Raw genomic sequence first — 57,671 nt, forward strand, 5'->3', positions numbered from 1 at the left:
GAGGACACCACCAATGCACAACTTATTCCACGTACTTCAGAGACAGGACACTAGGAGACCGGGCTTTCCGTGCGGACCATGCACACTAACGTCGATTGGAAATCGGTCGAGGCGTTCGGTCGCCAGTGGAGCACGTACGATCAAACCGGGCTGACAGACCGGGAGCGCGATGAAATCTTTGCGCACTACTTCGAGCATTTTCCGTGGTCGGCGTTGCCGGCGAACGCCGTGGGCTTCGACTTCGGATGCGGCACGGGCCGGTGGGCGCACTGCGTCGCGTCGCGGGTGGGCAAGCTCTACTGTCTGGACGCAAGTCCCCGGGCCCTCGCGGTCGCGAAAGCGGCGCTACGCACGCACGCCAACTGCGACTGTCTCCTCGTCGATGAGGCGATACCGCTCGCCGATGGCACGATGGACTTCGGCTATGCGCTCGGCGTATTGCACCACCTCCCGGACCCTGAACACGGTCTCCGTGCCTGCGTGTCGAAGCTCAAGCCCGGGGCGCCGTTCCTGCTGTATGTCTATCACTCATTGGAGGACGGCCCCGCTTGGTTGTACACGGCGTGGAAGATGAGCGATCTCGCCCGCCGGGTGATCGCTCGCATGCCCTATCTCTTGAAGCTCTCGGTGACCGCGGTGCTTGCTTCAATCGTGTATTGGCCTGCGGCCCGCCTCTCACGGTTTGTGGAATGGATGGGAGCGCCGGTCCGATATCTGCCCTTATCTGAATATCGGCACCGAAGCTTCTATGTGATGCGAACGGATGCACTCGATCAGTTCGGAACGCCGCTGGAACACCGGTTCACCGAGCAGCAGGTGCGCGCGATGATGGAGCGGGCCGGGCTGGAACGAATCACGATCTCACGGAGCGTGCTATGGGCGGCGGTCGGCTATCGACGATCATGAGGCGCGAGAGCAGCGATCGGACAGGCCGGCGGGAGCCGGGCTGGGCCAAGCGCGGCCTGGACATCGTCGTGTCGGCGGTGGGCTTGGTGGTCTTCGCGCCTCTGCTCGGCCTGATTGCGCTCGCCGTTCGGCTGACGATGGGTACGCCGGTTTTGTTCCGGCAGCCGCGGCCCGGCCTCAACGAGCGGACCTTCATCATCTACAAGTTCCGGACGATGAACGACGCGCGCGATGCCCAGGGGCGTCTGCTGGACGATGCCGAGCGGCTCGGGCGGTTGGGGAGCTTCTTGCGCAAGAGCAGCCTCGATGAGCTGCCCGAGCTGTACAACGTGCTGAAAGGGGACATGAGCCTGGTGGGACCAAGGCCGCTGCGCGTCGAATATCTCGATCGCTACACGCCCGAGCAGCGCCGGCGGCACACCGTCATGCCCGGAATCACGGGCTGGGCGCAGATCAACGGCCGCAACGCACTGACGTGGGAGCAGAAGTTCGACCTGGACCTCTGGTACGTCGCGCATCGGAGCTTCTGGCTCGATTTCAAGATTCTCGTCTTGACGGTCCTCAAAGTCTTCAAACCGGAGGGCATTACGCTCGACCGCAGCATCCATGAGTTCAGGGGGACGCTGGATAGGCGTGAGGAGGACGCGAGCGACGCCGCTCGGCCGGTCCCCCTCGTTCAGCCTCCCACGCAGCTCGCCCCGAGTCGAGCCGATACCTCTGCATGCCTTCGGCAGCGATGAACGGCGGTCCGTTCCTCTTTCAGCCGAACGCCGACGGTACGTGAGGCACCATGGCGAAACGATTCACACACTACCAGTGGCAAATTGTCGTCAGCTTGCACCTCGTGGCGACGATGCTGTCGAACTACGCCGCCTTTTGGTTGCGGTTCGACGGACGAATTCCGGATTGGGCGCTGACTCTCTTCTTGACCATGCTGCCGATCCTGGTGCCGATCCGCATGCTCGCCTTGATGGCCTGCCGCGCCTATCACGGGCTGTGGCGGTATGCGAGCATTTCTGATCTGGCGCGTATCCTCGGCGGTGTGTTGACTGGCACAGTGGCCTTCTATGTCGTGTGCGCCGGCGTGTTCGGACTTCAGAACTATCCCCGCTCGATCTATGTCATCGACAGCATCCTGCTGATCTTGATCCTCGGCGGCGTCCGGTTGAGCCGCCGATTGTGCACGGAGTATCGGCCGTCGAGCCGCAAGAAACGCATTGTCGTCTACGGCGCCGGGGATGCCGGCGAGATGATCGTGCGGGATATGAAACACAGCCCTTCCTACGACTACGAGCCGTTGGGCTTCGTCGATGACGATATCAGGAAGGTGGGACGGAGGATTCACGGCCTTCCCGTCTTCGGGACCGGATCGGACTTGCCCGCCATCGTCGAGCGAGAGCGGCCGCACGAGGTCCTGATCGCCATGCCTCGCGCCCGGCCGGCGAAGATCCGCGAGTTGGTGACGATGTTGGAGCCCTACAGCGTTGCCCTGAAGACCCTGCCCAATCTTCGGGACTTCGTGAACGGCACCGTCAGCGTCAGCCAAATACGGAATCTCTCGGTCGAGGATCTCCTTGCTCGCGAGCCGGTGGTGACCGATACCGCCGGCGTGCGCCGGATGATGTCGGGGAAGCGCATCATGGTTACCGGCGCCGGCGGCTCCATTGGCTCCGAGCTGTGCCGCCAGGTGGCCGCGTTCGGACCGGCGGCGCTCATCCTCTACGAGCGCTATGAAAACACGCTCTACGCGATCAGCAACGAGTTACAGGACCGAGGCGAGGGAGGAGAGATCTATCCCCTGATCGGCGATGTCACCGATGAAACGCGTGTCCATGAAGTGCTGAGCGCCTACAAACCCGAGATCATCTTCCATGCGGCGGCACACAAGCACGTCCCGCTGATGGAACTGAGCCCCTGTGAAGCGATCAAGAACAACGTCAGCGGCACCCGGATTCTCGCCACGGCGGCCGATCGTCAGGGCGTCGAACGCTTCGTCATGATCTCCACCGACAAGGCCGTCAATCCATCCAGCATCATGGGCGCGGCCAAGCGAATCGCGGAACTCGTGGTGCAGGACATGGCCAGGAACAGCAGGACCAATTTCAAGACGGTCCGCTTCGGGAATGTGCTGGCGAGCAACGGAAGCGTCGTCCCGCGCTTCCTCGACCAAATCAAAGCCGGTGGCCCGGTTACCGTGACCCATCCCGAGGTGCGGCGGTACTTCATGTTGATTCCGGAAGCGGTGCAACTCGTCCTCCAGGCTGCCTCCCTGTCGGAGCCCGGCGCGGGGTACGTGTTGGAAATGGGGGATCAGATCAAGCTGGTCGATCTGGCCAGGAATTTGATCCGGCTGTCCGGCTTCGTGCCCGATGACGAGATTCCGATTCACTTTATCGGCCTCCGTCCCGGTGAAAAACTGAGTGAGGAGCTGGTCGGGCCGGACGAAGCCATCGAACCCTCTCCGGTCCCGAAGGTCTTGCGCGTGCGCTCCACGCATGTTCCCTCTTCCGAGGATCTCCGTGCCGCGATTACGGCGCTCGAAGACTCGGCCTATACGGTTGATGTGGCCGGCGTGTTGGATCGGATCCGCGACCTCGTCCCGACGTTTCGGACGGCGGAGTCGCCGGTCCTGTCGGCACCGTCATCCGCCCAGTAGCGGCAGCGTTTCCGACATCCCGCCGAGCGTCAGAGGCCGCCCGGCCCCATCGTGCTCTCATCATCGCGTCCCGAGTTCTGGATCTTTGTCAAGGGAGGCGAGCATGGCGACAACAGCGGAATTCATTACGACGCACGATCCCCGTTGGGATCGCGCGCTCGAGGACACCCGCTATGACTTTTATCATTTGCCCAGCTATACCAAACTGTGCGCCGCACACGAACACGTCGAAGGTGTTGCGTTCTACGCGCAGGACGACGCCGGACTCTTCCTCGCGCCGCTTCTGATTCGATCGATTCCGCCGCCGCCCGGGATGGACGTGCAGTGGAAAGACTGCGCATCGCCGTACGGCTATTCCACGCCGCTGGTGACACCGGCACTCCACTCGATGTCGCAGTATCTCGAAGCGTTTCGCGATGTCGCCCGTCAGCACAACGTCGTGAGCGCGTTCTTTCGGCTTCATCCGCTCATGCCGCTGGATACTCATTCCCTCAGCAAGTTCGGAGAAATCGTCACACACGGTGAAACGGTCTACATCGACCTCACGCATTCCTTGGACGCGATGTGGAGTGAGACGACGACAAATCACAAGCGGAACATCCGCCGGCTCGAGCGCCTCGGCTTTCGCGCCGTGCTCGACGACTGGAGCTTGTACGACCACTTTATCGAGATTTACTACGGCACGATGAAGCGAGTATCGGCGAGCAAACACTATCTGTTCTCGGTCGAGTATTTCGCCGAGCTGCGGACCAGCCTCGGCTCGCGGTTACACCTGTGCTCCGTGCTCGCTCCGACCGGGGACGTCGCCGCCGCGGGACTCTTCGTCGTGACCAACGGGCTGGTCGAGTACCACCTCGGCGGCAGCGCGGACGCCTACCTTTCCATGGCGCCCTCCAAGCTCATGTTCGATTCCATGCGGCGCTGGGCGCATGAGCAGTCCGCCAGCGTGCTCCACCTCGGTGGCGGGCTCAGCGGCCGGAACGACTCCTTGTTCGCCTTCAAGGCCGGCTTCTCCAGAGCCAGGGCCGTCTTCAGCACGTTCCGCATGATCGTCGATGAGGAGAAAAACGAAGCTTTGCTTCGGGGCTTCGGACTGCACGGCCGCAGTGCGAGAGCCGATCGGGCGCGGTACTTCCCGGCCTACCGGGAGGCGCTGTCCTAGCAGGGCCCCCACGTCGAGACTGTCCGTCCGTCGAGTTCAGCTGACACAAGGAGTCGTCACTATGAATCCCATGCCGATCATCCGTCCGACGTTGCCGCCGCGCGATCAGTTCATCGACGCCATTACCTCGTCGTGGGAGTCGGGGGTCGTCACCGTCGGCCCGACCGTCAAGGCGTTGGAAGAGGAAGCGTGCCGCCAAACCGGGGCTCGTCATGCGGTTGCCGTGTCGAGCTGCACGGCCGGCCTGATGCTCGTGCCGCAGGCGATGGAGTTGCCGCACGGCGCCGAGGTCATTGTGCCGTCATTTACCTTTGCCGCCACGGCGCAGGCGTTGCTTTGGAACGGCCTGGTGCCCGTATTTTGCGATTGTATCCCGGGAACATTGACACTCGATCCGGAAGACGTGGAGCGCAACCTTTCGAGCCGAACGGCAGCGATTTGCGCCGTGGCCGTGTACGGCCTGCCTCCCGACATCGATGCGATTCTGGAGGTCGGCCGGCGCAAGGGACTGCCGGTGTACTTTGACAGTGCCCAGGGCTTGGGAGCCACGTATCGAGGCCAGATGCTCGGCGGCTGGGGCTCCTGCGAGGTCTTCTCCCTGAGCCCGACCAAGGTCGTCACCGGCATCGAGGGTGGCTTGGTGACGACGAACGACAGCGCGCTGGCCGACCGCGTGCGGGCCATGCGCGACTATGGCAAGGACAGCACGGGCGAGGAGATGATCTATTTGGGCCTCTCGGCCCGCATGAGCGAGCTCCATGGCGCGGTCGGCCTGCTGTCCTTGCGGCGCATCCATGACTACGTAAAGGCTCGCTTGGACCGCATCACCACGTATCGAGAGCGTCTTGGGCGGCTTCCCGGCTGCTCGGTACAGGTCTTTCCTGACGATCGGACCAGCAGTGGGAACTATTTCGTCCTGTTCGTCGGCGCCGGTGCAGCGCGCAGCCGTGATGAGCTCTATGCGGCGTTGAAGGCAGTCGGCATTCAATGCAAGCGCTACTTTTACCCGCCGGTTCACGAACAGGCGCTCTTCCAGCGCTATCCCAAGCGCCTCAGCGCCAAGCTGACAACGACCATCCAGGCTAGCCGTGAAGGCCTCGCCCTGCCGCTCTACTCGCATATGGAGCGGCACGAGCTGGAGCGCGTCTGCGTCACCGTTGAACGGCTGCTCGCGCACTGACCTCGCCCCCCGGGTGTTTGGCGCGACAGAAACCGTCGTTGATCTTCCTGCCCTGGGTGACGCGCCAGGTACGGACCGGTCGTGGCGACTGATCGCTGGAAACGGTGTCGCTGCGCGATTATTGATTTCAGGTTTGGCGCGACAGAAACCGTCGTTGATCATCCTGCCTGGGGTGACGCGCCAGGTACCAACTGGCCGCGGCGACTGATCGCCGGAAATGGTGTCGCTGCGCGATTATTGATTTCAGATTTGGCGCCGCAGGCACGTTCGGTGATCATCCTGCCCTGAGTGACGCGCCAGGTACCAACCGGCCCCGGCGACTGATCGCTCGGAGCGGTGTCAGCACGCCCTATCCCACAGCGATCAACGCGGGGCGATAGTTTCCATTCTCGATCTCGCCGCTCACGCGTTGAGACGCGTGCACAGGCAGCAGGCTCAGGAGAGCCCGGAGGGGAGCGCACTATGAAAGCGACGGTCAGGACAGGGATCTCGAACTCGGGCGGCACGTGGCTCCAAAGGCGAGGAGCCTGGCGTGCGGTCCGTCTGGGACCTTTTGTCATGTCCACCGTGGCGTTTGCCTTGGTTTCCGCGTTCGGATGGGTTGGACTGACATTGCATTTCTTCGGCGCCGATCTTTCCCACGCACCGCGTGGCGAGCTGTGGAATCCTGACTTGATCGTCGTGCTGGCCGGTGATCCTGCCCGGGCGGCGTACGCGCAGACCTTGGTCACTCAAGGTGTCCGCGCCCCGATCATTGGGACCATTGCCGATCCCCTCTGTCTCAAGGCCGGCCGGGACCCCTCGAGCTGCCGGACCGGCGTCCGTAACACGGTCGATGAAGCCCTGCTCATGCGTCGGCTGTCGATGGCCGAGCATCTCAGCCATGTCGGCATCGTGACGTCACGGTACCATGCGGCGCGTGCGGCGAGCATTTTCGGGGTTATTTTCGCCGGCAGCGGCATCGATGTCAGCGTGGTGGCGCCCCCGAGATCAGAAGCGCTCGTCGATGACCTCGACAGCGTCGAACTGATGAAATGGATTCCCAGCATCGGCGCTGCCATGGTGGCACGCTTTAGTCCTCACTGGTACGAGCAACTGATGGAGTATCGGTACGACGCACGGCGATGACCACTGCGTGTCGCCTTGACCGCGGCAAGTTTAAAAAACGGCGGTCTTGTCGGGCAAAAGCTCGATTCGCGAATCGCGCAGCGACAGCGCATCCGGCGTCCGTCGTCATGAGAAGTCGGTAGCTGGCGCGCCACGGCCGGGGTGTTATTGATCCGACGGTTTTGTCGCGCCAAAACGTTGCTTCAAATGTCGCGCAGCGAGACTGCGTCCGGCGAGCGTCGCCAAGAGAGGTTGGTACCTGGCGCGCCAGGCCCGGGAGGTTGAAAAGCTGGCGGTTCCTGTCGCGCCAAGAACGAACGGAGGACACTATGGACAAACGAAGAAAAGTCATCATTGTAGGCGACGGATCCTTCGCCGAGGTCGCCTATGAATTCTTCACCCATGACTCCGAATACGAGGTGGCGGCATTCACATTGGAGAAGGAGTTCGTGACGAAAGATACGTTGTTCGGCGTACCGGTGGTGCCGTTTGAAACGCTCGAAGACGTTTACTCGCCGACGGAGTGCGACGTGTTCGTCGCGATCGGCTTCATCAAATTGAACCGTGTCCGCACACGTCTCTGCCGAATGGCGAAGGAGAAGGGCTTTGGCCTTGCCAGTTATATCAGCAGCCGGGCCTTCGTCTGGCCGAACGTCAAATTCGGCGAGCATTGCTTCATCTTCGAGGACAACACGGTCCAGCCCTTTGCGCAGATCGGCAACAACGTCACGGCGTGGAGCGGGAACCACATCGGGCATCACTGCGTGATCGACGATAACTGCTTTCTGTCATCGCACGTCGTGCTATCCGGGCAGGTCCATGTCGGTCAAAATTGCTTCTTTGGCGTGAACTCGACGGTCGCGCACAACGTCAAGATCGGCAAGGACTGTTGGGTGTCACCGGGCGTCGTCATCATGAGAGATGTCGAAGACGGGGCCTTCTTCCGCGCTCCAAAGATGAAGCCCGAATCGATTTCGGCTCCGGAATATTTCCAAGTCGATCCGGCCGACGACTCCATGCGGCTGACGACCGGCGAGTCGATCCGAAGCGTCAAGCTGTAAGGTGGAACCAACCCATGAACGGAGTGTGAGGCTATGGACGCGAAGCAGCGCGCGGTGATTGTCAGCGCCGTCCGCACGCCCATCGGCGGATTCGACGGCGGCTTACGCGAGGTCCCGGCAACGAGCCTGGGAAGTCTCGTGATCGAGGCCGCGCTGGACCGCGCGGACGTGTCGCGTGACCACGTCGACGAGGTCCTGATGGGCTGCGTCTTGACGGCCGGGTTGGGCCAGGCGCCCGCGCGGCAAGCGGCGATCGGGGCCGGCATCCCGAACTCGACGCCGGCGACGACCGTCAATAAGGTGTGCGGCTCCAGTCTCAAAGCCGTCATGCTCGCCGTCCAGTCGATCGCGCTCGGCGAGGCGCGGACGGTCGTGGCGGGCGGAATGGAGAGCATGAGCCGAGCGCCGTACGTCCTGCCGCGAGCCCCGGAGGCGAAGCGTCTCAAGCATCTCACGCTGGCCGATACGATTCTGAAGGACGGCTTGTGGGACGTCTACAACGACGTCTCGATGGGCGTCGCCGCCGAACAATGCGGGCGTCATTATCAGATCAGTCGGGCTGAAGCCGACGACTATGCGCTCGAAAGCTATGCGCGCGTGCGTGACGCCGCCGCACGGGGCGCATTCAATGCCGAGATAGAGCCGGTGTCGGTCGTTGCTGGACGGCAGGAGCGTCGGATCGACCGTGATGAGGAGCCGGACCGGCTCGATATCGCGAAGATGCGAAACCTGAAGCCGGCGTTTTGCGACGACGGCGTGTTGACCGCCGGGAATTCGACGTCCTGCAACGACGGCGCGGCCGCGCTGGTTGTCATGGCCGAGGAGGAAGCCAAACGCTTCGGGATCACGCCCCTGGTCCGCATTCGAGGCTATGCCGAAGCCGGCATCGCACCCGAGCTCTTTGCACTCGCGCCCGTCGAGGCGACCAAACGCGTACTGAAGACGACCGGACTCACGGTCGGCGACATCGATCTGTATGAAGTGAATGAGCCCTTCTCCGTCGCCGCGATCGGGGTGATCCGCGAACTGGGCCTCGATGCGGCGAAGGTCAATGTGAACGGCGGCGCGATTGCGCTGGGACATCCCATCGGCGCGACCGGCGCGCGAATTCTCACGACGCTCATTCATGCGATGGCCGTGCGCCGGTCGGAGCTGGGCCTCGCCACCCTGTGCATTGGCGGCGGCGAAGCGGCCGCGATCGTCGTGGAGCGCCTCGGCTAATCCCCCTGCTGCTTGAGTAACGACCTCGCATTCGTATTCTGAAGGTGTGTCATGACTCAACCGGCATCTCCCCGGGTTCCCCGTGTCTGTGATCCTCGTCGGCAGCATCATTCCTGCGCGTCGTCTGTAATCTGGCTCGTCCGTCTGCTGGTGCTGTTGGTAATGGCCGCTCCCATTGTGGCGCGGGGCGACGGGCCGCCAACCGTCTCGATTCCAAACCCCGGGTATCGACTCGGACCCAACGATGTGATTCGGGTGCAGGTCTTCGGGGAGGACGATCTGACCGTCGAAGGCAAGGTCGGAGGAGACGGCCGGATGAACTTCCCGTTGCTCGGGCCGCTGCAAGTGGGTGGTCGGTCCGTCCAAGATCTGCGAGACGAAGTTACGGCCCGGTTGGCCGACGGCTACCTCCGCGACCCGAAAGTCGCCGTCTACATCATTCGGTATCGCAATGTCTACATCTCAGGTGAGGTGAAGACGCCGGGCGCCTATCCCTATGAAGAGGGATTGACCGTACAGAAAATCATCTCGCTCGCCGGCGGGTTGACCGAAAAGGCGGAGAAGCACGGGATCAAGGTCAATAGGGTGACGGAGGGCCGGCTTTCGACGAACGAGGCGAGCCCCGGAGATTTCGTGCTGCCCGACGATACCGTCGTCGTCGCCCCGATGGAGAAATTTTACGTGGTGGGGGAGGTCATGCGGCCGGGGAGCTATTCGTATGAAGAAGGCATCCGGGTCAGCAAAGCGATCACCTTCGCCGGCGGCTTCACCGACAAGGCCAACAAAGGCGCGTTGCGTGTGACGCGCGTGAGCAGCGGTCAGGCCGACATCCTCATCGTCACCGAGGAGGCGCGGCTCCTTCCTGAAGACGTGCTGGTGGTGGAGGCTCAGAACAGTAAAGTGTTCGTGAGTGGCGAGGTGCGAACGCCGGGCAGTTATCCATTTCGCGAGGGACTCAGCGTGCACCAGGCGCTCGCGATGGCGGGTGGGCTCAATGAGAAGGCGGAGCGAGGCCGGCTCACGGTCTTACGGCACCGGAATGGCGAGGAAGTGTCTCTCGGGGCGAAGCTCGACATGGCTCTCGTGCCGGACGACATCATCGTGGTCGCCGAGGCCCAACGCGTCTACGTCAGCGGAGAGGTGCGGATGCCGGGGCGCTATCCGCATGAACAGGGCTTGACCGTACATAAGCTCGTCAACATGGCCGGCGGCGTCACGGAGAAGGCGGATTCAAGCGCGATCAAGGTGACGCGCGTCACCGACGGTCGCGCCGAAGCGGTGCAGGGCACGCCCGAAATGGTCCTGCTGCCGGATGACATCGTGGTGGTCGAGCCGCAGCATCACAAGTTCTATGTGAACGGCGAGGTCAAGGCGCCGGGGGCGTATGGGTACAAGGCGGGCGTAACCGTGCACCAAGCACTCGCGATGGCGGGCGGGCTCACCGAGAAGGCCGAGCGGGGGGCGATGGCGGTGTTGCGGCATCGCAACGGGCGGGAGCTGTCGCTGCCGGCCAAGCTGGACATGGGACTGGAGCCGGATGACATCGTGGTGGTGTCGGAAGGGCAACGGATTTACGTGAGCGGGGAAGTGCGGACGCCGGGGCGGTATCTGTACGAGCCGGGCATGACCTTGCAGAAGGCGATTTCGATTGCCGGCGGGGTGACGGAGCGGGCGGAGCACGGGATGATCAAGGTGACGCGGTTCACGGACGGGCAGTCGGGGACGTTTCATGGGCAGCCGGGCAGCGTCGTGTTGCCGGACGACATCATCGTGGTGGAGCCGCAGAATCAGTATCGGTTCTACGTGAGCGGGGAGGTGCGGACACCGGGCGGGTACGCGTACAAAGATGGGCTCACGGTACACAAGGCGTTGGCGATGGCGGGCGGCGTCACGGAGAAGGCGGAGCGGGACACGCTGAAGGTGTTGCGGGTGACGCAGGGGCGGGAGGAGACGCTGCCGGTGAAGCTGGACAGCCTGGTGCGGCCGGACGACATCATCGTGGTGGCCGAGGCGCAACGCGTCTATGTGAGCGGCGAGGTCAAGGCGCCGGGGCGGTACGTGTACGAGAGCGGGCTCACGGTGCACAAGGCCGTCAGCATGGCGGGCGGCATCACGGAGAAGGGCGATCAGGGCGTGGTGAAGGTGACGCGGCTGGCGGAGGGACAGGCGAAGACGGTCGTGAGCGAGCCGGATGCCGTCCTGTTGCCGGACGACATCGTGGTGGTCGAGCCGCAAAATCAAAAATTCTACGTGAGTGGCGAAGTGAAGACGCCCGGCGCGTATGCGTACAAGGCGGGGCTGACGGTTCAAAAAGCCGTCGCGATGGCGGGCGGGCTTTCGGAGAAAGCGGATCGGAATGGATTCAAGGTCGTCCGAACCGTGAATGGGCGCGAAGCGACGCTGCCGGTCACGTTCGAAAGCCAGATTCTTCCTGAAGACAGCATCCTCATCCCCGAAGGGCAGCGGTTCTATGTGAGCGGCGAAGTGAAGACGGCAGGGCGATATCTCTATGAGCACGGCGTGACGGTGCACAAGGCGATCAGTATGGCCGGCGGCTTTAGCGAGAAGGCCGACAGGGCCAGCATGACGGTCGTGAGGGTCAACGGGAAGGGGCTCGAGACGGTGCCGGTGGAGCTCGATGCGGTCGTGTTGCCGGATGATTTGATCGTCGTCTCACCGGTCCAAAAGATCTATGTCAATGGAGAAGTGAAGCGGCCCGGGGATTACTCGTATGAGAAAGGGTTGACGATCCATAAGGCGATTACCATGGCCGGCGGCTTTACCGACAAGGCCGCCGAGCGAAAGACCAAAGTTCTCCGCCGCGTCAACGGCCAGGAGCAATCAATTCGGGTGAAATTGGAGGATCAGGTCCTGCCCGAAGACATCATTGTCGTCCCGCAGAGTTTCTTCTAGCACCCGTCGGCGCCGCCCACGGTCGTCGTACGCCTGCAAAGAGGAGAACGCGCTATGTACCGTCAGCCAGTGCAGCCCTTGTCGCGCGCCGTGTCCATTGTCTTGTTCGTGGTGGTGTTCGTCGGCCTCGCAGTGTCCTCCCCTGCCGCCTCGACGAACGTGATGGAAGCCTATCGGCTGGGGCCGAACGACGTCATACGGATTCAAGTGCTGGGAGAAGACGATTTGACGACGGAAGGCAAGATCGGCGGCGATGGGAAACTCACGTTCCCGTTGCTCGGCGTGCTGGATATCCAGGGGCGGACCGTTCAGCAGTTGCGCGAGGAGCTGACCGCCCGGCTGGCCGATGGGTACCTCAAGCAGCCGAAGGTGAGCGTGTCGATCCTGCGGTTCCGCAACGTCTACGTCAGTGGGGAGGTCAAAAATCCCGGGGGGTATCCTTATGAAGAAGGCCTGACCGTCCGCAAGGCCATTTCGCTCGCCGGCGGGTTGACCGAGAAAGCCGAGAAGCGTGGCATCAAAGTCAGCCGGAGTACGGAGGGTCACATCGAAACGGTGGCGGTCGACCTGTCGGCGCTTGTGTTTCCCGACGACACGATCGTCGTCACGCCGGCCGAGAAGTTCTACGTGACCGGGGAGGTGATGCATCCGGGGGGCTACGTGTACGAGGACGGCCTCACCGTGCAAAAAGCGATTTCGATGGCGGGAGGCTTCACGGACAAGGCCGAGCAAACGACGATCAAGATCACGCGCATGAATGCCGACGGCATTGAAAATATCGTCGCGACGAAGGAGATGAAGCTCACCGCCGACGACATGGTCGTTGTGGACTCTCAGCGCCACAGATTTTTCGTCAGCGGGGAAGTAAAAACGCCAGGTGCTTTTCCGTACAAGGAGGGTCTGAATATTCAAAAGGCCATCGCGATGGCGGGCGGACCGACCGACAAAGCCGATCGCGGCCGAATCCAAATCCTGCGCAGAACGCACGGCCGAGAGGAAATCCTGGAAGCCACCGGGACGACTCTGCTCAGCCCGGATGACACCGTCTTGGTCGCCGAGGGGCAGCGATTCTACGTGACTGGTGAGGTGCGGACGCCGGGGCGGTATCTCTTCGACACAGGTGCGACCGTGCAGCGGGCCATTACGCTCGCCGGAGGATTTACCGAAAAAGCGGACCGCGCCGAGATGACGATCGTGCGCGTGCAAGCCGACAAGATCATCACGATGCCGGCCACGCCCGACTCTCCCATTCTGCCGGAAGACATGGTTGTCGTGCGTCAGTACCAAAAAATCTACATCAACGGTGAAGTCAAGAAGCCGGGCGACTATCCCTATGAGAAAGGCCTCACGATTCACAAAGCCATTACCATGGCAGGCGGGTTCACGGATAAGGCGGCCGAACGGCGCATCAAGGTCTTGCGCATGGTGAACGGCGTCGAGCAATCCATCCGCGCCAAACTGGAAGAGAGCGTCTTGCCGGAAGACATCATCGTCGTCCCGCAAAGTTTCTTCTAATTCCGCACTCACCATCCGGAGAGAAAGGAAGACCATGCTGATCTATGATCGATTTACGGAGCGCCGCGCCGTCGTCGGGGTGATCGGACTTGGATATGTCGGGCTCCCCCTCGCCGTGCTCCAGGCGCGGTGCGGCTTCAAGGTCTTTGGCATCGACGAGCACGAGGGCAAGGTCGCCAACGTGAATAGCGGCGTCAACTACATTTCGGATGTGGCGGATGAGGAGTTGCGGGAGGTCGTGGCCGCCGGCCGGCTCTCCGCGACGTCTGATTTTTCGGTATTGAAGGACTGTGATGTGGTGCTGATTTGCGTGCCCACGCCGTTGACCAAGAACAAAGAGCCGGACATCAGTGCGATTCTCAAGGTCACCCGTGAGCTCGCGAAGTACATCCGTCCCTCCACCCTGGTGGTACTGGAAAGTACGACATATCCCGGGACGACGGAAGAGGTCGTCGTCCCCATCCTGACGGAAGGCGGATTAAAGGTCGGCGACACGTTGTTCGTCGCGTTCTCGCCGGAGCGCGTCGATCCGGGCAATGCCTCCTTCAAGACCGCGAACACGTACAAGCTGGTCGGCGGCGTGACGGCGACCTGTCGCGCCGTCGCGCAGGCGTTTTACGAGCAGTCGATCGTCAAAATCTTCCCGGTCTCTTCGGCGCGCGTGGCCGAGATGGCGAAGGTGTTCGAGAACGTCTTCCGTTCGGTCAACATCGCCCTCGTCAACGAGCTCGCCCTGCTCTGCGACCGCATGGACCTCAACCCCTATGAGGTGATCGATGCGGCCGCCACGAAGAACTTCGGCTTCATGCCTTTTTATCCGGGGCCGGGCGTGGGCGGACACTGCATCCCCCTCGATCCCTATTACTTATCCTGGAAGTCGAAGGAATACGACGTGCATACCCGGTTCATCGAGTTGGCCGGCGACATCAATGAAGGGATGCCGTATTACGTCGTGACGAAGTTGCAGCGATTGTTAAATCGGCGCGGCCGCTGTCTGAACGGCGCCAAGGTCTTCGTGCTCGGCGTGACGTACAAGGCGAATGTGGGAGATCACCGGGAAACCCCCGCGATCAAAGTGATGGAACTCCTGCAGCACGAGAATGCCGCTCTGTCCTATGCCGATCCGTTTATCCCGGAGGTTGTGCTGAATCAGCGGTCGTATGCGGCGGTAGAGGTGACGAAGTCGCGATTGACGGAAAGTGATTGCACGCTGATTCTCACCGCGCATTCGGCCTTCGACTACGCGGGGGTCGTCGAGCACGCCCCGCTGGTCTTCGATACGCGGAATGCCACCCGGCGCCTTCGGGGGAACCGCTCCAACGTGGTCGTGCTGTAGTGAAAGGTGGCCGGCCGTCGAGCGGCCGGCCATGCTCGCATCCCAAATCGATCAGTAGACCCCGAGGTTCCACGGCGTGCTTCGTGTCACGCCGTCCTTGTTCTTCGTGACGTCAATGTTCTCGCCGAAGAACCCGGTGAAGGAGAGCGGCGCTCCGGCGCCCAGCGCGGGGCTGCCGTTCCGCAGGTGCCAATCGGAGACCGGATTGACGAGTTGCGGATCCGTGGCGAGCCCATGCGGTTGCGGCACGGTCGATGAACAATTGTAAAAATCGTTGTAATCGACGCTCAGCGTGCCGGCATAGCTCCAACCGTTGTAGCCGCCGGTCGCGGCATTGCCGTTACACACAATAATGTTGTTCTTGATGCTGGGATTGGTCGTCTGCGCATGAACGCCGCTGCTGTCCGTTCCGCCTTGGTACAGGAAAATCTGACCACCGACGGCGACGTTGTTGTAGAGCGCGCTGTCTTTCGCCCCCCACATGCCGAGGCTGCCGGCTTGAGCGGCTCCGCCGTCGTTGAGGACGATGTTGTTGTAAGCGACGGAATTGTACGCTTCGAAGCGTGTCGACGAGTCATAGAACCACCCGCCGGAATAGCCGCCGATCACGATCCCGAACGACCCGTTGCCTTGCGTGATATGAACGACGTTGTTGTAGACCTGGAAATTGCGGACGCCTCCTTTCCCCGAAATGTTCGTGCCCCAGACGTCCCCGCCGAAGACGATGTTGTTGCGGAAGATCGTGCCGAAGTTATTGAAGGCCTCGATGGAGGAATGGATTTCGCTGTTTTCCACCAGCGAGTAGTCCTGATTGGTCTTGATGCCGACCGATCGAGCCTGGCTGGCATCCACCAGGACGCCACGGACCGTGCAGCCTACGACCCCGGTGCTCGGGCTCGAGATGGTCGGGATGTTCGTCCCCCAGCAGCGCACTGCCGCGTTGCTCGAACTCGCCGCCGTGCATGACACATTGTTCGGTGAAACGGAGATGCGAATATCTTCGATCGAAATGTAGCTCTTATCGATGCTGATCGCCGGATTGCAACCGGACACCGAACTTAACACGGCGCCCCATTTATTTTGCGCTCGAATGGTGATCGGCTTCCCGGCGGTCCCGAAGTTCGCAAACGTGATCTGACCTTCTTCATACGTCCCGTCCATTAAGATGGCGGTATCACCCGCCGCCAACTTCAACGCCGCCATGCCGATCGTTTTCCACGGCGCATCCGGTGTGCCGGGATTATTGTCGGAGCCGGTGGGCGACACGTAAAAGACGCGGCCGGTGCTGCTCGTCGTCGGCAGCGACGTGGACGTGGTTGTCGAGCCGGACGTGGGCGTTGTCGCGAAGCGATAGGTGTAGAACCGCCCGTTGGTGCGTGGATCGGTATTGTCGGACGACGAGAAATACAGGGCGGTGGAGGTGCCGTCGCTCCAATGACTGAAGCGGCCTCGGCCGTAAGTCCGAATATCGGCATGGGCCGTGTGAGCCGGGCTCAGTTCCACGCCGTTCTCAAAAATATGCAAGATCGACTGCTGCGGGGCCTGTGCGGTATCGGGCGGGGTTCCGAAATCTCCCGCCATGATGAACGCATAACCATTCTCAGGAACCATCTGAGCCGGCTTGAGCGGGCCCTCGACATACGAGGGCGTGGACGGGGATGAAGTCGGCGTTGACGTCGTCGAGGTGGTCGTCGTCGGGGTCGAGGTCGTCGAAGTCGGGGCCGATTGGGTCGGCGTCGACGAAGTCGAGGTGGTCGGCGTCGTCGTGGTGCTCGTGGTGGGTGTCGTCGTGGTTGTCCCGCTCGATGTGCCGGTCGACGTCGACGTGCCCGTGGAGGACGAGGTCGTCGTCGAAGAAGACGTCCACTGATGCCATTTCCGTTTGAGGAATCCAAGAGCTCCAGAATCCGTTCCTGCCGAGGCAAACGGTGGCACAACGATCGACAGAGAAAAGACACAAACCGTAACGAGCGCGATCCTGCGGAGTCCGACATGTGACTGGTGCATCTGGTGCTCCTTTCGTCTCCGTCGTGCGCCCAGCCGCGCGCCTCTGAGGACAAGCGCGCGCACGTGGACGCCAGCGCAGTGTGTTCGGCGGAGGCTTCGAGCAAGAGGCAGACCAGGGGAGGTCCAGCCGTACGTATTTTCAAGTATAAGAGTCGAACGCCGTCGGAAAATCATCGCGTTGTTCCCGCCTCGGGAGCCCGCCTATGAACTGAGCAAAAATGTACCCAGTCTTTCATCCCCAACAAAATTGAACAGGCAAGGCCGTAGCGCAGTACCGGCGAACGGCCGCGCAAGTATCTTCGACAATCCCACGCACGCAGCTAAAGCTGATCAGGCTTCTTTCAAGAGAGGATGGCCAATGAATCATTTAACCGACGGCTCCATAGAAGTCTTTGCCACCTGCCCGCAGTCGGCCGATCATACCAGCGCGACATATCTCGAAGAGGTGAGGCAGGTCGCACGGTGGAGCGAGGACCACGGCTGCAAAGGGATACTCGTCTATGCCGACAACAGGCTCGTCGATCCGTGGTTGGTGGCGCAGGAGATTCTCACGCACACCACCGCCTTGTGCCCCTTGGTCGCCGTGCAGCCAATTTACATGCATCCGTACTCGGTCGCCAAGATGGTGGCGTCGTTCGGTTATCTGTACGGCCGCCGGATTTATCTCAACATGATCGCCGGAGGATTCAAGAACGACCTCTTGGCGTTGAACGATCCGACGTCGCATGACCGTCGCTATGACCGCCTGCGGGAATACACGTTTCTCATCAAAGAGCTCCTCGCCGGCGGCCCCGTCACTTACAAGGGCGATTTCTACGAGGTGACCAACTTGAAGCTTACGCCACCCCTCCCGAAGGCCTTGCTGCCCGGCATTTTCATGTCGGGATCTTCCGAAGCCGGCCTGCAGACCTGTCGCTCTGTCGGGGGTACCGCGATCAAATATCCCAAGTCCTCTTCGGAAGAAACGGTCAACGCGGATGGAGCAATGCCGTGCGGCGTGCGTGTCGGCATCATTGCCCGGCAGGATGAAGGGGAGGCGTGGGATGTCGCGTATCGGCGATTCCCCGAAGATCGCCGCGGCCAGGTGACGCGCCAGCTCGCGATGAAGATTTCGGACTCGGTGTGGCACCAGCAGTTGTCTGACTTGGCGGTGCACGCACCGAGTGAGAGGAATCCGTACTGGCTCGTCCCGTTCCAGAATTACAAGACCTCGTGCCCCTACCTCGTCGGGAGTTATGCACGCGTCGGAGAAGAGCTTGCGACGTATATTCGGCTCGGCTACCGAACCTTCGTGCTCGATATCCCGGCTGTCAAGGACGATTTGCAGCACGCGATGCAGGCGTTCACCTACGCCGCCGGAGAGGTGGCGCCGTGAGCGCCCTGTTGCAGGACGGAGCCGCCCGCCATGCGCAGGCGCGTCCTGAGGCCACGGCCATCGTCCACCGCGATGAGCGTCTGACTTACGGCGGGCTCGACGTAGCTAGCACGCAGTTAGCCACTGCTCTTCGAGAGAGCGGATGTGAAAAGGGGGATCGCGTCTGCCTGCTCATGCCCAAATCGCCGGCTGCGATGGTGGCGATCCTCGGGATCCTGAAGGCGGACTGCGTGTACGTTCCCCTCGATCCGAGCAGCCCGGTGCCCCGGCAGAGAAAGATGATCGACCAAGCCGAGCCGCGTCTCATCCTGGGATCTGGCCCCGTCATTCCCACGCTGAATAATTTGCTGGCTACCGGTGAAGGTCATCCGCAGCCCTTGCGGGTGGGATGGATGGGATCAGAACCGCTGGAGGGGCACACATTCACGCCGGCCTTCACGTGGACCGAGTGCGCGCGCTTGCCCCTCGGCGCGCCGCCGCGTGAAGCGCGGCCTCATGACCCCGCCTATATTCTCTTCACCTCGGGCTCAACGGGGACCCCCAAAGGCGTGGTGGTGACCCATGAGAACGTCCTGCATTTCCTCGGGTGGGCGACGCGATATTTCGGCATCGGCACCGACGACCGCGTCTCGGCGCATCCGCCGCTCCACTTCGACTTATCCGTGTTCGACATCTTCGGTGCGTTGTCGGCCGGTGCAGAGCTTCACTTGGTGCCGCATGAATTGAATCTGTTGCCGCACAAGTTGGCCGCCTTCATTAGGACATCGGCGCTCACGCAGTGGTTTTCGGTGCCGTCGATCCTCAAGTACTTGGCCGCGTTCGATGCCGTGCAGCCCGGCGATTTTCCCTCTTTGAAACGGATTCTGTGGTGTGGAGAGGTTTTTCCGACGCCTGCGCTGATCTATTGGATGAAGCGCGTGCCCCACGCGACGTTCACGAATTTGTACGGGCCCACCGAAACGACCATCGCAAGCAGCTATTACACGGTGCCGGCCTGTCCCGCAGTCGAACATGTCGCCATTCCGATAGGCCGGCCATGCGAAGGCGAAGAGTTGCTCGTGTTGGACGACGCGCTCAACCCCGTGCCGCAGGGGCAGCTCGGTGATCTGTACATCCGGGGCGTCGGGGTCAGTGCCGGCTATTGGAGGGATCCCGAAAAGACGGCGCAGGCGTTTCTCACTGATCCGGCCGCGCCGGAAGCCGGGCGGCTGTACAAGACCGGCGACCTTGCCCAGATCGGTGAAGACGGCCTCGTGTATTTTCATGGACGCGCCGACGGCCAAATCAAGAGCCGTGGATACCGTATCGAACTCGGTGAGATCGAGGCGGCGCTTCACGGCGTGCGCGGCCTCGCGGACGGCGCGGTCGTTGCAGTGCCGGCCGAGGGCTTCGAGGGCATGACGATCTGCTGCGCCTATGTTCCGGCTGGCGAGGTCGAGGCGGCGGACATCCGAAAGGAATTGGGCGCGCTGTTGCCCGCCTATATGGTGCCGACGCAGTGGCACGCGTATCCCCGGTTGCCGGTCAATGCAAGTGGAAAGATCGATCGACCCAAGCTGCGAGAAGATTTCCTCGCCCTGAAAAAGAGGAACGCGTGATGAAAATCCTTGGTATCAGCGGACTCGATAATTCCCTTGCCTTCAAACAGCGGCATTGGCCGCATCTCGAGGAACGTGAGTATCGGATGTGCCAAGGCTACGATGCCGCCGCCGCTCTCGTGGTCGACGGCGCCGTCGTCGCGGCTGCCGAAGAGGAGCGGTTCGACCGCCGGAAGCACTCCGCGGCTTTCCCCATTCACGCCATTCGCTACTGTCTCTCTGAAGCCGGTGTTGGGCTCGATGAGGTGGACGAATTGGCGCACGGCTTTGATTATGCGCCGTACCGAGCCGCCTTTATGGCCGACCCGATCGCACGACTGCGGTACGCCGAGGTCTATTCGAGGGAGGCCCTGCTCTCCCATGTGTCCCGGCATCTTCCCGGCTTTCCGCATGACCACGTCCATCAGGTGAATCATCATCTGTCGCACGCGGCCAGCGCCTATTTCACCTCGGGATGGCACGATTGTCTCGTCATCGTCATCGACGGCATGGGGGAAGTGCACAGCACGTCCGCGTACCAGGGACGTGACGGAAGACTCATCCCCATTGCGCAGACGTCGGCGCTCGACTCGATCGGCATCTTCTATTCATTGGTCACGTTGCATCTCGGCTTCGACTTCAACGCCGATGAATACAAGATCATGGGTCTGGCGCCGTATGGCGATCCCAAACGATTTGCCTCCGTATTTGACGACGCAGTGGAATTGCGAGATGACGGCTCGGTCCGAATCCCGCCGCTCCGGTTGAACCGGACGCGAGACGAGCGCGAGAATTATCTCGCCACGCGGCGCTATCTGACGGAGCGACTCGGACCACCCCGATCGCTCGATGCCGACGTGACCGAGACGCACCGGGATATCGCCGCCGGCCTCCAGGCCTGTCTCGACCGGACGCTGCTCCACCTGTGCCGGCACTTGGCGAGTGCAACCGGCGCCCGCCGCCTGGCCCTCGCGGGAGGTGTCGCCTTGAACTGCACGGCGAACGGCGTCCTTCTGCAATCCGGCCTGTTCGATGATCTCTATGTGCAACCTGCCGCCGGCGACGACGGTGCCGCCCTTGGCGCGGCGCTCCACCGGGCGGCGCAGCACGGCGCGATCCCGAATACCAGGTTCAATGTTCCTTACCTGGGCCCGAAGCCGTCCACTGAAGACATAGCGCGGGCCCTCCGGGAGTTTGGGGCCGAGATCGTCGCCACGCCGCTCCGCACCCTTGAAGAGACGTGCGCGGTCGCCGCGCAGTGCATCGCCGATGGCGAGGTGATCGGCTGGTATCGCGACCGAATGGAATTCGGACCGCGCGCGCTCGGTCATCGCAGTATCCTCGCCGATCCCGGCCACGCGGAGATGCGGGACCGGATCAACGCCATGGTGAAGAAGCGGGAAGCCTTTCGTCCCTTCGCCCCTGCCGTTTCCATCGAGCAGGTTCACCAATGGTTCGCAGTTGGCCCCATGACGAACCTGCCGTACATGATCATGACGGTGAACGTTCGCGAGGAATTCAGACCTGTCTTGCCGGCCATCACCCACGTCAATGGGTCGGCCCGCGTCCAAACAGTCTCCGCCACCGATGATGACGCGTTCCATTGCCTGCTCCGTGCCGTTGGAAAGGTAACCGGTCGCGAGATGGTGCTGAACACGAGCTTCAACGTCAAAGGTCAGCCGATCGTCAATACACCGGCGGAAGCGATCGACACGTTTCTCCGCACCGGTATGGACGCACTCTTCATCGACAATATCCTCGTTCGCCGACGCTAATTCGCCACAGTCGATCATCCCGCCCATAGATTCTCGTCGGCCCGAGCACACTCACGGAGGAGTCATGGTGGAAGTACAAGAGCTGTATCCTGTTGTGATGAACCTGTTTCGGCAGCGCCTCGATGTGCAGGTGGAGGCGACGGATACCGACTTGTTCGCAACGGGCATCGTGGATTCCTTGATGTTTGTGGAACTCACGGTGCAACTCGAGGATGCGTTCGGCATCACGATCCCCATCGACAAAGTGGAGTTTGAGAACTTCCGGTCCGTCGCCGCCATCGCCGATTTCGTATTGGCGCAAAGTCTCGCTCAACATGGCAAGCCTCCGCGCGTTTGTTGAACCGGACATCCCGGCCGTTGTCGATCTCTATCGTCGCACCTTTGCAGGGGGCTCGATCCGAGATGCCGCAGGGCTCTGTCGTTATGTTGCCGACGTCTTTTTCCACAATCCTTTCCGCGATGCACGGCTGCCGTCGCTCGTGTATGAAGAGAACCAGACGATTCTCGGCTTCCTCGGCGTGATTCCTTATCGGATGATGATGAACGATCAGCCCATCCGAATGGCCGTGAGCACCCAATTCATGGTGGACGCACGGAGCCACAACACACTCGCGGCCCTTGAACTCGTCAAAGCGTTTCTCGCCGGCCCTCAAGACCTTTCGTTAGCGGACGGTGCGAGCGGTCTGTCTCGCAAGATTTGGGAGGCAGTCGGGGGCTATTCGGTCCCGCTCTATGCGTTCAGGTGGACGCGACCGCTGCGACGATGTGAACAGTTGCTTGAATCGACCGAGGAGCAATTTCCCTGGCGCACTGTCACTGTCCCGGTCATCCGACCTCTGTGTCGAGCCCTCGATGCGGCCTTCTACCGAAAGAATGTCGCCGCGAGCACGGCCGCGCCACTATCCCGGGAGCCGCTCGAGGCGGAGACGATCCTGCGAACACTCCCGAGAGTTGCGCGGCGCGATCAGTTCAAGCCCCATTACGATGCGGCGTCGTTGCGATGGATACTGGATTTAGCGGCGCAAAAGAAGAAGGTGGGCACGTTAAGGGGCAGTGCGCTGAGGGAGCACAGCGGCGAAGTCGTCGGCTGGTATCTCTATTATTTGAATCCGGGGCGGACAGCGCATGTGCTGCAATTTGCCGTGCTGCCACATCTCATCTCAGCCGTGCTCCCAGACTTCTTTTCACAGCTTCGTGGAGAAGGCGCGACGGCAGTGTCCGGGCGTCTGGAGCCAAAGTTTCTGCACGAATTCTTTCATCACGGCTGCACCTACACGATGGGAAGCGCCTTCTTGGTCCACTCGAAACACGGCGACATTTTGCAGGCCATTTACACAGGCAATGCTTTTCTGTCGCGCCTCGAAGGGGAATGGTGGAACTGCTTCAGCGAGTTCGCCAGCTAGCGGCGCTCGTTCCAAGGCGTGGGTTGATCGTGCGACCGTGAAGAAGGGGGTAGGAGCTGCTCCCACTCGACGGGCCTGGTTTAGCTCGTATGGCTTCTTGGTCGCATCGAAAGTGAGGATCAGGGATGATGATCAAACAGAATCTCGAAGATGTCGAGACGCATTTTGCCTTCGGCGAAAACTGGGCGCGATATGCCGATACCGTCACGGACGCCCAGATCGAAGAAGCCATCGCAGGATTGCAAGCGCTGTTGGGCCGCCCACGTCTGGCCGGGAAATCGTTTCTCGATATTGGGTGCGGCTCGGGCATACATAGCCTGGCGGCCCTACGCCTCGGTGCGCGGCGCGTTGTGGCGCTCGACATCGATCCGACGGCCGTCGCGACGACATCTCACCTGCTGGGGATCTGGGCCGGGGACTTGTCATTTAAAGTGGCGCAGGGGAGTGCTCTCGATCTCACACCCGCGACGTGGGGACACTTCGATGTCGTGTACTCATGGGGCGCCCTCCACCATACCGGCCGATTGCAACAGGCGCTTCAGAATGCCGCGGCGATGGTGGCGGATCGCGGGAGTTTTGCCTTTGCCTTGTATCGCCGCACCTGGATGTGTCCTCTGTGGAGGATCGAGAAGCGATGGTACTCGCGGGCGTCCCCCGCTGCGCAAGATCGTGCCCGCCGGCTCTATGCCGCGTGGTTTCGATTCATCGGTCGAAGACAGTTTGATGTCGATGCCTATATTGCCGAGTACAAGAAAAATCGCGGCATGGATTTCTATCACGACCTTCATGATTGGTTAGGCGGATATCCATACGAGTCGATCTTACCGGAGGAAGTGGAGGCCCGGATGGAGAGGCTCGGCTTCCGCCGCCGCACCATAATTCTCACAACGCCGCATGCGGGACGCACGCACGGCCTGCTCGGCTCCGGCTGTGATCAGTACGTCTACGAAAAGGACAGTCGTACCACATAACGCCAGGTCACTGGACTTTCGAGCATTGCCATTTGGCGGTTCGGGCGTGCGAATTGGCACGCTTTTTGGGCTCGCCACCGGCTCCCGCATGAATTTTTTTTTGCGGCAACGCGTGTCATTGTTTGTTCGACAAGAATGATTGTATTTTCGTGTACCTAGGGTTTTTGTTGTCGTTTGTCCACAAGACTTTTGCACTTAAATAAAATATCGTAACAGGCAGAAATCGTTAACTAAATCGCTTGCCTTCTTCAGGAGCCTTTGTTAAAAGGCCAGCCCCAGTTGACACCTCAACCGGGCAGCTTAGGAAGGAGGTAAGTAGTGGCGTTGAAGCGTTTCATAAGGGCCTTGTCAGGGGAAAGCGCAAGTCAATTCATCCGCAATGCTAAATATAAAATCGAGGGTCTGGAGCCCCGCGTTTTATTAAGCGCCGATCTCGCCACTGCCGCGGCGGCGTTGCAAGCACCGCAGCCGCCGGCGCCGCAGGCGGCGCCGATTCAAGTCAATCAAGACGGACAGTCCCAGCAGACGGCGACGGTCAGTGCCAAGTTTGGCGACGTCGCCGGCAATGGGACCATGCAAGACGTCACGCTTCCCGATGCCACGGGAAATCTCGTGACGTTCCAATTGCGCGGCGCGGGCATCGGTGAGGTGAGCCAGACTCAGGGAGAGTGGCAGCTCCACATCACCGGAACGGATGAAAGCTCCTCCTTGTCGATCCTCTCGCAAACCGGCGCGCCGGTCGCAATTCATCAGTTGCAGATCGACGGGGCCATGATGGGGATCAATGGGGCGTCGGTCGCGCTTGATGGGACGACGACGATCAATGGCCATGTCACCGCTGTTGCCCTCGGGAGTGTGCAAGGCGGGACGTTATCGGCAACCGGCATGGACATGCTGACCGTCCAGAAGGACATCAACCAGGCCACTGTCGCGATTGGGGCGAGTCTGACGTCCGGACCGGCGCCGAAGCTCGGCCTTCTGTATGTCGGAGGATCGATTACGAGCAGTACGTTGCAAATCGGCGACACGGCTGTTGGGGGCTCGGTCGGCATGGCACTGATCGGCGGCACGATGACGAGCGACAGTCGTATCACCGCCGGTGCACTGCCTTCTACGATCGGTCTTGCGGGGACGACGGTGTCCACCGCCGACGATGCGCGGTTCACGACGACGTACGGCACGCCGGTCGTACAAACTTCACCGGCCACCCAGCCGCTCGCGTCGACGGTCGGTACGTCGCAGACGAGCCAACCCGTCTCTTCTTTCACGGTCACTGAAAGTCTGACCTCCAGCAGTCCTTCCACGACCGCGAGTCAAAACCGGATCGACCTCTCGAGCGCGTATCACGACTCCGGTAATTCCTACATCGCGCAAGTGAACCTCGGGACGGCGGCGGACACGGCCGCGGCCCCGACGGCCTCGACGGTCCAGATTTATGAGAACGGCGTGCCGCTGGGGCCGGCGCACTCCGCACATACGGACATTCGCAATGTCGGCGCGGGGCGGTACAGCTACTGGAGTGACGGGACGAGCACGGCGCTGTACTTCTCGGCATCCGACAACTCCAATCCGCTGACGAACGGGCGGACGTACACGTACCAGGTGGCGGGCGGGACGACCACGACGTCGACCTCCACTCCAGTGAGTACGACCCCGACACCCGCGCCCAGCCCAGTCGGAACTGCGCTGAATTTCTCGAGCGCGTATCATGACTCCGGTAATTCCTACATTGCGCAAGTGAACCTCGGGACGGCGGCGGACACGGCGGCGGCCCCGACGGCCTCGACGGTGCAGATTTATGAGAACGGCGTGCCGCTGGGGCCGGCCCACTCGGCGCACACGGACATCCGTAATTTGGGGGCGGGGCGGTACAGCTACTGGAGTGACGGGACGAGCACGGCGCTGTACTTCTCGGCATCCGACAACTCCAATCCGCTGACGAACGGGCGGACGTACACGTACCAGGTGGCGGGCGGGACGACCACCACGTCGACTCCGACCCCGGTGACTACGACGCCAACACCCGCGCCGGCCACCGGGACCGATAGCACGCAATCCCCGGTTACGGCACCGCCCGCTCCGCCAACGTCATCGCCCTCTACACCGACCGCCGTCTTTTATGTCTCCCCGAGCGGCTCAGACTCCAATGCGGGGACATCAGCGGCACCGTGGCGGACGATTCAGCATGCGGCGCAGAGCCTGCAGGCCGGTCAAACCGCGATCATTCGTGACGGCGTGTACGAGGAGGGCCAGATCACCTTCGCGCATTCCGGGACCGCGACGAATCCGATTACGCTTCAGGCCGAACACAAGTGGGGTGCCGTGCTGAGCTCGGTTTCCGGCAACTACGAGGCCATCAGCATCACGCAGAGCTACATTACGATCCAAGATCTCCGGATCTCCGTGTCGCCCAATAATGTGGGGGGCGCGGCCAGTAGTTCGAACGGCGCCATCCGCGTGTGGGGCACCAACATCCCGAGTGCCGCGAGCCCGACGACCGGGACATTGGGGGCCACGATTCGGGGCGTCTTGGTCGATGCCAGCTCGCAGCGAGCGGTCGGCATCAAGACGAACCAGGATTACACCTTGGTGGAAAACTGCGAAATCCATTCGTCGCTCGAAGCGTTCAACAATTACGGCACGATCTTCCGGAACAACACCATTTATACGGGTGATGTCTGGGGCAGTTACGTGTACGGCAAGGGCGGCGTGCGGGATTTGCAAATCTACAGCAACGTCGTCCACATGGGCAACGCGAGTGGATGGGGCGTATTCCTCGGAGGAAACTCCGGTGGCTGGTGGTACGATCCGACGACGCATTATGAAGCCTACGATTCATCGGCGTACAATAACACCGTCTACAATGAGTCCGGGAATGCTTCGGCCGGTGTGCTCGGGTTTGCCGGCAGCTATAACTGCACGATCCATGACAATAGGGTGATAGGCGGGGGCCAGACGTTCATGGCCAAAGGGGCCTTCCCGGGCTACGATCCGCAACCGATGCCGGTCAATTCCACCTTCTCCAATAATACCTTTGCGTAACGCTGCTCGCAGCGTTGACCTGAGGTAGTCTGGCGTGGGAAGCGTCACCGGTGAGGTTGGTGGCGCTTCCCACGTCGTCCCCCTCATGAGGATCGATCAAGAACCATTTACATGGCTGGTCTGTTGAGCGAGCATCGGTTGATCTTTCTCTCGGGTCCGCTGAACTTTGCGGTCCGGTGAACGGTCAGTTTTGAGCTGAGACGGCCACCGGCTACAAGCTGAACGGCGCTTCTCTTCCCCTTGTTCCGGAAGACGTCTTTCCTGACAATCCCTCAAGTCGAATCTATCCTTCAGCCTTCGATTCAAGCCCCAATGAAGATTGCCGAAGTACGTCGCGAGGCTCTGAAAGAGGGTGCGTGCTGAGAGTCGCGACCAGCAGCGAATTGCCGCCGGCACGAATGATCCATGGATGTGACGCGGCGTATCAGCGAGATGTACGGGCGGTTCCCCTATCCGTCGCCGCAGGGACGCAGACGTCGGCTGCGTGAATTGGCGAACCTTCTGGCGATCTTCTGCCGCGAGACTGGCTACCGATTGGAAGGAAAGAAGGTCCTGGATGCGGGCACGGGAACGGGCCACCGGTTGATCGAAGCCGCCTTGATGTTTCGACACACTGATTTCACGGCCGTCGATGTCAGTGAAGCGCCTCTGAATATTGCACGTCAGGTGGCCAGCGATGCAGGCGTCGATAACGTCTCCTTCCAACAAGGAAACGTGTTGGAAGCGGGTAATAGCTATGGGACGTTTGACATGGTGTTGAGCATGGGCGTGGTGCAAATTCTCGACGATCCGGCGAAAGGGCTCTTGAATCTCGCGACCAGCCTCCGAGACGACGGCGTCATGTTTCTCTACATTTATGGAAAACACGGCAGCACCGAACGCATGCGGCGCAAGAAGATTGTTTCGCTGTTGCTGCAGGGCGAGACAGATTTCCAGACAGGGATCGCCCTCGTGAAAGAACTCGGATTTGAACCGCCTGGGTACGGATTGAACGTTGGTTTCAACGACGAAGCGTCCAAGGATTCGCTCATCGTGGACGCATACCTCAGCGTTCACGAAAAGTTGTACGATGTGGATGATATTTTCGAGCTGTTTCACTCCTCCGGGTTGTATGGGTTTCTTGTGTATGGAATTGTCTTCGGGGAGCAGGGGCGCTTGTTTGACACTCGGCTTGGCGCCGACGCCCAGGTCGCGTTACAGAAAACCGATCCGGCCCCGTACCTCCCATCGCCGCGCCTGCAGGACAAGTACCAACGGCTTTGCCTAACGGACAAGTATCGCCTCATTGATTTGTTGTACCAGCCGGCCGGATACACGTTGATGGGATTCAAGGCGGGCGCGAGGGACCACCTCACCTCAGATCGCATTCGAGCGAACACGCTCCTGATTTAACCAGTCCGGGATGGGAGGTCGAGTGGTGGACGTCACTGAGCGTGTCAGCGCGATGTACGCAGAGTTTCCGTATCCATCGCCGCAGGGCCGGAGACGTAACCTCAAGGAACTGGCGAACCTGTTGGGCATTTTCTCGCGGGAAACGGGTTACACGCTCGAAGGAAAGAGCGTGCTGGACGCCGGCACAGGCACAGGGCACCGTCTCATTGAGGCGGCTGTAAGGTATCGCCACACTCAGTTTACGGCTGTCGATATCAGTGACGTGCCGCTGAGCATTGCGAGGCAGGCCGCTTCCAACGCCGGTGCCACCAATATCTCGTTCCGGAAAGTCAACATTCTGGAGGACAATCAAATCCTTGGTCGGTTCGACATGGTGCTCAGCATGGGCGTGGTCCACCATCTGGCGGATCCCGTGAAAGGCGTGCGCAATCTCGTGCAATTGCTCCGAGAAGATGGCGTGATATTTTTCTATATCTATGGAAAGCATGGAAGCAGCGAACGCTTGCGGCGTAAGCAGATTGTCTCACTCCTGCTTCAAGGTCAGCGTGACCTCACTGAAGGGATCAGCCTGGTCAAAGAGCTGGGGTTTCATTCGGCAGGGTATGGCTGGAACATCCACTTCGACGATGAAGAATCCCGAGATGCGCTCATCGTGGATTCCTATCTCAACGTTCACGAGGTGCTGTTCGACATTGACGGGATCTTCGATCTGCTTCGGTGTTCAGGCCTTCATGCCTTCCTGGTGTATGGCGTCGTGTGCGGTGACCAAGGGCGACTGTTTGACACCCGTCTGTCGTCCGAGTCTCAATTAGCCTTCCAAAAAACGGATCCCTCACCCTATCTTTCTTCAGCCGTGCTGCAAGACAGATATCGGCAACTGTGCCTGGCTGATCAGTATCGTCTCCTCGATTTGTTGTACCAACCAGCGGGGTATACCGTGATGGGCCTCACAGCCGGCGCGATGCCTTCGTTCTCTGCGGATCGCATTCGCGCCAATATGCTCCTAGTTCGCGACCTCTAGCCTGATTCCGCACGATTCGTCAATCAGCGTCGGTCCATCGGCGGCGAGACGTCGATTGCTTTGTGAAAGCTTCACCCGCTACAACGTGAGGCTTCTATGTACCTCCACTTCTATGGTCTGACGAAAGAGCCATTTCAGACGACTCCGGACGAAGAGTTTCTGTTTCTGACCGATACCCACCGCGAGGCGATTGCGGCGATTCGGTATGGCATCAAGCAGCGCAAGTGGGGGTTGGCAAGACGACGATCCTGCGGTCGTACCTCAAGAGCATCGGTGAGGTGTACCGAGTCGTCTATCTTTTCAATCCCGCGCTTTCATTTCCTGCGCTGCTGAAGATCATTTTACGAGAGCTCGGCGAGATGCCGATCGAAGGCGAAGCCGTCGATCTCGTCAACCAGCTCCACGAACACCTCATCGCGGAGTACCGGGACGGCCGGACGGTCGTCCTGATCATCGATGAGGCGCACCACATCCCCGTGGAGACGCTGGAAGGCGTGCGAATGCTGTCCAACCTCGAAACCCAGAATGCCAAATTGATCCAGCTCGTGCTGGTCGGCCAGCCGGAACTGGAAACGATGCTGTCCCGGCCCGACCTACGGCAGGTCCGGAACCGGATCACCGTTTGGGGGCGGATCGAGCCCCTGACGAACCAAGAAAGCCGCAATTACATCGAGCACCGGTTGCGAGTCGCGGGGTGCCGGCAGGCGATCTTCGCGAACAATGCGTTACCTCGAATCGTTCAAGCGGGGCACGGGAACCCGAGGCGGCTCAACATTCTGTGCCCTTGATCAATGGGTTTGGAGAAGGTCAGCCGATCATTACCAAAGCGACGGTGGATCAGGCGGTCGCCGATATCGACGGACGGCCGGTCCGCCCGCTCGTGGCCCGACGCCATCTTGTTGCATCGACCGCGATTCTCGGCTTCCTCGTGCTGCTCATGCTGCCGGTCCGTTCCTCTCATCAGGCCTCCTCGGTCGCCAGTCTCATTCCTGAGCTCTCGGCACCAGTGCCGATCCCGCTCTTGCCTATTTCACCCGAGAGAAAGCAGCAGCCGACCACGGACGAGTCGAGCAAGGATCATGTCATCCCGACCGAAACGGCTGCACCAAGTCATGATCCACCGCCCTTGTCGTTCGCCGTGTTGCCCGAGAACGGTGATGCGGCTGAAACCGCACGGCTCCTGGCCGTCTTGCTCGATTGCGGAAGGGTGGTGGTGGGCCGTGCACAGCCGGCGATCAACAATCCCAGATTGGAAGACAAAGGCTTTTCGGCCTCGGCGTTCGAGTCGTACTTGCGCAAGGAATTCTTGGCCCGGACGGGTCACGATCTCCGCAACCTGGCGACCGCGCCGATGCCAGATCGGGCAAAGTCGCTTCTGGTCAGGCTCGTCTTTTTCATGAAGAAAGCTGTTCAGGACGTCCAGCCGGATATCAACAAGAAGGGAATCGGGTTCAAGGGATTCATACCGGCGACGTTCGCGACGCAGGTCGCCCAAGCCTTCTCGCAGGACACCGGGGTAAAGGTGCGTCAAATCGGTCCACCCGGTGTGGAACCTCGAAATCCGGACAATAAGCCCGATGAACAGGAGGAGCAGGCATTGTTGGCGATGCAAAGGAGCCATCCACGCGCCGGTGATCATGTCATAGAGGACATGTTGCCCGACAACCGGGTGAGGGTCTTGTTGCCGTTGTTCTACACGAAGGCATGTTTGGCGTGTCATGGCAAACCAAAAGGGCAAGTCGATATTTCCGGGTATGAAAAGGAAGGGTTCAAAGAAGGAGATCTCGGCGGGGCGATCTCAGTAGCCCTGCCGGTTGACTCCGGAGCGTTGAAAGGAGTGCAAAGTGAGTAAGATCTTTCAAGCGCTGGAGAAGGCCCAAGTCGAGCGAGCCCTTCATGAGCATGACAGCCTGAGGCGCGCCGATCAACCGGCCTGCCCACCGCCACCGCCATCGAGCATACCTCAGCGTAGCGGGCAGCAGATGACCGTGAAAGGATTCAAGTCATTCCTGGCTCAACTTCCTGATGACGCAATCCTTGAGGTTCGGCTCGACGAGTCTGGTCCGCTGTACTTCGCTCAGTGGAAACCGTTGGCGCCTCATGAAATCCGCGCCGTCGTGCAGCCGGCACCGGCGGCCGAGCGGAGCCACGATCTGGACCGATGAGCAATCGATCCTTCACGGGTAGTCAAGCCTTTCTTGCTATGAGGTCCATGAAGGCATGCGCATAATGGCTGCTGATTGGGCAGAACAAGAAGCTGAGACGATCGTCGACGCCTTCGTGGCCGATACGAGTGCGAGTGATCTCCTTCGCCTGCAAGAGAGGATCGCTGCAGCCTTGCGCCGGGCGTTCGAGAGAGGAAGGCGTGAGGGGCCCGCTGTACAGCGGGCATGACCGGGATGTGCGACCGAACAACCGGCGCGCAGGGTAGAGTGGCCAGAATGACCTACTCTGGCGGTCTGCGTCCGAGTCGATGGCGCCGGTCGCGGTTCAATCCTGGCTGAACGTAGGCCCTGCAGTCACACACAAAACACGCCCCTACCGCCGTACGCCTGCGGGGCTTGTGCAACGCGCGGGGATGGCCGCAGGTGCACAGCTCCTCGCGTCCCGCGGTTTTTCGAAATCCTTTTTGACCCGGCATATTCGTGAATACCCTTTGGGTATTGTACGCTTCGTTCCAGTGGCTCGACTAGACCACCCTTTATCTTATGGACGTTTCTGTAGCACGAACACGGAGCGAACAATCAGCTCGTGAAGTGGCAGGGAGGAAAGAACGCTGTTGCGCGCCCGGCTGCTACGTTGAGCGCGACGCTGAGAAGCCAGGCGTGTCTAGTGAGGGTCCCCGTGCGATCCAGCGCTACGAGGCAGCTTCGGCTAATGCTTTTATGGGTGCCACATCATCCGCTTCGATTTCGACTGCCGTGGCTTGTTGGATCAGGTTGACGCGGATGACGAGACGGCTGCCATGTGCCTGTCGGACGAAGGAGCCGCGGAGTCCCTGCAGTGGCCCACGGATTACCTCGACGAGTGCCCCGTCCGAAAAATACGCCCACGGCACATGCGATACGCGTGACTGGACCACGCGCATCACCGACATTATTTCGTCTTCAGGAATCGGTTCAGGGCCTCGTACGCCGCTGACTATCTCCACGAGGCCCGGTGTTTGGAGGACAATGAGTTTTTGGTCGGTCATGAATTTGGCAAAACAGTAGCCGGGAAACAAGGGCCACTCCACGACTTTTTTGCGATCCTTCCATTGGCTGACCCGGGACATCAGCGGCAGCAGCGGTTCGATTTGTCTCGCGATCAGCTGGTCTCGTACGACCTTTTCGGCCCGCGAGCGCGTCCGAATTGCATACCAGTGAGCCGTGATCGACATCAAATCCTCCTCTGCACCGAAATACCAGTCATTCCCTGGTCCTGGTCCCGGTAGGTCGTCCTTCTACTCAGTTTCCTGTCTGCCCATCAGTCCGGCTCGTGATGATAGTAGTGTAAGTGTGTGTCTTGCACTCTGAACCTTAGGCACGAGCCGAGGTATGAGGGATACGCAGTTCTCCGCGATACGTCGTGGCTGGCCGGAGGTCTGTCCTTCATTGATCCTCGGGGGACATTCACGACCTTGCGACAAACGCCCTAGAGACCGCAAGAGAACTTGTGTTCTACCGGTCGTCGGACATGCTGCGTTTCAGGTTTGGTGCCCCGGCAATCGACTCATTCGACTCATTGTGGAACGATTTATGACAAGCGCGTGATATCCCACGCATGGGCATAGATCTTCCGCCATGTGATCATGAGAGGTCGTTTCTACATTCCTTCCTAAGACAACACAATCGAACAACCTTTCGTTTTAGTGTCCTTTCTCCTGTTACAGATTTACCCCTGTCGCTCAGACTCCCAGTCGTTCCCCACTATGAAGGTGTACACCACTGGGTGAACGCCCTGTCGGCACTCCTCCTTGCACAACGTCGGCGACGACGGTAAAGTGGGTTATCTAATTAGCGCGCCTTACGACCAGCGACGGCTTCGCAACCATGAGTGATGACACTCACGACTGGGCTAGCCAGGAAGCGGAAGCCATGATCGATGCATTCATTGCCGATCACGGCCCTGACGATCTCCTACGTCTACAGACTGCCATTGCCCGTGCCCTCCGGAACGCCTATGAGCGCGGCGCGAAGCAAGAGCCGCGCCGAGAGCAGGCATAGGGCGTCTCCGGCTGCCTGGTCTTGCTGTTGGCGTACGCTACCAGAGTCCATCGTAAGGCGGTCCCAGTGGCTGGAGCGGTGGAACACTGCGGCCTCTGAAGCAATCTGGTTCGTGCGTCACCTCCCGACCGGTTCTCACCTTGCTGCGTTCCCCCACTTCCAGCCACCACTCTCATCGGTGTAGGCCTGTTCCATCGGAAAAATTGATCTGCGGGTCCAGCGCTCCACGCTCGTCCGAATTCACTCCACCCGCCCGGAGTGACACTTAACTTCCATTCTCTTATCTCCTAGCGAGTGAGGCCGGTGTACGGAGCATCGCCGAAAGACGTGGCGGCGAGACTCGACCTCCGAGTGTGCGGATACCTTGAATGTTACTGTCGTCTGGTGCGGGTTCGAAGATGGGACGCGAGGAGCGCATGGGATTGTCCCGGTCGCCGGTCCTTGCTTCCCGTGAACAGCGTGACCACCAGGACCACCGAAAGGACAAAGCAGAGAATCGCCATCCAAACCATTCTGACCTCCCAGTGATGGGGTTGTGACCATCACGCGCAAGTCCGGTGCCTTGCCTTCGATCCTCCTAAACTCGCAAGTTCACCGCCGAGGAGACCGTGGCAAGCGGAATGCTTCCCGCCATGCGGTGTGCGAAGAACATCGCAATGGTGGCTAACGACGCGTAGCGGGATCGCAGCGGTCTGCTATCCTTACCTCCATTCGTGGCGCTCGCCATGGAGGAGGAGCAGTGATAACCGAGCGAGACGGGGTGGTAATAACGGTGACGGACCGGCTCGTTCTGGGATCGCTGTACAACAAAGAAGTCCAATCGATCGACGAGCTGCTTGACAGCCTCCCTACGCTCACATGGGCGCAGGTGTTCTCGTCGGTCGATCGACTAAGCCGCCGAGGCTTGGTTATTTTGCAAAAGGTCGGTTACGAGTATCTCGTTCGGACCACCAAGGACTCTGTCACGCGACCCGACGTCCGTTCCTTGATCGACGGAGTATGGGATCATCAGCCAGCGGGCCGAGACGAACGACCGGCATACCGCGTTGGGTCTTGTTCAAATTGGATGCGACAGCGGTCGGTGCAGAAGTAATAGGTCCGCCCCTCGTAGTGACTTCGAGCCACTGCGTCGTCGGCATTGATCATCATCCCGCAGACCGGATCGGTCGTATTTTCTCCGGGCATCAGAAGCTTCCTTCCTTTATCTCGGTACATCATGTTGGGCATACTGTATGCCGCAACGCGTGGGCGGGGTATCGCTCACTGGGCAACTGTGCGTGGGACTTCTGCGGGCCTCGCAGTCAGTTCATTGGACCGATGTCTGGATTCACTGAGATGCTCCGTCTGCGTCCACCGACGTCGGCTTTCATGCCATGCTGTCCACTAACAGGCACGCACTGTGCTAGCGTCACGTCATGCTGGCGATCTTCCTCATCGCGTCTCTCGTTGCTGTCCCGAGTTTTGCCGGGACATCGGACAGTCTTTCGGAGACCCGCGCTCGGTTGGAAGCTGCAGTTGACGCTGTCACTCGGTCAAGCGACGCCCTCCGAGCGCGGGAAGCGGCCAGCGATGCCTCTGGTGCTCTACATGAGTATGTAACGGCGGCCAGACAACTCGAGGAGGATGTACGGGTCGCCAGGGAGGCGTATCAGGACGAAATAGAGAAATTGAGCCAGCAGGCCAACGAGGCCGTGACGGACATGCCCCGAAAGGCGGAAGACCTGACCGGGCGGATGAAACGCCTCCTACAGGAAATGCTGTCACTGACGATACGGCCGGCGCTTCTGGCCACTGCAGCCAGGCTCGATGCGGTCCGACTGCTGAACACGGCTGCGCAGTCGCGTCCGCTGTCCGCAGCGGAGCACAAGCTGCGTGCTGAGAGTCTCGACCATATTAAGGGAGCCCTTGATGAGACACTCGCATCGATCAATCACCCCGATAACCGCTTGCTCCTTGCGCCTTACACCGCTGATGCATACCGGCAACTCGGCTATTGGGCATTGTTTCGGCGAGATGTAAAGACAGCACGTGACGCCTTCGCCCAAGCGTATCTCTACAAGGCAAGCGAAGGCGTTCGTCACGCCACTGAAGCACTAGACAAAATTGACACGAGGCGGGTGTCGGAAAGCGAACACGTCCTCAGCCGCATCGCGACCGCCAGCCTGACTGCCGAATCCCCTGGTACGACGATCCTGCTCACTGCAATCGAAGAGACGAGAGACCGACGCTAACAAGGGTGCGCACGGCTCAGGCGTCGGCTCATGCGGTGACAACGGGGAGTTCCTCGAACCGCGCGGTGAAATGACGAAGCACCGGCACCTCATAGGTCATCCGCAGGCCTGGGATCGACTCGCGGCGACCATACAGCTCGGCAATCGACTCAGCCACGTACGTGATCTGCATGTTCGTGTAGACACGTCGTGGGATGGCGAGCCGGACCATTTCAAGTTCCGGATAAATCAACACACCCGAAGCCTGGTCCTTCTTCCCGAACATCACGGTGCCGATCTCGACGCCACGGATGCCATACTCGCGATAGAGCGCGACGGCCAGCGCTTGAGCGGGAAACGCGCTCTGCGGGAGGTGCGGGAAAAATTCCCGTGCGTTGAGGTACACCGCATGCCCGCCGATCGGCTTCAAGATCGGCACCCCGGCCTGATCCAAGAGCTCGCCTAAGTAGCGTACCTGCCCGATGCGGAAGCTTAAGTAGTCCTCGTCCAACACCTCCTGCAGCCCGCGCGCGATCGCTTCCAAATCACGCCCCGCCAAGCCCCCGTACGTCGGGAACCCCTCCACCAGGATCAACATGTTGGTGACATCCTGCACCCATTGTTGATCGTTCAGGCTCAAGAACCCGCCGATATTCACCAACCCATCTTTCTTCGCCGACATCGTGCAGCCGTCCCCATAGCTGAACAGCTCGCGCGCGATCTCCCGGATCGGACGCTCGGCGTAGCCTGGCTCGCGCTCTTTGATGAAAAAGCAATTCTCGGCGAACCGACAGGCATCGAAGATGAGCGGAATGCCGTAGCGGTTGAGGAGCGCACGGGTGCGCCGAATACTGTCCATCGACACCGGTTGGCCGCCGCCGCTGTTGTTGGTGATCGTGATCATCACGAGCGGAATCCGGTCACGTCCGACCTGATTGATCGTCTCCTCCAGCCGAACGAGGTCCATGTCACCCTTGAACGGCAGCTCGCAGTGCGGATCGTACGCCTCCTTTACGACCACATCCCGGGCTTCCGCCCCTTGATGCTCGACGTTCGCGCGCGTCGTATCAAAATGGATGTTGTTGGGAACGACCATGCCGCGCTTCACGACAGTGGAGAACAGCAGATTCTCCGCCATGCGCCCTTGGTGTGTGGGGATCACGAAGCGGTAGCCGAAGATGGACCGGACGACCTCTTCGAAGTGGTAGAAGTTCTTGCTGCCGGCATAGGATTCATCGCCGAGCATCAGGCCGGCCCACTGATTGTCGCTCATCGCCGACGTCCCGCTGTCGGTCAAGAGATCGACGTAGACCGTCTCGGCCGGCACGTGGAACAGGTTGTAGCCCGCCTCGCGCAGCCACTGCTCGCGCTCGTCGCGCGTGGTGCGGCGGATCGGTTCGACGACCTTGATCTTAAACGGCTCGGACGGGAAGCGCATGAGTCGACCTCCGAAAGCGGGTCAAGTGTCGCTGAAACGCGGCGGGTCCTTCGTATTCGAAGACATAGCGCGTCATGTCGAAGAGCGGTGCCGGATCGAGCGCGCGGATCATGTCGGGCTTCCATGAGATCTGTAGCTTGTTGATCATCGTGATCGGTGTCGGCTTGCCGACGACGCCGAGCGGCACGGTGCCGTAGGTTTGCGAGAAGATCAGGATCTGGCGGTCGAACATCGCCGCGTTGAGATCGTGAGCGGCGCCGTACTTCCGAAAGTCCTCCTCGATGCGCTGAAAGGTCGGGGACTGTAACAGATGGTCTCGGAACGCAAAAAATATCTTGATCCCGGCTGCCTGCTGATCTTCCATCACCGTGATCGCATCCGACACCAGGGCGTCATCGGCCATTTGCTGCCGGGTCAAGATGAGTAACCGTCGAATCGTGACCTTGCGGCGCGCCGCGGCTTGATTGGCGAGCAGATAATTGGGATAGAGCGGCTCGCCTTTCTTCCAGATGTTCCATCGCTCCATCATCGAGTCGATCGAGTGCTCCGCCGTCTCGACGAGACGAACCGCTTCAGCATTGGCCGCCGCCCCTTCATAGGTCAGGACCTGCGATTCCAACTGGCGCAGCTCGCGGCCGATCGCCTCGACTTTCTTCGCCAGGTAATGCGGCTGCTTGGGCACGTGCAGCATCACGTCGACGGCGGTAAGCGCGAGCTGCCAATACTCTTTGGCTTGTTTCGGCGCCTTGTCTTTTTGCGCGGTCAAGAGCAGCTCGAGGGGGTGACGGCCGAGCAGGTTGGCGATCGTGATGCAGAGATCGGCCTTCGGAATCTTCAGGCCTCGGCGAATCAGATTCGCGTCGGGCTGCGCGATGCCCAGCTTCTCGGCGAGGGCATAATCGCTGGTGAGGCCGTAGCGCCGCTTCACCTCCTCTACATACCGCGGAATGTCAGACATCCGTCCTCCTGCAGGCCGCGAGGCCGCGGTCTCCGTCGTGCGGCTGGTCTCGCTACACCGCAAGCCGATCCATGCCGTGCTGCTGTCCCGAGCGGTCGAGCCCCATCCAGAACCCTTCCAAATAGTCGAGGACGGCCCGCATGCCGCGGCGGAAATCCCCGCGTTCCGACGGTGTCAGCCGTCCGAGGTCGCCTTCTCCATCGAGCGCGGTGACCGCATTTTTCATCGCCTCTTCATGGGTCGCCTCGAGCTGACGATGGAAGGTGAAATAGGTGATGTCCAAGGACGGATAGCGGGAGGCGCGCAAGCGGATCAGCCCCGGGATCAAATGATCCCACATCGTGATCGCCATATTCTCGAGTCCGAACGACGCGCCAAGCGCGAGCGCGTGATTGCCGCTGCTGTAGAGTTGTTCCATGCCTTCGATGTACGCGCGGGTGGAGGGCAGCATCGGGGTGGCCAGCACATCGTGGATCTGAAAGCCGACCGAACGGAGGAAGTCGCGATACAGGAGCTCGTGCCGCCGTCGCACCTGGCCGTCGCCGAGCTCGGAGTAGAGCACCTTGGTCAGTTCATCCGCGACGCCCTCGTCCTCGGTATTGACGAGTTGCGACACCAAAATCTTCGGAAAGAACCGCGCGAAGTTATAGAATTCGACGGCGAACGTGCCGAACTCCTCGTCGCTGATCTCTCCGCGCTCGAATCGGTCGAGATACCGATTGTTGATCGCGCCGTGCTGCAGGACTTCGTCGCGCATCCGTTCATAGAACGACATAGCGCACCTCCGTTGAAACGAGGGTCAGTCTTCGCGACAGCAATAGAGAAGTGCAATCACGAGAAAAGTTCCGATTGTCGGCGTATTCTGCGTCCAGACGGTTCGAGCTGTCACCGTCAACACTCCTATGATATAAAAAGTCTATTGAATGATGCAACGATTATGTTATAGTGTAGCCATTGCGCAGCAGGCTGTCACAGTGGGATGTCCGGCCGGACCGCCGGGAGTCGCAGGAGGAAGGCCATGGACCAACACGTGGGCATCGACCACATCACGCTCTGTGTCAAGAATCTGGAAGCGGCCGAATACGTCTTTACGAAAGTCTTGGGGTTCGAGGTCATTTGGTCCGCGCGGGATGTGGGCACCGAGAAATCGAGTATGGATACGGTGGTGGTCCAGCGCGGCAACGCCAAGATCGCGTTGATGCAGGGCCGAAACAAGGCCGTCCGGTCTCAGATCTGTGACTTCATCGACAAGTACGGCGAAGGCGTCCAGCATATCGCGATCGAGGTCGATGACATCGAGGCGGTGTGCCGTGAATGGGAGGCGCATGGAGTCCGGTTCAGTGGGGATCTCAAGGAAGGTCGCGACGGGTTCGGCCCGCTGAAGCAGCGCTTCACCTATCCGCTCTTCAAAGGTTGCGGAGTGTTCCTGGAACTCACGCAACGCGAACATGGCGGGGAGCAATCGAAGACGTTCGTGCGCGGCACCGTCGAATCGTTGTATAAGGATATCGAGCGAGACCAACTCTCGGGCGTCGAGCAAACGATCGTGGATTACGAGACGCTGCCGTTGCCGTTTTCCGACAAGGACAGCGACGTGAAGCCGGCGGCCAAGGCTCCTGCCCGTCAGAGTGCCGCCTAGCCGCGCATTGACGTGTGCGGAGGTCGGTCATGTATCTCACCAAGAAGGGTGAGGCGCCGAACCAGGCGCACGTCGGGATTCCCGACGGTGTGTACGAAGAGGAGCACGGTCGCGACGGCTTTAGCGGACCGTCCTCCCATCTGTATCGCTCTCATCCTCCGACTGCCTGGACGCGGATCGACGGTCCCTTACGCCCCCGCGCGTTTACCTGCTCGGAGTTGCCGACCCCCGATCATCTCGCCATCGACGGACCTCCGGTGCCGATCCTGAAAAGCGCCGACGTTTGCGTGTACGTTTCGCGCCGAACGGCGACCATGCCGTATTTCGTCCGGAATGCCGACGGCGACGAAGTGTTCTTCGTGCACGAAGGGCGGGGCGAACTGGAAACGGACTATGGTGTGCTGACGTATGAACCGGGCGACTACATCACGATCCCGAAGGGGACGACCTACCGGCTGCGCGTTGACCGAAAAGGCGCTGGGTCGCTCTTCCTTATTATGGAGACGCCCAAACCCGTGACCCTGCCCGATCGAGGGCCGTTGGGACAGCACGCGCTGTTCGATCGCGGCGTGCTCGTCTCGCCCGAGCTGACCGCGCCCCCCGCCGATGCGACGGCCAAGACCGAATGGGAGGTGCGGATCAAGCGGGCCGGCGAGTACACGCGGGTCTCGTATCCCTTCTATCCGATGGACGTGGTGGGCTGGAAGGGAGATTTGTGGGTTGCGAAGCTGAACGTGCGTGATTTCCGCCCGGTGACGAGCCCGCGGTACCATTTGCCGCCGAGCGTCCACGTGACCTTCAAAGCCGATGGCATGATGATTTCTACGTTCGCGCCGCGACCGCTGGAGCGCGATCCCGCGGCATTGCGCGTTCCCTTCTATCACCGCAATATGGACTACGACGAAGTGCTCTTCTATCACCGCGGTGATTTCTTTAGCCGGGCGGGCATTCAGCCCGGCATGCTGACCCTGCATCCACAGGGCATCCACCACGGCCCCCAGCCGCAGGCCGTCGCCGCGAGCGCCAATAAAACGGAAACCCAAGAAGTCGCCGTGATGATCGAATCCCGCACGCCGTTCAACGTGCTGCCCGAGCTGGAAGCCGCCGAGGTCAAGGACTACGCGACCAGTTGGAGCAAACGATGAAATTGGTGAGCTTTGAATTGAGCACGTCTCTCGGGCCATTTACGCGATGCGGCGCGCTCTTCCACGAAGCCATCGTCGATCTCAATGCTGCCTATGCCCGTGTGCTCGCCGATCGGGGCGAAACGCAGCCGTATCGGTTAGCCGACGCGCTCGTGCCGGCGACGATGTTGGAGTTGCTGGAAGGCGGGCCAACGGCGATGGAGCGGGCGCGTGAGGGGTACGAGTATGTGGTGAAGGCGGGAAATGAGGTGCGAGGGCCGAAGGGTGAGACGATTCTCTACCCGAGGCGTTCGGAACTCAACCGTGGCGTCCGCCTCGTCGCGCCGTTGCCGAATCCTCCGTCGCTCCGGGACTTCATCGCGTTCGAAGATCACATCGCGGCGACGTCCAAGAAGCGGGGCCAGCCGATTCCGCCCGAGTGGTACAAGTTCCCGGTCTACTACAAGGGCAACCACCGAACGATCATCGGGCCCGACGAGCCGCTCATCTGGCCGTTGAACACCACGAAGCTCGACTATGAGTTGGAGTTGGCGTGCGTGATCGGCCGTGGAGGTCGCAATATCGCGCTCAAGGACGCGGCCCGTTACATCGCCGGCTACACGATCATGAACGATTTCAGCGCGCGCGACATTCAATTCCAGGAGATGGCGTGCCGCCTCGGTCCAGCCAAAGGCAAAGATTTCGCGACGGCCATCGGCCCATGCATCGTCACTGCCGACGAATTGCCGGATCTTCAGGATCTGAAGATGATCGCGCGTGTGAACGGTGAGGTCTGGTCGGAGGGCCGATTCGGCACGATTCATTGGTCGTTCCCGCAGATGATCGAACACGTCTCGAAGGACGAGGACGTGTACCCCGGCGATCTGTTCGGCTCCGGGACGGTCGGTGGTGGCTGCGGATTGGAGCTGGACCGGTACCTGAAGCCGGGAGACCTCGTGGAACTCGAGATTCAGCCGATCGGCATTCTTCGGACCCGGATCGTTGCCAAGGAGTAGGGAATGGCGGTGCAGGTCGACCTTCGGCCCGACCTTCAGGTGCTTCGCGAACTCACTTCCCGACATCGACAACTCTACAACAGCCCGGACATCGACGGCCGCATGGAACGGCTCATCCGCGCCGTCCCGTTTTCGCCGCTCTCGTCCTGGGACATCCATCGCATCCTGCGCACGGCGCAATGCGTGTTCTTCGATACGCACGTCCAAGTCGTCTCGGGTCATCACACCGGGACGTATCTGCGGTTTGAATCCATCGCGCGGCTGCCGGAACTGTTGACCGTGATCGCGCGAGGGATGGCCGATTGGCTGTACGAGACGTATAAGGACCAGCCGGTGGCCGGCATCGTCTCGACCATGTCCGACGCGCAGCGGCTGGCCTCCCGGGTCGTCGACCTGCTCCGCGAGCGCATGCCGCTCCGGCTCGTCTTGACGCCCTTCGATTGGCAGACGGGTAAAATCAGCACCGACATCGAATGGGGACAGATCAACCCGGAGGAGCGATTCGTGTCGATGAATGACGTGACGACCCGCGGCATGTGCGTGAGCAAGCTCGGGAAGGTGATTACCGATCGCGGGGGAATTCTAGCCGGCATGATCGTGTTCGCGCGACGGGACAGCGGCCAGTTTCCGCTGATGGATGAGCTGACCGAGCAGTATCCGTTCTATTACAGCGCGGACCTCGACATGCCCCAGTGGGAGCCCAAGGACTGTCCCTTGTGTCAGCAGCAGGTCCCCTTGTTGTCATGGAAGGATATGCCGGAGTTATGACGATCAAGAAGGAGGCACCAATGGAAGGCGCGGACGTCGCCCGCGACATCAAGCGAACCGATCTCCTCCAGATGTACTACTACCTGCGCCTGACGAGGACGCTGGAAGAACGGATCACCGCGCTCTACCGCCAGGGCCGCATCATGGGCGGCGTCTATACCAGTCACGGGATGGAAGCGATTGCGGTCGGCTACGGCTGCGCGCTCGAGCGCGACGACATCGCCGCCCCCTACCATCGGGACATGGGCGTCTTCTTAATCAAGGGCATTACGCCGGGCGAAGTGATCGCGCAGTACCTCGGCAAGCAGACCGGCCCGACGAAGGGCAAGGACGGCAACGTCCACATCGGCGACTTGAAGCGGGGCGTCTTCGGGTTCGTGAGTCACCTCGCCGACAATCTCCCGGTGGCGGCCGGCGCGGCGCTGGCGTTCAAGATCCGCGGCGAACGCCGAATCGTGGCGACCAATACGGGAGACGGCGGGACGAGCCGCGGCGATTTTCATGAAGCGTTGAACTTCGCCGCGGTGCGCCGGCTTCCGGTGGTCTTCTTCTGCTGCAACAACCAGTACGCCTATTCGACGCCGCTCCGCTACCAGATGGCCATCGCCGACGTCGCGGATCGCGCGAAAGCGTACGGGATGCCGAGCCGGATCGTGGATGGCAACGATGTCGCGGCCGTCTACCTCGCCGCCAAAGAGGCGTATGCCCGGGCGCGGGCCGGCGAGGGCCCGACGTTCATCGAATGCAAGACCATGCGGATGCACGGCCATTCGGAGCACGACGGCGCGAAATACGTCCCGCGCGAGCTGCTCGAGGAGTGGAAGCGCAAGGATCCGATTCTCACATGCGAGCAGCTATTGCAGCGGCTGGGCTACGCCGACGAGGCCGTGTTCCACGACGTGGCGGAACGCGCGAAGAAGGAGGTCGAGGCGGGCGTGGAGTTCGCCGAGCGCAGCCCGCTGCCGGAAGGCAAGGAGGTGCTGGAAGGGGTGTTTGCGACCGAGAGCGAGGTGGAATCATGACGACGGCGCAAGCGACCGGTGAGGTCACGTATCTGGAAGCCATCTCGCAGGCGCTCGCTGAGGAGATGGCGCGCGACGAGCGCGTCTTCCTGATGGGCGAAGACATCGGCGTGTACGGCGGCGCCTTCAAGATCACCGAAGGGTTTTTGGAGACATACGGCGAGTGGCGGGTCCTCGATACGCCGTTGTCGGAATCCGGCATCGTCGGGGCGGCGATCGGGGCCGCGATGATGGGCTTGCGGCCGGTCGTCGAGATGCAGTTCGCCGATTTCATTTCCTGTGCGTTCGATCAAATCACCGAAGTCGCCGCGAAGAATCATTATCGCTGGGGGGCGGCCGTGCCGCTCGTGATCCGTGCGCCGTTCGGGGGCGGTGTGCACGGCGGACCGTTTCACTCCGAATGCCCCGAAGGCTGGTTCTTCCATTCGCCGGGCCTCAAGCTCGTGGCGCCGTCCACGCCGTACGACGCGAAGGGCCTGCTCAAGGCCGCGATTCGTGATCCCAATCCGGTCATCTACTTCGAGCACAAGTTTCTCTATCGCCGTGCCAAGGCGGTGCTGCCCGCTGAGGATTTCATCGTGCCGATCGGCAAGGCCGACGTCAAACGCACCGGCGGCGATATTTCCCTCGTGACGTACGGCGCGATGGTGCACGTCGCGTTGGAGGCGGCGGAGGCCCTGGTGAAGGAAGGGATCGATGTGGAAGTCGTCGACTTGCGCTCACTGATCCCGCTCGATAAAGAAACGATCTACGAGTCGATCAAGAAGACGAACAAGGCGATCGTGCTGCACGAGGACAACAAGACCGGCGGCGTGGGGGCCGAGATCGCCGCGCTGCTGGCCGAGGAATGTTTTGATTTCCTCGACGGCCCGATCTTACGTGTGGCGGCGCCGGACACGCCGGTGCCGTTCAGCACGCCGCTCGAAGAATTTTTCCTGCCGAAGCCCTCGGATGTGATGGCGGCGGCGAGGAAGCTCGCGGCGTACTGACCGAACACGGAGGACACGTGGCGACCGATATCGTAATGCCACAACTCGGGGAGAGCATTGCGGAAGGAACGATCGTGAAGTGGCTCGTGTCGAAGGACGGCGCGGTGCAGCGCGATCAGCCGCTGTTGGAGGTCGAGACCGACAAGGTGGCGCTCGAGGTGCCCTCGCCGACGTCCGGGGTGCTGTCCGAGATTTTGGTCAAAGAAGGCGAGACGGTCCCGATCGGCACCGTGCTGGGGCGGATTGAGGAGCAAGAGCGGGCCGAAGGCGTGGTCAACCGAGTCGGCGGCGTGGTCGTTCGGCACCCGGATGGCGAAGAGCATTTCTCGCCGGCCGTGCGGCATCTTGCTCAAGAGCACGGAGTCGATCTCTCAAAAGTTGTCGGCACGGGGGCCGGTAACCGCGTGACGAAAAAAGATGTCCTTGATTTTGTCGCGAGACGGCAGGCCGGAGCCGCGCGTCAGGTCGGCGCGCAGCCCGCGGCACCAGCCACGGCTGCGCAGGCAACTGGGACCGATCAGCTTCTGCCGTTCACGCCGATGCGAAAGACGATTGCCGAACGAATGGTGGCGAGCCGTCACACGTCGGCCCACGTCGCAACCTTTTTCGAAGTGGACTGTTCCGAAATCAGTCGCTTCCGGGAAGGCCGCTCGCTCACGTACATGCCGTTCGTCGTCCACGCCGTCACGCGCGCCATCAAGGACGTACCGATCGTCAATGCGTCGTGGACCGATCATGGCATTCTCATCAAGAAACAGATTCACATGGGCGTGGCGGTCGCCGTCGAGGAAGGCCTGCTGGTGCCCGTCATCCGCGATGCGGATCGCAAGGGCCTCGTTCAGTTGGGTCGTGAGGTGCAGGACGTGGCGGAGCGGGCCCGCACGAAACGGCTGAACCCCGAAGAAGTGCAAGGCGGGACGTTCACGATTACGAACCATGGCGGCTTCGGGAGCTTGTTCAGCACGCCGATCATCAATCAGCCGCAGGTCGCGATCCTCGGCGTCGGCGCGGTGCAGAAGCGCGTCGTGGTGGTCAACGACGCCATTGTGATTCGGCCGATGTGCTATCTTAGCCTGTCGTTCGACCACCGGGTCTTGGACGGAGCGACTGCGGATCAGTTCATGGGCAAGGTGAAAGGATATCTGGAGCACAGCGAGTGGGAGACGTACCTGTGAAACACATGCAGTCCGCCGTCATTGTCAGTGCCGTTCGTACCCCGATGGGGGGGTTCAACGGGATCTTCAGCAGCGTGCCGGCTACGCGATTGGGGAGCCTTGCAATCGCCGATGCGCTCAAACGGATCGATCTCCCTCCCGACCGCGTCGAAGAAGTCTTGATGGGCTGCGTGCTGACTGCAGGACTGGGGCAAGCCCCGGCCCGCCAAGCGTCGATCGGAGCCGGCATCCCGCATTCCGTGGGTGGGGTCACGGTCAACAAGGTGTGCGGCTCGAGCCTGCAGACGATCATCATGGCCGCCCGAGCCGTCGCGCTCAGCGAGGCCCGGATCATCGTCGCCGGTGGAATGGAGAACATGACGCGGGCTCCCTATCTCATCGAGAAGGCGCGCCAGGGCTATCGACTCGGGCATGGAGAGCTGACCGACAGCTTGATCAAGGACGGGCTGTGGGACGTCTACAACAATTTCCACATGGGCGACGGCGGCGAACTGTGCGCGCGAACCTACCGGATCACGCGAACCGAAGCCGATGACTTCGCGCTCGAAAGCTATCGGCGGGCCCGCGAAGCGATCGCAACCGGCGCGTTCAAAAAAGAAATCGTGCCGGTCGAGGTACCTCAGAAAAAGGGCCAAGTCACCGTCGAGGTGGATGAGGAGCCCAATCGGGTCGATCTCAGCCGTATGCGGTCCCTCAGGCCCGTGTTTCAAGAAGGCGGCGTGTTGACGGTGGGAAATTCGCCCGCCTGCAACGACGGCGCCGCCGCGGTGGTCGTCATGGCTGAAGAAGAAGCGAGCCGTCTCGGGCTCACACCGATGGCCCGCATCGTGGGCTACGCCGGCGCGGCGCTCGCGCCCGAGTGGTTCACGATCGCTCCCGTTGAAGCCGTTCGGCGGGTGCTGAAGCAGACCGACCTCTCGGTGAACGACATCGATCTGTTGGAGATCAACGAAGCCTTTTCGGTCGTCGCGCTGGCGATCTACCGCGATCTGGGCCTGGATACTAGCCGGGTGAACGTGCATGGCGGCGCGGTCGCGCTGGGCCATCCGATCGGGGCGACCGGCGCTCGGTTGGTCACGACGCTCCTGCATGCGATGGAGGCGCGCGGAGCGCGCCGGGGTCTCGTGAGTCTCTGTATCGGCGGCGGCGAGGCGTTGGCATTGGTAGTGGAGCGACCGTGACGATCGACGACATCAAGACGACTGCGGTTGTCGGCGCGGGCCAGATGGGGCGAGGCATCGCGCAGGTACTCGCAACCACCGGCTGGCGGGTCCTGTTGATGGACGTGAGCCGAGGCGTGCTGGATGCAAGCCTGACGAAGCTCCGGGGGAGCGTCGCCCGTGCGGCCGAGAAAGGCGCGCTGCAAACCGACCAAGCCGAAGTGGTTCTCTCCCGCATTCAACCCGTGGTTGACCTCCAGCGACTTTGCGAGGCGCAGCTCGTCATCGAAGCCGCACCCGAGGATGCCAAGCTCAAGCAGGATCTTTTTGGCCGGCTCGGCAGCGTGTCTGCACCAGACACAATTCTGGCGAGCAATACCTCCTCGATCTCGATTACGAAGCTGGCCGCCGCGGCCGGCCGTCCGGAACGCGTCGTCGGTGTTCATTTCATGAACCCGGTGCCGGTCATGCGGCTCGTAGAGATCGTCAAGGGCGAGCGGACCTCCGACGACACCGTGGCGGTTGCGACGGCGGTCTCCGCGCGGCTGGGAAAGGTCTCGGTCGTCTGCCGGGATTCGCCCGGCTTCATCGTCAACCGCGTCTTGATGCCGATGATCAACGAAGCGGTCGCGCTCCTCGAGCAGGGCCATGCCACGGCGGAAGCGATTGATCTGGCGATGACGGCCGGTTTGAATCATCCGGTCGGGCCGTTGGCGTTGGCCGATCGCATCGGCCTCGATACCGTGGTGGCGATTTGCGATGTGCTCGCGGACGACTTAGGTGATCCCCGATTTCGCGCGCGGCCGTTGCTGCGAGAGCATGTGGCGGCCAGCCGGCTCGGCCGGAAGACCGGCCGCGGCTTTTATGTCTATGATCAGCAGCCGCTAGCGTCCGCCGTCTCATAGCGGCTGCTCGGCACGGAGGCGCCGGCATGAACGAGCGCAAACCTCGCTTCACGTCCTTGTCCGGCCTCGAGATCGAGCGCGTCTACACGCCCGATCATCTGAAGGACTGGTCCTCAGTCACCGACCTCGGCGCCCCCGGCGAATTTCCGTACACGCGCGGCATCTATCCCACGATGTACCGCGGTCGCCTGTGGACGATGCGGCAGTTTGCCGGCTTCGGGTCCGCGGAGGACACCAACCGCCGATTCAAATTTCTCTTGGAGCACGGACAAACCGGCCTCAGCGTCGCGTTCGACATGCCGACGCTGATGGGGCTGGATTCGGATGATCCGCGCGCGCGTGGCGAGGTCGGCTACTGCGGGGTCGCGGTCTCCTCACTGGCCGACATGGAGCGGCTGTTCGACGGCATCCCGTTGGATCAGGTGACGACGTCCATGACGATCAACGGGCCGGCGGCCGTCCTCTTCGCGATGTATCTCGCGGTTGCCGAGAAACGAGGGATACCACTCAACCAGCTTGACGGCACGATTCAGAACGACATTCTCAAAGAGTACATCGCGCAGAAAGAGTGGCTGTTCCCGCCCGAGCCGCATCTACGCCTGATCGTCGATACGATGGCCTACTGCGCCGAGCATATGCCGAAGTGGCATCCGATCAGCATCAGCGGCTACCACATTCGCGAGGCCGGCTCGACGGCGGTGCAGGAGTTAGCGTTCACGCTGTACGACGGGCTGACGTACGTGGATGCGGCGGTGGAGACCGGGCTCGATGTCGATACGTTTGCGCCGCAGCTTTCATTCTTCTTCAACGTCCACAACGATTTCTTTGAGGAGATCGCCAAATTCCGGGCGGCGCGGCGCCTCTGGGCACGAGAGATGGCGCGGCGGTATCAGCCGAAGAACCCGCGCTCGCTGCAGCTCCGCTGCCATGCGCAAACCGCCGGCTGCTCCCTGACCGCGCAGCAGCCGATGAACAACATCGTACGGACGACGCTCCAGGCGCTCGCCGCGGTCCTGGGTGGCACGCAATCCCTGCACACGAATTCGATGGACGAGACGCTCGCGCTGCCGACGGAAGACGCCGTGAAGGTGGCGCTCCGCACGCAACAAATCATCGCGTCGGAGAGCGAGGTCACGAACACCATCGACCCGCTGGGCGGCTCGTACTTCATCGAAGCGTTGACGAATCGCCTGGAGGAGGCAGCGCAGGAGTATTTCCGTCGGTTGGATGCGATGGGCGGGATGGTCAACGCGATCGAGCAGGGCTATCCGCAGCGCGAGATTCTGGAAGCGTCTCAACGGTACCAGCGTGAGGTCGAGGCGAAGGAGCGGATCGTGGTCGGCGTGAACGACTACGTCGAGCCGCCCCGGCGGATTCCTATCTTGAAGATCGGGCCGGAGGTCGAGCAGGGGCAGGTGGCGAGACTGGCCGACCTTCGAAAGGCGCGGGATCCCTTCCGCATGGCGGGGGCACTCGAGGAATTGCAGGAGGCGGCGACGTGCAGCGAGAACCTGATGCCCTATTTGATCGAGGCCGTCAAAGCGAAGGCGACGCTGGGGGAGATTTGCGCGGCGCTCAAAGAGGTGTTTGGAACGTATCGGGAGCCGATGGTGCTGTGAAACTGAAGAGGCGGCGGGCGAAGGGGGTGCCTCCGTGCTCGCGCAACGCGCGGCCTCGGAAGGCCCTCGTTGGACGCGCGCAGTTTGAGGCACCCCCTTCGCCCGCCGCGACGGGTGAGATGAGCTTCGAGCCCATTTTCCCCTACCACATGGCATTGGGGTGAGAATTGGAATGAAGAGGGAAAGAGGAAGAGGACTGAATGAAGCTCGGCGCGTTTGAAATTTATCCCGTGCCCGACGGCCGGTTTCGGTTGGATGGCGGGGCGATGTTTGGGGTGGTGCCGCGTGTCCTGTGGGCGCGGTGCTGTCCGGCGGATGCGTTGAATCGCATCGAGCTGGCGGTCACCCCGTTGTTCGTGCGGGCGCATGGGAAGAACATTTTGATCGACGCGGGACTGGGCGAGAAGTGGCCTGCGAAGTATCGGGAGATGTTCGCGATCGACCGCACGCCGACCTTGATCGACTCCCTTCACCGGCTGGGGCTCGAGGCGCGCGATATCAACGTCGTGATCAACACGCACCTGCATTTCGATCACGCCGGCGGGAATACTATCGGGAATACTATAAAGGAAGGGGAGACGATCGTGCCGACGTTCCCCAACGCGACATATTTTGTGCAGCGCGGAGAATACGAAGACGCGATCAAGCCGAACGAGCGGACCAAGGCGAGCTATCGCGCGGAGAACATCGAACCGTTGGAGCGACACCGAAAATGGGAACTGCTTGACGGCGACACCGAGTTGTTGCCCGGGATCTCGGTCGTCGTGACCGGCGGCCACACCGCGCACCATCAGGCCGTGAAGATCGAGTCGGAAGGGCAAACGGCGCTCTTTCTCGGCGATCTCATCCCGACCACATCGCACCTGCCGCTCCCGTACATCATGGGGTACGACCTCTTTCCGCTCGACACGCTGGACGCCAAGCGGAGGATTCTCGCGCAAGCGGCCGAGGAGCGCTGGCTCCTGTGTTTTGAGCACGATCCGAAAGTCGTAATGGGCCGGGTGCAGAGAAACGACGAACACCAATTCACGTTGATCGAGAGGTGCTCATGACGGTGGCCGCTCCTCCGCTTCGCGTGCTCGTCGGCAAAGTCGGCTTGGATGGGCATGATCGCGGCATCAAGCTCGTCGCTCGTGCGCTTCGGGATGCCGGCATGGAAGTCATCTATACCGGCCTGCATCAGACGCCGGAGCAGATCGTGGAGACGGCGATCCAAGAGGACGTCGATGCGATCGGGCTCAGCATTCACTCGGGCGCGCATAACTGGCTCTTCCCGCGCGTGATCGAACTTTTGAACGAGCAGGGCGCGGACGATATCGCGGTGTTCGGGGGCGGGATCGTTCCCGATGACGATCTCCCGAAGCTCACCGCGGCCGGAGTCCACGCGTTCTTCCCGCCCGGCACGCCCATGCAGGAGATCGTCGAGTACGTGAAAGGACTGCGGCCATGAGACCGGTCTACATGATCAGCGGTGGAATCACCAAGTTTGCCAAGGCGCACCCCGAGAAGGATTTTCGTCTGATGGTGAAGGAGGCCTACGACTACGCGCTGCGCGACGTGCCGCGGTTCTCGCCGGACATGGTCGACGGCGCGGTCGGCTCCTACTTCTCCGATCACTTCACCAGACAACTCAAGGCCGCGAGCATGGCGCAGGATTACCTCGGGCTCTGCCCCAAGCCGTCGAAGCGGATCGAAGGCGGGGGCGCCACCGGCGGGCTGTGCTTCCAGTCGGCTTGGGAAGCGGTCGCGTCCGGCCGCATGAATTGCTGCGCGGCCTTCGGCTTCGAGACGATGTCGCGCGTCAATACCTGGAAGGGCAACGAGTTCATCGCGCTCGCGTCGGATACGAATTTCGATTTCCCGGTCGGCGGCTTCTACACCGGCTACTACGCGATGATGGTGCAGCGGCACATGCACGAGTTCGGGACGACCGTCGAGCAGATGGCCATGGTCTCGATCAAGAACCACGGGAACGCACTGTTCAATCCGTACGCGCAGAAGGCGAAGCGGCTGACCATCAAGCAGGTCCGGGAATCGCCGATGGTCGCGACGCCGCTCACGATGGAGGACATCTGCACGATGTCGGATGGCGCGGCGGTGTGCCTGCTTGCGTCGGAAGAAATAGCTGCAAAGGTCTGCGATCGGCCGGTCAAGATTACCGGGGTCGGCTCGGGTTCGGACGCGATGCGGATGGCGGATCGACCGCACGGCAAGGTCCTGCTGCTGCCCCACGAGCGCGAAGCGGACTACGCAGACCTCAAGTACCCCGGCGTGCACTCGTTTCGCGGCGGCCGCATGGCGGCCAAACTCGCCTACCAGATGGCCGGCATCCGGAATCCGATCGAGGAGTTGAGCTTCATCGAGTTGCACGACGCCTACACCTCATCGGAAATTCAAACGTACGAGGACCTCGGCTTGTGCAAGTACGGCGAGGGGGGGCCGTTCGTGGAGTCGGGCGTGCCGTTCATGCCGGGCATCGACTACGGCCTGGAACTACCGAAGCGAGGGCGGTTGCCGATCAATCCGTCGGGCGGCCTGTTGGCCTGTGGCCATCCCGTCGGCGCGACCGGGCTGATGCAGGCCGTGTTCGCGTTCTGGCAACTGCAGCAGCGGATCGGCGTCCACCTCGGCAATCAGACCTTGCAGGTCAAGAATCCGAAGCGCGGGCTGATCCACAGTCATGCCGGCACGGGCACGTATATCACGGTCTCGATCTTGGAGGCGACCTGATGGAGCGCAAAGGGACGGTGGTGTTGGGCCTCGATCCGCTGATCATCGAGGACCACTACGAGATCGACTACCGCCACAGCTACGCGGAGGATTCGCCGTTCTTTGCGGCGCTCGCGAAGGGCCGGCTCGTGGGGTCCCGCTGCACCCGGTGCGGCTATGTCTTTGCCACGCCGCGGTCCCACTGCATGGAATGCGGGGCGCCCACCGAGTGGCACGAGCTGCCGTTGCGCGGCCGCATTCACACGTTCACGACCTGTCATTACGGGGGAGAGGCGTTCCTCAAGGAGACGCCCTTTACCTTGATCCTGGTCGAGTTCGATGGCGTGAACACCCTGTTCCTGTCGCGATTGAAGGGCTGCGATGCTGAGAGCGTGCAGATCGGCATGCCGGTGGAAGCGCGGTTTGCGAAGACGCCGTCCTTCAAGGTCACGGATGTCTGGTTCGAGGCGGTGGATGGCGCGGAGTAGCGTGAACCCTCGCGATCTCGCCGATCGGCTACGTCGGGGAGATCGTTGCGCGCTGGCCCGCATGATCACGTTGGTCGAGAACGGTGAGGTGAGCACGGCGGCGCTGGGGCGTGTTGGCGCCGGTCAGCAGGCGGCGATCGTCATCGGCGTCACCGGCTACCCGGGTGTCGGCAAGAGCACGTTGGTGGACCAGCTTGCGGCGGCGTACCGGCAGGAGCGGAAGCGAGTCGCCATCCTGGCCGTCGATCCCAGCAGCGCCGTGAGCGGCGGTGCCCTCCTCGGCGACCGCATCCGGATGCAGCGCCATGCGGGCGACCCCGATGTCTACATCCGCAGCATGGCGAGCCGCGGCGGCCGCGGGGGCTTGGCGCCGACCACGAAGGAAGTCATCGACGTGCTCCGCGTTGCGGACTTCGACGTGATCCTGCTCGAGACGGTCGGCGTCGGGCAGGTCGAAGGCGAGATCGCGGAGGTGGCGGATGTCGTACTCGTCGTGGTCGCGCCAGGGCTCGGCGATGAGGTGCAAGCGATGAAGGCCGGGCTATTCGAACTTGCCGATACGGTGGTCATCAACAAGGCCGATGCGCCGGGCGCTGAGACGGCCGTGCGGACCATCAAGGAGTGGTGGCCCTGTGTGATTCCCACCGTCGCGACCATCGGCGTCGGCATTCCTGAATTGATCGAGACGATCGGTCGCATCTCCAAGGAGAAGGCGGGCAAGCGGATCGCTCGACGGAGCGCCGAATGAGCACGACCTCCTTGATTCGGATGAGCGTGATCGACCGGGTGGCGACGATCACGCTTGACCATCCGCCGGTCAATGCGTTGAGCGTGGGCTTGCTCCGTGAGTTGGATGAGCTCGTCGGCCGGATCGAAAAAGATCGGACGATCCGTGTCGTCGTCCTGACCGGCGCCGGCCGATGCTTTTGCGCGGGGGCCGATATCCGCGAGCTGCTGGCCATCGGGACGCGGGAGGACGGCTTGCGCCGCGCCCAGCACGGCCAGGCCCTCCTTCTGCGCCTCGAAGGCTTGAACAAGCCCGTGATCGCCGTGATCAACGGCGCGTGTGTCGGTGGTGGGCTGGAGCTCGCGATGGCGTGCCATCTTCGGATCGCCGCCGACGGCGCGCAGTTGGGACTTCCCGAGGTGACGCTCGGGTTGATTCCCGGGTTTGCCGGCACTCAGCGGCTGCCTCGTCTCGTCGGAGCCTCGACCGCGACGGAGCTGATTCTCACCGGCCGGCTCATCACGGCCAACGAGGCGCACAATCTCGGGTTGGTCAACCGCGTGGTGCCGGCTGCTGAGTTGATGGCCACCGTCATGGATGTCTCGCGAACCATCGCCGCCAAAGGCCGGCATGCCATCGAGGCCGCGCTCGCCGCGATTCGTGCGGGCCTCGATCGACCGCTGACCGACGGTTCGGCGCGGGAAGCCGAACTCTTCGCCGATCTGTTCGAGACGAATGATGCCCAGGAGGGCCTAAAGGCCTTCATCGAGAAGCGGCCCCCGAGGTTCGAATCGTGAATGCGCAACCGCTGCTCGCCGATCGCCTGGCTCACTACGCTGTGACACTGACGTATCGCGACCTTCCTCCGGCCGTGGTCCATGAGGTCAAGCGGCGGTTGCTCGACAGTCTTGCCTGCGCCTTCGGTGCGTGGATGGCCCGGCCGTGCATGATCGCGCGCCGTGTCGCGCAGTCCGTCAAAATCCGTGAGGGCGCGACGGTCTGGGGCACGGGGCATCGCACGCTCCCCGATCTGGCCACGTTCGCGAACGGCGCGCACGTCCGGTATCTCGACTTCAACGACACGTATCTGTCCCTCGAGCCCGCGCACCCTTCCGACAACCTGGCCGCCGTCATCGCCGCGGCCGAACCCGCGCACGCATCGGGGAAAGAGGTGATCACCGCGATCGCGTTGGCGTATGAAGTCCACTGCCGGCTCTGCGATGCCGCCGCCTTGCGCCCGCGGGGCTGGGACCATGTGACGTATGGCCCGTTCTCGAGCGCGCTCGGAGCCGGGAAGGTCATGCGTCTCTCCGAGAAGCAGATGCGCGAGGCGGTGAACCTCGCCGGCGTGGCGAACGTGGCGCTGCGCCAGACCCGCGTCGGCGATCTCTCGATGTGGAAGGCGTGCGCGTTTTCCAATGCCGCACGCAACGGCGTGTTCGCGGCGCAATTGGCGCGCGAAGGGATGGCGGGGCCGTCGCCGATTTTCGAAGGCGAGAAGGCCTTCATGAAGCTCGTCTCGGGTCCGTTCGATCTGCCGGCGTTCGGCGGCGAACCGCTGTCGGCTCAGGGCAAGGCCGGGTTCATGATACTCGAGACCTACATCAAGCATTTCCCGGTCGAATACCACGCGCAGACGGCGGTCGAGGCCGCTTTCGCGATGCGGGCGGAGCTGCGAAAGAAGGAAGGCGCCAATGTCCTCGCGCAGATTACCGAGATCGAAATCGGCAGCTATGATGTCGCGATCGAGATCATCGGCCGGGATCCCGAGAAGTGGCGGCCGACCACGAGGGAAACCGCGGATCACAGTTTCCCCTACTGCGTCGCCGTGGCGCTGCTCGACGGCAAGGTGACGTTGCACTCGTTTTCGCCGAAGCGACTCCATGATCCGGCCCTGCATGAGCTGATGCAGAAGGTCCGCGTGGTCCGCGAGCCGGCGTTCGCCGAGCAGTACCCGACGAGCATGCCGACGCGCCTCACGGTGCGCCTCGCGTCCGGGAAAGAATACGTGCAGAAGGTCGAGGTGCCGCTGGGCCATCCCAAACATCCGATGCCCGATGCCGATGTCGAGCGGAAGTTTCGCGGTCTCGCGGCTGGCCGTCTCAACGCGAAAACCGCGGCCAAGATCCTCGATGCGGTGTGGCGGTTCGAGATGTTGAAGGACATCGGTGAGTTCACGGCGCTGTTGAAGGTGGCCCGTGATGCGACGTGAGGATGGAAAGGCATCGCCCGGGCGACGTCTCCGGGACGCATTGACGCAACGCACGATCGCCGTGCCGGGGGCGTTCAATGCGCTCACGGCCATGCAGATCGAGCGCGCGGGGTTCGCCGCCGTCTACGTCTCCGGGGCGGCCGTCTGTGCCGCCCGAGGGATTCCCGACATCGGTCTGCTCTCGCTCCCTGAGATGGTCGCCGAGGCCCGCGTGATCGCCAACGCGGTGTCGATCCCGGCGATCGTGGACGCGGACACGGGCTATGGCCCGCCGCTCACGGTGATGCGGGCGATCCAGGAATTCGAGCAGGCGGGGCTGGCCGGGGTGCAGCTCGAGGATCAGGAGCTGCCCAAAAAGTGCGGGCACCTCGACGGCAAGCGGCTCGTCTCGACGAAGGAGATGGTGGAGAAGATCGCGGCGGCGGTCCAAGCGCGACGGAATCCTGCTTTCGTCATCATCGCGCGCACGGACGCCCGGTCCGTGGAAGGCTTTGATGCCGCGGTGGCGCGTGCCGAAGCGTATGCGAAAGCCGGAGCCGACGCCCTGTTCCCCGAGGCCTTGACGTCGGCCGATGACTTCCGCGCGTTCGCCGACGCCATGCGTCGGGCGCACATGGATCTCCCGCTCATCGCCAACATGACCGAGTTCGGCAAGAGCCCATATCTCAGCGTCGAGGAGTTCGCTGCATTGGGGTATCGGGCGGTGCTGTTTCCCGTGACCACGCTGCGTGTCGCGAGCAAGGCGGTCGATGAGGTCCTCGCCGAATTGAAGCGTATCGGGTCGCAGCGCGAGTGGCTCGGGCACATGCAGACGCGGCAGCAGCTCTACGATCTGCTGGGCTATGCGGAGTATGTGGAACGCGATCGGAGGTGTCATGAGCACAGCGACGAGACACGTACCCAGCAGTGACGACTCGGTGCGGCCGGAGTACAGCCCCGGCCTGGAAGGCGTGATCGCCGGGGAGTCCGCGCTCTGTCAGGTCGATGAAGGTGAGTCGGGGCTACGGTATCGCGGCTACGCGATCGGCGATCTGGCCGAGCGTAGCACCTTTGAAGAAGTTGCCTACCTACTACTGTACGGGCATCTCCCGACCAGGAAAGAGCTGGACGACTTCGCCGATCGCCTGCGACAGGCGGCTCCGGTGCCACCGCCGGTCACCGGCGTGCTGGGCGGCCTCCCGAGGTCGGCGCACCCGATGGACGTGGTGCGGACCGGCATCTCGCTGCTCGGCCTCGTCGATCCCGACGATCAGAACGGCACACACGACGCGAATGTGCGGAAGGCCGTCCGGCTGATGGCGCAGATGCCGCTGATCGTCGCCTATGCGTCCGCGGCCACCGCTGCCCGCCGGCAGGCGGCGAACCAGGCCACCGGTGGATTCGCGGAGCGGCTCCTGTGGCTGTTGACCGGGCGCAGGGGCGATGACGTGGCAAGGGCGATGGCGCGGACGCTCGACGTCTCGTTGATCTTGTACGCGGAACACGAATTCAACGCCTCGACGTTTGCCGCGCGGGTGGCGGCTTCCACCTTAACCGACATCCACGGTGCGATCACCGCGGCGGTAGCCGCGCTCAAAGGTCCGCTCCACGGGGGTGCGAACGAGGCGGTCGCCGCCATGCTGACTGAAATCGGCGACGCGCGCCGCGCCGAGTCGTGGGTGCGTGAGGCGCTCAGGCAAAAGCGTCG

General features: G+C 61.7%; 52 protein-coding genes (1 of these 52 running past the window's edge). 46 read left to right on the plus strand and 6 right to left on the minus strand.

Annotation, left to right across the window (positions count from 1 at the left end; genetic code table 11):
* Nucleotides 1–78 precede the first annotated feature (78 nt).
* The 12 genes from AC1U7K_RS04345 to AC1U7K_RS04400 all read left to right on the plus strand — a co-directional run bounded on the left by AC1U7K_RS04345 (nucleotide 79) and on the right by AC1U7K_RS04400 (nucleotide 15,057).
* Nucleotides 79–906, plus strand: coding sequence for a class I SAM-dependent methyltransferase (locus AC1U7K_RS04345; protein WP_480249572.1), 828 nt, complete (start codon nucleotides 79–81; stop codon nucleotides 904–906).
* Nucleotides 903–1,646, plus strand: a complete 744-nt coding sequence (locus tag AC1U7K_RS04350; RefSeq protein WP_480249654.1) for a sugar transferase — start codon at nucleotides 903–905, stop codon at nucleotides 1,644–1,646. The genes AC1U7K_RS04345 and AC1U7K_RS04350 overlap by 4 nt, the downstream gene beginning before the upstream one ends.
* 50 nt (nucleotides 1,647–1,696) lie before the next feature.
* Entirely contained in the window at nucleotides 1,697–3,562 is a 1,866-nt protein-coding gene (locus tag AC1U7K_RS04355; RefSeq protein ID WP_480249573.1) for a polysaccharide biosynthesis protein, read from the plus strand.
* Between the two features lie 103 nt (nucleotides 3,563–3,665).
* Complete coding sequence (locus AC1U7K_RS04360; RefSeq protein ID WP_480249574.1) at nucleotides 3,666–4,724, plus strand: GNAT family N-acetyltransferase; 1,059 nt, start codon at nucleotides 3,666–3,668, stop codon at nucleotides 4,722–4,724.
* 61 nt (nucleotides 4,725–4,785) lie between these two features.
* Entirely contained in the window at nucleotides 4,786–5,904 is a 1,119-nt protein-coding gene (locus AC1U7K_RS04365) for a DegT/DnrJ/EryC1/StrS family aminotransferase (RefSeq protein ID WP_480249575.1), read from the plus strand.
* Between the two features lie 81 nt (nucleotides 5,905–5,985).
* A complete protein-coding gene (locus tag AC1U7K_RS04370) occupies nucleotides 5,986–6,192 on the plus strand; it encodes a hypothetical protein (protein ID WP_480249576.1) in 207 nt (68 codons plus the stop codon).
* Between the two features lie 270 nt (nucleotides 6,193–6,462).
* Nucleotides 6,463–7,032: a hypothetical protein gene (locus AC1U7K_RS04375; protein ID WP_480249577.1), complete on the plus strand. Its 570-nt coding sequence runs from the start codon at nucleotides 6,463–6,465 to the stop codon at nucleotides 7,030–7,032.
* A 308-nt stretch (nucleotides 7,033–7,340) separates the two neighbouring features.
* Nucleotides 7,341–8,072: an acetyltransferase gene (locus tag AC1U7K_RS04380; RefSeq protein ID WP_480249578.1), complete on the plus strand. Its 732-nt coding sequence runs from the start codon at nucleotides 7,341–7,343 to the stop codon at nucleotides 8,070–8,072.
* 33 nt (nucleotides 8,073–8,105) lie between these two features.
* Nucleotides 8,106–9,293, plus strand: coding sequence for a thiolase family protein (locus AC1U7K_RS04385; protein WP_480249579.1), 1,188 nt, complete (start codon nucleotides 8,106–8,108; stop codon nucleotides 9,291–9,293).
* Between the two features lie 51 nt (nucleotides 9,294–9,344).
* Nucleotides 9,345–12,206, plus strand: a complete 2,862-nt coding sequence (locus tag AC1U7K_RS04390) for an SLBB domain-containing protein (RefSeq protein WP_480249580.1) — start codon at nucleotides 9,345–9,347, stop codon at nucleotides 12,204–12,206.
* A gap of 54 nt (nucleotides 12,207–12,260) precedes the next feature.
* Nucleotides 12,261–13,721, plus strand: coding sequence for an SLBB domain-containing protein (locus AC1U7K_RS04395; RefSeq protein ID WP_480249581.1), 1,461 nt, complete (start codon nucleotides 12,261–12,263; stop codon nucleotides 13,719–13,721).
* Nucleotides 13,722–13,755: 34 nt separating this feature from the next.
* On the plus strand, nucleotides 13,756–15,057 hold the full coding sequence (locus tag AC1U7K_RS04400) for a nucleotide sugar dehydrogenase (protein WP_480249582.1): 1,302 nt from the start codon (nucleotides 13,756–13,758) through the stop codon (nucleotides 15,055–15,057).
* 51 nt (nucleotides 15,058–15,108) lie between these two features.
* Here the strand turns inward: AC1U7K_RS04400 and AC1U7K_RS04405 are convergent, their stop codons facing one another.
* The gene (locus AC1U7K_RS04405; protein ID WP_480249583.1) at nucleotides 15,109–16,668 is read right to left on the minus strand and encodes a chondroitinase-B domain-containing protein; all 1,560 of its coding nucleotides are present in this window, start codon (nucleotides 16,666–16,668) and stop codon (nucleotides 15,109–15,111) included.
* 37 nt (nucleotides 16,669–16,705) lie between these two features.
* Here AC1U7K_RS04405 and AC1U7K_RS04410 point away from each other — a divergent pair, with 37 nt between their 5' ends.
* The 13 genes from AC1U7K_RS04410 (at nucleotide 16,706) to AC1U7K_RS04470 (ending at nucleotide 31,785) form a co-directional block, all read left to right on the plus strand.
* Nucleotides 16,706–16,927: a hypothetical protein gene (locus AC1U7K_RS04410; protein ID WP_480249584.1), complete on the plus strand. Its 222-nt coding sequence runs from the start codon at nucleotides 16,706–16,708 to the stop codon at nucleotides 16,925–16,927.
* Between the two features lie 495 nt (nucleotides 16,928–17,422).
* A complete protein-coding gene (locus AC1U7K_RS04415) occupies nucleotides 17,423–18,439 on the plus strand; it encodes an LLM class flavin-dependent oxidoreductase (protein WP_480249585.1) in 1,017 nt (338 codons plus the stop codon).
* Nucleotides 18,436–20,037 (plus strand): amino acid adenylation domain-containing protein, encoded by a 1,602-nt coding sequence (locus AC1U7K_RS04420; protein WP_480249587.1) that lies wholly within the window; start codon nucleotides 18,436–18,438, stop codon nucleotides 20,035–20,037. Before AC1U7K_RS04415 ends, AC1U7K_RS04420 begins: the two co-directional genes overlap by 4 nt.
* Nucleotides 20,037–21,791: a carbamoyltransferase family protein gene (locus AC1U7K_RS04425; RefSeq protein ID WP_480249588.1), complete on the plus strand. Its 1,755-nt coding sequence runs from the start codon at nucleotides 20,037–20,039 to the stop codon at nucleotides 21,789–21,791. Before AC1U7K_RS04420 ends, AC1U7K_RS04425 begins: the two co-directional genes overlap by 1 nt.
* 64 nt (nucleotides 21,792–21,855) lie before the next feature.
* Entirely contained in the window at nucleotides 21,856–22,131 is a 276-nt protein-coding gene (locus tag AC1U7K_RS04430) for an acyl carrier protein (protein WP_480249589.1), read from the plus strand.
* On the plus strand, nucleotides 22,106–23,194 hold the full coding sequence (locus tag AC1U7K_RS04435; protein ID WP_480249590.1) for a hypothetical protein: 1,089 nt from the start codon (nucleotides 22,106–22,108) through the stop codon (nucleotides 23,192–23,194). Before AC1U7K_RS04430 ends, AC1U7K_RS04435 begins: the two co-directional genes overlap by 26 nt.
* 125 nt (nucleotides 23,195–23,319) lie before the next feature.
* Nucleotides 23,320–24,165 (plus strand): class I SAM-dependent methyltransferase, encoded by an 846-nt coding sequence (locus AC1U7K_RS04440; RefSeq protein WP_480249592.1) that lies wholly within the window; start codon nucleotides 23,320–23,322, stop codon nucleotides 24,163–24,165.
* Nucleotides 24,166–24,483: 318 nt separating this feature from the next.
* Nucleotides 24,484–27,207, plus strand: coding sequence for an LEPR-XLL domain-containing protein (locus tag AC1U7K_RS04445; protein ID WP_480249593.1), 2,724 nt, complete (start codon nucleotides 24,484–24,486; stop codon nucleotides 27,205–27,207).
* Nucleotides 27,208–27,612: 405 nt separating this feature from the next.
* Nucleotides 27,613–28,599, plus strand: a complete 987-nt coding sequence (locus AC1U7K_RS04450) for a class I SAM-dependent methyltransferase (protein ID WP_480249595.1) — start codon at nucleotides 27,613–27,615, stop codon at nucleotides 28,597–28,599.
* A 10-nt stretch (nucleotides 28,600–28,609) separates the two neighbouring features.
* Nucleotides 28,610–29,620 (plus strand): class I SAM-dependent methyltransferase, encoded by a 1,011-nt coding sequence (locus AC1U7K_RS04455; RefSeq protein ID WP_480249597.1) that lies wholly within the window; start codon nucleotides 28,610–28,612, stop codon nucleotides 29,618–29,620.
* A 224-nt stretch (nucleotides 29,621–29,844) separates the two neighbouring features.
* Complete coding sequence (locus AC1U7K_RS04460; protein WP_480249598.1) at nucleotides 29,845–30,408, plus strand: ExeA family protein; 564 nt, start codon at nucleotides 29,845–29,847, stop codon at nucleotides 30,406–30,408.
* Nucleotides 30,399–31,472 (plus strand): Tll0287-like domain-containing protein, encoded by a 1,074-nt coding sequence (locus AC1U7K_RS04465; RefSeq protein ID WP_480249599.1) that lies wholly within the window; start codon nucleotides 30,399–30,401, stop codon nucleotides 31,470–31,472. The genes AC1U7K_RS04460 and AC1U7K_RS04465 overlap by 10 nt, the downstream gene beginning before the upstream one ends.
* Nucleotides 31,465–31,785: a hypothetical protein gene (locus tag AC1U7K_RS04470; RefSeq protein ID WP_480249600.1), complete on the plus strand. Its 321-nt coding sequence runs from the start codon at nucleotides 31,465–31,467 to the stop codon at nucleotides 31,783–31,785. The genes AC1U7K_RS04465 and AC1U7K_RS04470 overlap by 8 nt, the downstream gene beginning before the upstream one ends.
* Before the next feature lie 692 nt (nucleotides 31,786–32,477).
* On the opposite strand, the gene nusG is transcribed toward AC1U7K_RS04470, so the two are convergent.
* The gene (gene nusG, locus AC1U7K_RS04475; RefSeq protein ID WP_480249601.1) at nucleotides 32,478–32,999 is read right to left on the minus strand and encodes a transcription termination/antitermination protein NusG; all 522 of its coding nucleotides are present in this window, start codon (nucleotides 32,997–32,999) and stop codon (nucleotides 32,478–32,480) included.
* 652 nt (nucleotides 33,000–33,651) lie between these two features.
* Between nusG and AC1U7K_RS04480 the strand changes: the two genes are divergently transcribed.
* Nucleotides 33,652–33,825 (plus strand): hypothetical protein, encoded by a 174-nt coding sequence (locus AC1U7K_RS04480; RefSeq protein WP_480249602.1) that lies wholly within the window; start codon nucleotides 33,652–33,654, stop codon nucleotides 33,823–33,825.
* Nucleotides 33,826–34,833: 1,008 nt separating this feature from the next.
* On the opposite strand, the gene AC1U7K_RS04485 is transcribed toward AC1U7K_RS04480, so the two are convergent.
* Nucleotides 34,834–35,010 carry a YHS domain-containing protein gene (locus AC1U7K_RS04485; RefSeq protein WP_480249603.1) on the minus strand — a complete coding sequence of 59 codons (177 nt, stop codon included), beginning with the start codon at nucleotides 35,008–35,010 and terminating at the stop codon, nucleotides 34,834–34,836.
* Between the two features lie 506 nt (nucleotides 35,011–35,516).
* Here AC1U7K_RS04485 and AC1U7K_RS04490 point away from each other — a divergent pair.
* Nucleotides 35,517–36,056, plus strand: coding sequence for a hypothetical protein (locus tag AC1U7K_RS04490; protein ID WP_480249604.1), 540 nt, complete (start codon nucleotides 35,517–35,519; stop codon nucleotides 36,054–36,056).
* Nucleotides 36,057–36,084: 28 nt separating this feature from the next.
* On the opposite strand, the gene AC1U7K_RS04495 is transcribed toward AC1U7K_RS04490, so the two are convergent.
* Genes AC1U7K_RS04495 through AC1U7K_RS04505 form a run of 3 tightly spaced genes read right to left on the minus strand, consistent with a single transcriptional unit; the run spans nucleotide 36,085 to nucleotide 39,206 of the window.
* A complete protein-coding gene (locus tag AC1U7K_RS04495) occupies nucleotides 36,085–37,473 on the minus strand; it encodes a tryptophanase (RefSeq protein ID WP_480249605.1) in 1,389 nt (462 codons plus the stop codon).
* On the minus strand, nucleotides 37,448–38,431 hold the full coding sequence (locus AC1U7K_RS04500) for a hypothetical protein (RefSeq protein WP_480249606.1): 984 nt from the start codon (nucleotides 38,429–38,431) through the stop codon (nucleotides 37,448–37,450). Before AC1U7K_RS04500 ends, AC1U7K_RS04495 begins: the two co-directional genes overlap by 26 nt.
* A 52-nt stretch (nucleotides 38,432–38,483) precedes the next feature.
* Nucleotides 38,484–39,206 carry an iron-containing redox enzyme family protein gene (locus AC1U7K_RS04505; protein ID WP_480249608.1) on the minus strand — a complete coding sequence of 241 codons (723 nt, stop codon included), beginning with the start codon at nucleotides 39,204–39,206 and terminating at the stop codon, nucleotides 38,484–38,486.
* Between the two features lie 243 nt (nucleotides 39,207–39,449).
* Between AC1U7K_RS04505 and AC1U7K_RS04510 the strand changes: the two genes are divergently transcribed.
* The 19 genes from AC1U7K_RS04510 to AC1U7K_RS04600 all read left to right on the plus strand — a co-directional run.
* Complete coding sequence (locus AC1U7K_RS04510; RefSeq protein WP_480249609.1) at nucleotides 39,450–40,070, plus strand: VOC family protein; 621 nt, start codon at nucleotides 39,450–39,452, stop codon at nucleotides 40,068–40,070.
* 29 nt (nucleotides 40,071–40,099) lie between these two features.
* A complete protein-coding gene (locus AC1U7K_RS04515; RefSeq protein ID WP_480249611.1) occupies nucleotides 40,100–41,215 on the plus strand; it encodes a homogentisate 1,2-dioxygenase in 1,116 nt (371 codons plus the stop codon).
* A complete protein-coding gene (locus tag AC1U7K_RS04520) occupies nucleotides 41,212–42,210 on the plus strand; it encodes a fumarylacetoacetate hydrolase family protein (protein WP_480249612.1) in 999 nt (332 codons plus the stop codon). The genes AC1U7K_RS04515 and AC1U7K_RS04520 overlap by 4 nt, the downstream gene beginning before the upstream one ends.
* A gap of 3 nt (nucleotides 42,211–42,213) precedes the next feature.
* Nucleotides 42,214–42,978 carry a hypothetical protein gene (locus AC1U7K_RS04525; RefSeq protein WP_480249613.1) on the plus strand — a complete coding sequence of 255 codons (765 nt, stop codon included), beginning with the start codon at nucleotides 42,214–42,216 and terminating at the stop codon, nucleotides 42,976–42,978.
* Between the two features lie 20 nt (nucleotides 42,979–42,998).
* On the plus strand, nucleotides 42,999–44,000 hold the full coding sequence (locus AC1U7K_RS04530) for a thiamine pyrophosphate-dependent dehydrogenase E1 component subunit alpha (protein ID WP_480249614.1): 1,002 nt from the start codon (nucleotides 42,999–43,001) through the stop codon (nucleotides 43,998–44,000).
* Complete coding sequence (locus tag AC1U7K_RS04535) at nucleotides 43,997–44,989, plus strand: alpha-ketoacid dehydrogenase subunit beta (protein ID WP_480249615.1); 993 nt, start codon at nucleotides 43,997–43,999, stop codon at nucleotides 44,987–44,989. Before AC1U7K_RS04530 ends, AC1U7K_RS04535 begins: the two co-directional genes overlap by 4 nt.
* 17 nt (nucleotides 44,990–45,006) lie before the next feature.
* The gene (locus AC1U7K_RS04540; protein ID WP_480249616.1) at nucleotides 45,007–46,164 is read left to right on the plus strand and encodes a dihydrolipoamide acetyltransferase family protein; all 1,158 of its coding nucleotides are present in this window, start codon (nucleotides 45,007–45,009) and stop codon (nucleotides 46,162–46,164) included.
* A gap of 5 nt (nucleotides 46,165–46,169) precedes the next feature.
* A complete protein-coding gene (locus tag AC1U7K_RS04545) occupies nucleotides 46,170–47,345 on the plus strand; it encodes a thiolase family protein (RefSeq protein ID WP_480249656.1) in 1,176 nt (391 codons plus the stop codon).
* Nucleotides 47,342–48,229: a 3-hydroxyacyl-CoA dehydrogenase family protein gene (locus tag AC1U7K_RS04550; RefSeq protein ID WP_480249618.1), complete on the plus strand. Its 888-nt coding sequence runs from the start codon at nucleotides 47,342–47,344 to the stop codon at nucleotides 48,227–48,229. Before AC1U7K_RS04545 ends, AC1U7K_RS04550 begins: the two co-directional genes overlap by 4 nt.
* Before the next feature lie 26 nt (nucleotides 48,230–48,255).
* Nucleotides 48,256–49,848 (plus strand): acyl-CoA mutase large subunit family protein, encoded by a 1,593-nt coding sequence (locus AC1U7K_RS04555; protein ID WP_480249619.1) that lies wholly within the window; start codon nucleotides 48,256–48,258, stop codon nucleotides 49,846–49,848.
* Between the two features lie 200 nt (nucleotides 49,849–50,048).
* Complete coding sequence (locus AC1U7K_RS04560; protein ID WP_480249620.1) at nucleotides 50,049–50,900, plus strand: MBL fold metallo-hydrolase; 852 nt, start codon at nucleotides 50,049–50,051, stop codon at nucleotides 50,898–50,900.
* Nucleotides 50,897–51,298 carry a cobalamin B12-binding domain-containing protein gene (locus AC1U7K_RS04565; RefSeq protein WP_480249622.1) on the plus strand — a complete coding sequence of 134 codons (402 nt, stop codon included), beginning with the start codon at nucleotides 50,897–50,899 and terminating at the stop codon, nucleotides 51,296–51,298. Before AC1U7K_RS04560 ends, AC1U7K_RS04565 begins: the two co-directional genes overlap by 4 nt.
* Complete coding sequence (locus tag AC1U7K_RS04570; protein WP_480249623.1) at nucleotides 51,295–52,578, plus strand: thiolase C-terminal domain-containing protein; 1,284 nt, start codon at nucleotides 51,295–51,297, stop codon at nucleotides 52,576–52,578. Before AC1U7K_RS04565 ends, AC1U7K_RS04570 begins: the two co-directional genes overlap by 4 nt.
* The gene (locus AC1U7K_RS04575; protein ID WP_480249625.1) at nucleotides 52,578–53,045 is read left to right on the plus strand and encodes a Zn-ribbon domain-containing OB-fold protein; all 468 of its coding nucleotides are present in this window, start codon (nucleotides 52,578–52,580) and stop codon (nucleotides 53,043–53,045) included. The genes AC1U7K_RS04570 and AC1U7K_RS04575 overlap by 1 nt, the downstream gene beginning before the upstream one ends.
* A 1-nt stretch (nucleotide 53,046) precedes the next feature.
* A complete protein-coding gene (gene meaB / locus AC1U7K_RS04580) occupies nucleotides 53,047–53,793 on the plus strand; it encodes a methylmalonyl Co-A mutase-associated GTPase MeaB (protein WP_480249626.1) in 747 nt (248 codons plus the stop codon).
* Complete coding sequence (locus AC1U7K_RS04585; RefSeq protein WP_480249627.1) at nucleotides 53,790–54,569, plus strand: enoyl-CoA hydratase-related protein; 780 nt, start codon at nucleotides 53,790–53,792, stop codon at nucleotides 54,567–54,569. Before meaB ends, AC1U7K_RS04585 begins: the two co-directional genes overlap by 4 nt.
* Nucleotides 54,566–55,984: an MmgE/PrpD family protein gene (locus AC1U7K_RS04590; protein ID WP_480249628.1), complete on the plus strand. Its 1,419-nt coding sequence runs from the start codon at nucleotides 54,566–54,568 to the stop codon at nucleotides 55,982–55,984. The genes AC1U7K_RS04585 and AC1U7K_RS04590 overlap by 4 nt, the downstream gene beginning before the upstream one ends.
* Nucleotides 55,974–56,894 carry a methylisocitrate lyase gene (gene prpB / locus AC1U7K_RS04595; protein ID WP_480249629.1) on the plus strand — a complete coding sequence of 307 codons (921 nt, stop codon included), beginning with the start codon at nucleotides 55,974–55,976 and terminating at the stop codon, nucleotides 56,892–56,894. Before AC1U7K_RS04590 ends, prpB begins: the two co-directional genes overlap by 11 nt.
* Nucleotides 56,860–57,671: the 5' portion of a citrate/2-methylcitrate synthase gene (locus AC1U7K_RS04600; protein ID WP_480249631.1), read on the plus strand. It continues 367 nt past the right edge of the window; 812 of the gene's 1,179 nt are visible here — the first part of the coding sequence; the start codon lies at nucleotides 56,860–56,862; its stop codon lies beyond the right edge, outside the window. The genes prpB and AC1U7K_RS04600 overlap by 35 nt, the downstream gene beginning before the upstream one ends.

Source organism: Nitrospira sp. Vd2, assembly GCF_979581665.1.

Excerpts from the sequence above, each read along its gene's own strand:
- AC1U7K_RS04345 (WP_480249572.1), top strand. The coding sequence starts at position 79 with ATGCACACTAACGTCGATTGGAAATCGGTCGAGGCGTTCGGTCGCCAG.
- AC1U7K_RS04350 (WP_480249654.1), top strand. The coding sequence starts at position 903 with ATGAGGCGCGAGAGCAGCGATCGGACAGGCCGGCGGGAGCCGGGCTGG.
- AC1U7K_RS04355 (WP_480249573.1), top strand. The coding sequence starts at position 1,697 with ATGGCGAAACGATTCACACACTACCAGTGGCAAATTGTCGTCAGCTTG.
- AC1U7K_RS04360 (WP_480249574.1), top strand. The coding sequence starts at position 3,666 with ATGGCGACAACAGCGGAATTCATTACGACGCACGATCCCCGTTGGGAT.
- AC1U7K_RS04365 (WP_480249575.1), top strand. The coding sequence starts at position 4,786 with ATGAATCCCATGCCGATCATCCGTCCGACGTTGCCGCCGCGCGATCAG.
- AC1U7K_RS04375 (WP_480249577.1), top strand. The coding sequence starts at position 6,463 with ATGTCCACCGTGGCGTTTGCCTTGGTTTCCGCGTTCGGATGGGTTGGA.
- AC1U7K_RS04380 (WP_480249578.1), top strand. The coding sequence starts at position 7,341 with ATGGACAAACGAAGAAAAGTCATCATTGTAGGCGACGGATCCTTCGCC.
- AC1U7K_RS04385 (WP_480249579.1), top strand. The coding sequence starts at position 8,106 with ATGGACGCGAAGCAGCGCGCGGTGATTGTCAGCGCCGTCCGCACGCCC.
- AC1U7K_RS04390 (WP_480249580.1), top strand. The coding sequence starts at position 9,345 with ATGACTCAACCGGCATCTCCCCGGGTTCCCCGTGTCTGTGATCCTCGT.
- AC1U7K_RS04395 (WP_480249581.1), top strand. The coding sequence starts at position 12,261 with ATGTACCGTCAGCCAGTGCAGCCCTTGTCGCGCGCCGTGTCCATTGTC.
- AC1U7K_RS04400 (WP_480249582.1), top strand. The coding sequence starts at position 13,756 with ATGCTGATCTATGATCGATTTACGGAGCGCCGCGCCGTCGTCGGGGTG.
- AC1U7K_RS04405 (WP_480249583.1), bottom strand. The coding sequence starts at position 16,668 with ATGGTTCCTGAGAATGGTTATGCGTTCATCATGGCGGGAGATTTCGGA.
- AC1U7K_RS04415 (WP_480249585.1), top strand. The coding sequence starts at position 17,423 with ATGAATCATTTAACCGACGGCTCCATAGAAGTCTTTGCCACCTGCCCG.
- AC1U7K_RS04425 (WP_480249588.1), top strand. The coding sequence starts at position 20,037 with ATGAAAATCCTTGGTATCAGCGGACTCGATAATTCCCTTGCCTTCAAA.
- AC1U7K_RS04430 (WP_480249589.1), top strand. The coding sequence starts at position 21,856 with ATGGTGGAAGTACAAGAGCTGTATCCTGTTGTGATGAACCTGTTTCGG.
- AC1U7K_RS04435 (WP_480249590.1), top strand. The coding sequence starts at position 22,106 with ATGGCAAGCCTCCGCGCGTTTGTTGAACCGGACATCCCGGCCGTTGTC.
- AC1U7K_RS04440 (WP_480249592.1), top strand. The coding sequence starts at position 23,320 with ATGATGATCAAACAGAATCTCGAAGATGTCGAGACGCATTTTGCCTTC.
- AC1U7K_RS04450 (WP_480249595.1), top strand. The coding sequence starts at position 27,613 with ATGGATGTGACGCGGCGTATCAGCGAGATGTACGGGCGGTTCCCCTAT.
- AC1U7K_RS04455 (WP_480249597.1), top strand. The coding sequence starts at position 28,610 with ATGGGAGGTCGAGTGGTGGACGTCACTGAGCGTGTCAGCGCGATGTAC.
- nusG (WP_480249601.1), bottom strand. The coding sequence starts at position 32,999 with ATGTCGATCACGGCTCACTGGTATGCAATTCGGACGCGCTCGCGGGCC.
- AC1U7K_RS04480 (WP_480249602.1), top strand. The coding sequence starts at position 33,652 with ATGAGTGATGACACTCACGACTGGGCTAGCCAGGAAGCGGAAGCCATG.
- AC1U7K_RS04485 (WP_480249603.1), bottom strand. The coding sequence starts at position 35,010 with ATGCCCGGAGAAAATACGACCGATCCGGTCTGCGGGATGATGATCAAT.
- AC1U7K_RS04495 (WP_480249605.1), bottom strand. The coding sequence starts at position 37,473 with ATGCGCTTCCCGTCCGAGCCGTTTAAGATCAAGGTCGTCGAACCGATC.
- AC1U7K_RS04500 (WP_480249606.1), bottom strand. The coding sequence starts at position 38,431 with ATGTCTGACATTCCGCGGTATGTAGAGGAGGTGAAGCGGCGCTACGGC.
- AC1U7K_RS04505 (WP_480249608.1), bottom strand. The coding sequence starts at position 39,206 with ATGTCGTTCTATGAACGGATGCGCGACGAAGTCCTGCAGCACGGCGCG.
- AC1U7K_RS04510 (WP_480249609.1), top strand. The coding sequence starts at position 39,450 with ATGGACCAACACGTGGGCATCGACCACATCACGCTCTGTGTCAAGAAT.
- AC1U7K_RS04515 (WP_480249611.1), top strand. The coding sequence starts at position 40,100 with ATGTATCTCACCAAGAAGGGTGAGGCGCCGAACCAGGCGCACGTCGGG.
- AC1U7K_RS04520 (WP_480249612.1), top strand. The coding sequence starts at position 41,212 with ATGAAATTGGTGAGCTTTGAATTGAGCACGTCTCTCGGGCCATTTACG.
- AC1U7K_RS04525 (WP_480249613.1), top strand. The coding sequence starts at position 42,214 with ATGGCGGTGCAGGTCGACCTTCGGCCCGACCTTCAGGTGCTTCGCGAA.
- AC1U7K_RS04530 (WP_480249614.1), top strand. The coding sequence starts at position 42,999 with ATGGAAGGCGCGGACGTCGCCCGCGACATCAAGCGAACCGATCTCCTC.
- AC1U7K_RS04535 (WP_480249615.1), top strand. The coding sequence starts at position 43,997 with ATGACGACGGCGCAAGCGACCGGTGAGGTCACGTATCTGGAAGCCATC.
- AC1U7K_RS04545 (WP_480249656.1), top strand. The coding sequence starts at position 46,170 with ATGCAGTCCGCCGTCATTGTCAGTGCCGTTCGTACCCCGATGGGGGGG.
- AC1U7K_RS04555 (WP_480249619.1), top strand. The coding sequence starts at position 48,256 with ATGAACGAGCGCAAACCTCGCTTCACGTCCTTGTCCGGCCTCGAGATC.
- AC1U7K_RS04560 (WP_480249620.1), top strand. The coding sequence starts at position 50,049 with ATGAAGCTCGGCGCGTTTGAAATTTATCCCGTGCCCGACGGCCGGTTT.
- AC1U7K_RS04565 (WP_480249622.1), top strand. The coding sequence starts at position 50,897 with ATGACGGTGGCCGCTCCTCCGCTTCGCGTGCTCGTCGGCAAAGTCGGC.
- AC1U7K_RS04570 (WP_480249623.1), top strand. The coding sequence starts at position 51,295 with ATGAGACCGGTCTACATGATCAGCGGTGGAATCACCAAGTTTGCCAAG.
- AC1U7K_RS04575 (WP_480249625.1), top strand. The coding sequence starts at position 52,578 with ATGGAGCGCAAAGGGACGGTGGTGTTGGGCCTCGATCCGCTGATCATC.
- AC1U7K_RS04585 (WP_480249627.1), top strand. The coding sequence starts at position 53,790 with ATGAGCACGACCTCCTTGATTCGGATGAGCGTGATCGACCGGGTGGCG.
- prpB (WP_480249629.1), top strand. The coding sequence starts at position 55,974 with ATGCGACGTGAGGATGGAAAGGCATCGCCCGGGCGACGTCTCCGGGAC.